Raw genomic sequence first — 57,671 nt, 5'->3', positions numbered from 1 at the left:
GGCCCCCGCTCCGGCCCCCGCTCCGGTGCCGGCTCCGGAGACCGCGGATCTCGCGGCGGCCATCCGCGCCGACGTGGAGCGGGCGGCACGGCAACTCGATACCGTTCCCGAAGCGGCCCCGGCGCCGTCCCCGCCGTCCCCCTCCGCTCCGCCTCCCGCTCCCCCTCCCGCCGCCGTGGCTCCGCCCGCCGACCCGCCCATCGGCCCGATGGACCTGGCGGCGTGGGCGGGGGAGGACTTCGCGGCCACCCGCGCCACCCTTCAGGCGGCGATGGCCGACGCCACCGGGCGGGCGCGGGCCGACGCGTTCATCGCCATGGCGCGCTTCGCGCTGGCCCGCGCGCTGGCGGAGGAGGGACGGGCGACCCTGGAGGCGGCGGCGGCCCTGGACCCGGCACCCGACCAGCGCTACGCGCTGCGCGTGCTGGATGACGCCTTCCGTGCCCTCGGACGGACCGCCGATCCGGAGGCCAGCCTGTTCGTCCGCATCGCCCCCGGCACCGCCCCCGACCATCAGGTGTGGCGCAGCGCCACCCTGGCCCCCACCCGCTGGGCGGCGGCGCGCGAGGGTCTGCCGATCGCCCTGAAGCGTCTGCTCGACTACCCGCCCGACCTGCGCAGCCGCTTGCTGACGCTGCTGGCGGAGGCGGCCGACGGCGCGCGCGACAGCGATTCGCTGAACCTGATCGTGCTGGGCATGATCACGGTGGACGGGCCGGGCGCGGCGGACGGTCATCTCGATTATTTCCGCGGCCGGCTGGCGGAACTGCGGGACACGCCGGCGGCGGCCATCGACCATTACGCGCGCGCCGCCGCCGGGCGCGACGGACCCTACGCGCGCCGCGCCGAGGTGCGGGCGGTGGACCTCCGGCGGCGCACCGGCGCGCTGGACGACGACGGGACCATCGCGGAGCTGGAGGCCCTGCGCTTCGGCTGGCGCGGCGACGCGGTGGAGATCGACGCTCTGGCGGCGCTGGGCAGCGCCTACGCCCGCAGCGGCCGCACCGATTCGGCCCTCGACACCTTCGGCCTGCTGGGGCGGCGCTTCGGCTCCACCGCCGCCGGGCGCGACGCGCTGGCCGCCGGCCGCGACCTGCTGTCCGTCGTGCTCGACCGGTTGGAGCGGGAGGAGCCCGGCGGTCTCCACGCCCTGGCGCTTCAGGCCCGCCACGGCCGCCTGGTGGCCATGGCCGACGACGGCGACGCCACCCTGCGCCGGCGTCTGGCGGACGCGCTGGCCCGCGACGGCTTCACCCTGGAAGCGTCGCGCATCCTGCGGGCGCTGACCGAGGAGGCGGAGGGTCCCCGGCGCTCCGCCCTGGGGGCGGCGCTGGCCCGCACGCTGATCGACACCGGCCATGGTGCCGAGGCGCTGGAGGCGCTGCACCGCACCGGGACGACCGACCTGGACGCCGACCTGGCGGTGCGGCGCACCTTGCTGCGGGCCGAGGCGCTGATCGACCTGGGGGAGACGGTGCGCGCGCTTGACGCCCTGAACGGGGTGCCGGGGCCCGAGGCGGCGCGCCTGCGCGCCCGCAGCCTGTTCGACACCGGCGAATGGGCGGCGGCCCGCGCCGCCTACGCCGCGCTGGTGGGGGAGGGCGGCACCCCCGCGGCGGCGGACGTGGCGCTGCTGGGACTCAGCGCCCACCTCGCCGGCGATGACGCCGCCGTGCGCGACCTCGCCGCCCGCCACGGCGCCCGCCTGGAGGGCACGCGGTGGAGCGGCCTGCTCGACGCCCTGGCGCCGCCGGCCGCGCCGACCGGCCGCCCGATCGGGGCGGAGGAGGTGGCCCGCCAGCTTGCCGCCGCCGCGGCACTCGACCGGCTGGCCGGCCGCTGGCGGCTCACCGCCGAACCGTAAAGCCCCTTTAAACGCCGACGGCTAGCGTGCGCCATGGCGCTGCGTGCGAGCGGCCGCCGGCGAAGCCGTCCCGGAGGATGAAGCATGCGTCTAATGTTCGGTCTGATTGCGGTGTTCGCCAGCGTGCTCGGCGGCTTCTGGGCGATGGGAGGGCGGATGGGCGTGCTGTGGCAGCCCGTCGAGATCCTGATCATCATCGGGGCCGGCTGCGGCGGCTACATCATCGCCAACACCCCGACCGTGCTGCGCGAAACCGGGCGCACGGTCGGCGCCATCGCCCGGGGGCGGCGGACAACGAAGAACGACTATCTCGACGTCATCGCCCTGGTCTACGGCCTGCTGCGCGTCGCCAAGTCCAAGGGCATGTCGCAGATCGAGGCGGACATCGACCGGCCGCAGGACAGCCCCCTGTTCACCCAGTATCCCAACGTGCTGCGCCACGAGCGCTGCATCACCTTCCTGTGCGACTACCTGCGCCTGGTGGCTTTGGGGCAGGACAACCCGCACGACATGGAATCCCTGATGAACGAGGAGCTGGACACCCTGGGGCGGGAACTGAACCAGGTGCCCAAGGCGTTGCAGAATCTGGCCGACGCCCTGCCGGCCCTGGGCATCGTGGCGGCCGTGCTCGGCGTCATCAACGCCATGGGCTCCATCAGCGAGTCGCCGGAGGTGTTGGGCCACATGATCGGCGGCGCGCTGACCGGAACCTTCCTCGGCGTCCTGCTGTCCTACGGCGCCGTCGGCCCCATCGCCTCGGCCGCCCGCCAGCGCCGGGAGTCCGAGCTGAACCTCTACATCTGCATCAAGGCCGCGCTCTGCGCCCATCTGCGGGGCTGCCCGCCGCAGGTGTGCGCCGAGTTCGCGCGCAAGGTGCTCTACACCGACATTCAGCCCAGCCTCGCCGAAGTCGAGGTCGCCACCACCCTGTCCTCGCAGGCCAAGGGCCGCGAGGCGCGCCAGGCGGCGTGACCGGCCATGGCCCGCAAGTCCGCCGCCGTCCCGATCATCGTCCGGCGCCACATCCTCGCCCATGACGAGGAGGAGCACAACGGGACCTGGAAGCTGGCCTACGCCGACTTCGTCACGGCGATGATGGCCTTCTTCCTGGTGATGTGGCTGCTGAACATCACCACCGTCGAACAGCGCAAGGGGATCGCCGACTACTTCAACCCGGTGGCGGTGTCGCAGAGCAACTCCGGCGCCGACGGCATGCTCGCCGGACGCTCCGTCGACAGCCGGGGGTCGCTGACGACGCCCAACGCGGACGGCAACGAGGCCAGCCCCGTGGCGTCGCCGCCGGTCGTCGCCTCGGTGGGCGACAGCGACCGTGCCCCGGCCGGTCGCAAGGACCCGATGCCCCATCCCGAGGGCGCCCGCACGCCCCCGCGTGAGCCGGGATCCGCCGTCGACCTGCTGGGTGCGGCGGGCGCGGCGGCCGCGCCGGCTCCCGCGGCCGCGGCCGGGGGGCAGCCCGCGGCGGTCGTGACGCGGGCCGAGCTGGAGGCGCTGCTGGACCACCGCTCCGCCGCCATCCACGAACAGGCGGCCCTCGACCGGCTGGAGCGCGAACTGCGCGAGCGGGTCGCCGCCTCGCCCGACCTCAGCGCGCTGGCCGGCGGCGTCCTCGTCCAGCAGGTGCCGGAGGGGTTGCGGGTGCAGCTCACCGACCAGACGCGCGCCTCCCTGTTCCAGGTCGGCTCGGCCCGGATGAACGAGGCCGGGCAGCGGCTGATGGGGCTCATCGCCTCGGCCCTGGCCGGCGTCGCGAATCCGGTGACCATCACCGGGCACACCGACGGGCTGGCCTACGCCGACGCGTCGCGGTACGGCAACTGGGAACTGTCCAGCGACCGCGCCAACGCGGCGCGGCGGGCGCTGATCGCCGGCGGCATTCCCGGCAACCGCATCGTGCGGGTGGAAGGCCGCGCCGACCTGGACCACCTGGTGCCCGACTCCCCCCTCGATCCCGGCAACCGGCGCATCAGCATCACCTTGCTGCGCCGCCCGCCGGATTGACGGCGGCGCACAATTGCCAAAGGAATTCGGCCGGTTTTTTAGGTAAACCGGCCGTTTTTCTTTTAATGCGCCTTTAAAAGCACTCCCCTACCGTCGGCCTCGACAGTCGTTCGTGGAGAAGCCCGGCACGGCTCGCCGCCTTTCCGTTTGCAGGATGACCAGAGGATTCCACGATGAGCCTGTACAGCGCCATGCGGTCGGGGGTGAGCGGGATGTCCGCGCAAAGCTCGCGGCTGGCCGCCATCTCGGACAACATCAGCAACTCCGCGACCGTCGGGTACAAGCGCACGACGGTGGATTTCTCGACCATGGTGACGTCGCCCGGCAGCACCGGCACCTATTCCGCCGGCGGCGTGCGCTCCAGCGTGCGCTACCAGATGCTGGAAGACGGGGTGATCCAGTCCTCCACCTCCGCCACCGACCTGGCCCTGGACGGCCGCGGCTTCTTCGTCGTGGCGGGCGGCACGGGGGCGGGGACCCAGTACGGACTGACGCGGGCGGGCAGCTTCTCCACCGACGACGCCGGCTTTCTGCGCAACGCCGCCGGCCAGTATCTCCAGGCGTGGAAGCTGAACCCCGACGGCACCCTGCCGGCGGTCAACGCTTCCGCCTTCGGCGACCTGGTGCCGGTGAACGTCGGCAACCTGGTCTACGGCGGCAGCGCCACCACGGAGATGGTCTTCTCCGGCAACCTGCCGGCGCAGGCCACCGCCGGGACCACGTTCACCACGTCGCCGACCTTCTACGACGGCCTCGGCAACCCGCTGGCCGTCGAGATGACGTGGACGATGGACGTGAAGCCGGACTCGACGGTTCCGACCAACGGCGTCTGGACGGTGGCGGTCACCGCACCTCCCAACTACACCGTCACGCCGGCGAACGCGACCCTGACGTTTGCCTCGACCGGGCCCTACGCCGGTCTGCCCATCGACGGGGCCGGCCTGCCGCTCAACCCGATGCCCTCCTTCACGGTGTCCTCGGGCGGGGCGACGCCGACCTCCTTCACCGTCGGCATGGACAACGTCACCCAGCTCAACGGGGACTATGTGCCCAAGGTGATCGGCGACGGGGCGCCGGTCGGGCGCGTCACCACGGTCGACATCGACTCCTCCGGCGTGCTGTGGGCGCTCTACAACAACGGCGCCCGGCAGGCGCTGTACCAGATCCCCGTCGCCGACGTGATGAACCCGTCGGGGCTGGTGGCGCAGGACGGCAACACTTTCACGCTGGGGCCGTCGTCGGGCCAGCTCACCCTGTCGCGGGGCGGCACCGGTGCGGTGGGATCGGTGGTCGGCTGGGCGCTGGAACAGTCCAACGTCGACATCGCCAACGAACTGGTGTCGCTGATCGAAACCCAGCGTGCCTACTCGTCGAGCGCCACCATCGTGCGCACCGCCGACGAGATGGTCGACGAAACCAACCGCCTGAAGCGCTGAGCCCGGACGCGAGGAGAGCCCGACCATGAGCGTCCAACTGGCCTTGTCCTCCGCCGCCTCCGGCCTGCGCAGCGCGCAGCAGCAGGCCGCGGTCGCCTCGCACAACATCGCCAACGCCACCACCCCCGGCTACGTCGGCCGCTCCGCCGAGCTGACGTCGGCGGCGCTGGCCGGCCGCGGCGCCGGCGTGCGGGTCAGCGCCATCACCCGCGGCGTCGACGAACTGCTGATCCGCGATGCCCGCCACGCGCAGAGCCTCTACGCCGCGCAGGAGGCCCGCGCCTCGGCCCTGGCCGACTACGCCCTGGTGCTGGGCCAGCCGCAGGACGAGCGGTCGGTGTCGACCCGGCTGTCGCAGCTCCGGCAGGCGTTCGACCGGCTCTACGACATGCCCAACGACGCCGCCGCGCAGAACGCCGTGGTGGCCGGCGCCTCGGCGCTGGTGGGAAGCCTGCACGCCGCCGCCGACACGGCGCGCGCGGTGCAGACCGACGCCCGCGACCGTCTGGCCGACGCGATCGGCGTGGTCAACGCAGCGCTCCACCGGGTGAGCGAACTCAACGGCGCCATCGCCTCGCTGGACGCCAGGGGCGGCGACACCGGCGATCTGCGCGACGAGCGCGACCGCCTGATCGACCGCATCTCCGACGAGATCGGCATCCGCACCTACAGCCGCGACGACGGCCAGGTGGTGGTGATGACCCGCAACGGCCAGACCCTGCTGGACCGGCCGCTGACGCCGGGTGAGACGCCGCTGACGCTGGTCGGCACGACGCTCGCTGTGAACGGGACCGCCATCGCCGGGGGCGTGCCCCCCGCCGATCACGCCACCGAGATCCAGAGCGGGCGGATCATGGGCTACGTCCAGACCGCCTATCAGGACATGCCGCGGGCGCTGGCGCAGCTCGACGAACTCGCCGGCGGCATCGCCGGCCTGTTCCAGGCGGCGGAATCCGGACCGGGGACCGGGCTCTTCGGCTACACCGGCACGCCCGATCCGGCGACGCCGGGCGACCGGGTGTCGCGCCTGCAGGTCAACGACATCGTGCTGACCGAGCCGTGGCGCGTCCAGAGCGGCGTCACCGCGGCGGCTCCGCTGGAACCCGGCGACCGGACGCAGATCGCCGCCTACGTCAACGTCTTCAGGACGTCCATCGCGTACACCGCCCCGGACCTGCCGTCGTCGGCCACCATCGGTGATTTCGCCACGGCGCTGGTGTCGGTCCAGCACGGCTACCGCACCACGGCGGAGGCGGAGATGAGCAGCCGCCGCATCGGCGCCGACGCCCTGCAGAACGCCCGCATCAACCGCGACGGCGTGAACCTGGACGACGAGATGCAGAAGCTGCTGCTGATCGAGCAGAGCTACGGCGCCAGCGCCCAGGTGATCCAGGTGGCGGCGCGCATGCTCGACATCCTGCTCCAGATCAAGGCCTGAGCCCATGCTGTACAACGCCATCTCCACCCTCGGCATGAGCCGGCGTCTGCAGAGCACGATGACGGATCTGCAGATCGGCCTGACCCGGGCCAACGAAGAACTGGCCACCCTGGTGCACGCCGACGTGGCCGCCACCATCGGTGCGCGCACCGGCCGCGCCGTCAACCTGCGCAACCTCTTCGACCGGACCGAGGAGTTCCACCGTACGACGACCCTGCTCGAAGGGCGCATGGCCGCCATGGACAGCGCCCTGTCGAGCATCCACGACGTGGTCACCCAGCTGATGGCCGGGGCGTCCACCGGTCTCGGCCAGCCGTCGCCCACCGGCTCCTCCCTGCAGATCCAGGCGCGCGGGGTGCTCGACCAGGTGGTGGCGCTGCTCAACGCCTCATCGGGAGACAGTTTCCTGTTCGCCGGCACGGCGCTGGACAAGCCGCCGATGCGCGCCTCCGACGCCGACGACCCGCCGTTGCGCTCGCCGCTGCGGATCGTGCGCGACGCCATGGATGCGGTGACCGGTGGCGGGATGCCGAAGACCGCCGCGGAGACCGCGGCCGTCGTTGCGGTGCTGGATGACCTCTTCGCCGTGCGGGATCCGGCGACCCCGGCGCCGGCCCCGTTGACCGACACCTTCGAGGGCGGGTTCTACACGGGCACGACGACCTATGCCCCCGGCGGTGCCGCCAACCCCCGGGTGTCGGGGCGGCCGGCCGACGACGCCACCGTCGCCTACGGCATCCAGGCCAACGACCCCATGCTGCGCACCATCCTGGAAGGCATCAGCATGCTGGCGGCGGTGGACACCTCGAACATGGAGCCGGCGGCCTATCGGGACTACATGGAGGCGGCGGTGAGCAAGCTGTCGTCCGGGGCCGGGGACCTGCGCGACTCCATCGCCCTGCTGGGCATCCAGCGGGCGCAGGTCGCCACCCTGGCGGGCCAGCATCAGAAGCAGATCGCCATCCTGAACACCCAGATCCAGAACCTCGAAGGCGTCGATCCCTATCAGGCGAGCGTGCGCATCAGCCAGCTCGAGACGCAGATCGACGCCACCGCCGCCGCCTCCGCGCGCATCGCCAAGCTGCGCCTCACCAACTACTTCTAGGCCGCCGTCATGCCCGCTTCCGCCCGCTGGTCCGCCGTCGCCGCCGTGCTGGCGGCCGTCGTCCTGCTCGCCCTGTCGGCCGGCGGCGCGCCGGCGGCGGCGCAGACGCGGATCAAGGACCTCGTCACCTTCGACGGGGTCCGGCGCAACCAGCTCGTCGGCTACGGGTTGGTGGTCGGCCTGAACGGCACCGGCGACCGGCTGATCAACACCCCCTTCACCGAACAAAGCCTGAAGGGCATGCTGGAACGGCTGGGGATCAACACCCGCGGCGAGACGCTGCGCACCCGCAACATCGCGGCTGTGATGGTCACCGCCACCCTGGCGCCGTTCCCGCGCCAGGGCACCACGGTGGACGTCACCGTGTCGGCGCTGGGCGACGCCACCAGCCTGCTGGGCGGCACGCTGGTGGTGACGCCGCTGCTGGGCGCCGACGGCGAAGCCTACGCGGTGGCCCAGGGTCCGCTGTCGGTCGGGGGATTCTCGGCGGGCGGGGCCGCGGCGACGGTGACCAAGGGGGTCCCCACCACCGCCCGCATCGCCAACGGCGCTACCGTGGAGCGGGAGCTGAAGTTCGCCCTGGACGACATCGGTGGCGTGCGGATGGTGCTGCGCAACCCCGACTTCACCACCGCCAACCGCATCGCCGACGCCGTCAACCGCACGCTGGGCGCCGGCTCCGCCCGGGTGACCGACCTGTCCACCGTGGACGTGCGGGTGACCGGCGCCTACACCGGGCAGGTGTCGCGCCTGATCGCCGCCATCGAACAGCTTCCCGTGCGGCCCGACAGCATCGCCCGCGTGGTGGTGGACGAACGCACGGGCACCATCGTCATCGGCGACGACGTGCGGGTCAGCCGCGTCGCCATCACCCAGGGCAATCTGACGGTGCGCGTCGTCGAGACGCCGCAGGTGTCGCAGCCCGAACCCTTCGGGCGCGGCAACACCGTGATCGTCCCGCGCACCGACGTGCAGGTGCAGGAGGGCAACGGGCGGCAGTTCGTCACGGTGGGCGGCAACGTCAGCCTGCAACAGCTCGTCAACGGCCTGAACGCATTGGGCGTGGGACCGCGCGACATGGTGGCGATCCTGCAGGCGATCAAGGCCGCCGGCGCGCTGCACGCGGACCTGGAAATCATCTGATCAGCAACGCACGCGAGGACCCGCCCATGGACGTCAGCCCGCTGCGCGGACACACCCCCGTCCCCGTCACGTCTCCCGGTTCCGCCGCGGCCCCGCCGGATGCCGCCGACCGCGTCGCGAAGGAGTTCGAGGCGATGGTGGTCGGCCAGTTCATGGAGGCCATGTTCGCCGGGCTCGACGCGGGATCGACCTTCGGCGGCGGTGCCGCGGAGAAGCCCTGGCGCAGCTTCATGCTCCAGGAATACGGCAAGGCCATCGCCGAGGCGGGAACGCTCGGCATCGCCGATCTGGTGCGCGAGGAAGTGGCGCGCCTCTACGCGGCGCAACGGGAGGACACGCCATGAGCCTGACCCTGAAGGACCTGATCCACGAATTCGCCCCGGACGCGGTTCCCGAGGCCCCGGCGGTGGCCGAGGCGCCGGCGGCACCGGACCTCTGCGACGGGCCCACCGCCCTGGCGGTGAGCGAGTTCCTCGACGCCGTCGACGCCCTGGCCGCGGCCCTGGAGGAGGAGACGGCGTGCATCGACGCGGGCATGCTCGACCGGCTGGAGGTGTTCGCCCACCGCAAGACGGCCATGGCGGAGCGGCTGGAAACCGTCGCGGAACGCGCCCGCGCCGAGGGCATCCGTCTGCCCGAAGACCTGCGGGCGATGACGCTGGAGCGCATCGAGCGCCTGGACCGCGCCATCCGTGCCAACACCACCGGTCTGGTGGCCCTGCGCAAGGCGGTGCTGACCATCAGCCGCAACCTGCTGACTGCGCTGGAGAAGGCCAACAGCGACGGGCTCTACGCCCGCAGCGGCCACGCCGTCCGCCCGGTGGAACTCTCGGCGTCCGGGCTGAACACGACCCTTTAGGGGGCGTCCCGCCGGTCGGTCACGGGGTGCGGGGGCGGGCGCTCGCCAGGGCGCCGGACTGTTCCAGCCTGACGATGCAGGCGACCAGCGCGCGCTGGAAGCCGCGGGCGTCGGCGGGCAGGCTCACCCCCTGGCCGGTGGGCCAGAACTCGACGAAGGCCAGGGGCGTGTCCGGATGGCCGTCCGGCCACTCGATGGCCACACCCAGCCCGATCTCGGCGGTGGTGCGGCGGTGATCGGTCACCAGGATCTTCGCTTCCCAGTGCATGCCGCCGGACCCGCGATCGGCGCGCTGCTGGCTCCATTGCCGCAGGTACTCGCGGAAACTCTCGGACGAACGGTCGATCTGCACGTAGGTGCTGCGGTCCACCACCGGGGCCGCCAGGCGCGTGGTGGTGCGCACCTGCGCCAGCGCCCGGGTGACGTCGGCGCACAGGCCGTCGATGGTCTGGAAGGTGCGCCGCACTCCGTCGCCGAGCGCCGCCGCCAGCGCCGCCCCCTTGAGAGCGGGCCGGCTGCCGCCGTCGTTGCGGTACAGATCGAACAGATCGTCGGAATCGCCCATGGGTCCCCTGGTCTCCTCGGCCGGCCGTCCGCCCGTCCGCTCCCGCCGGCGCCGATTCCAACGAAAACCTATTAATACCCCGTGAAGAGGCCATTGCCGGTTTTTTCCGGCCGCCCTTGCGGGAGCCCGCGGGCCGCGTTAAGTAATACCCATCATTCATTGGGTATTACCAAGACGGCCATGGCCACGACGCTCACGACAAAGGGTCAGGTCACCATTCCGAAGCGGATCCGTGACCGGCTGGGCCTTAGCCCGGGCAGCGCCGTAGAGTTCGAGATGGCGCCGGACGGACGCGTGATCCTGAGGAAGGCGGATGGAACGGCACCGGTGCCGAGCCGGTTCGAGCGCCTGCGCGGGCGTGCCACCGCCGGCCTCAGCACCGATCAGATCATGGCGCTGACGCGCGGCGAGGATTGATAGCCGGTGACCCTGGTCGACACCAACGTGCTTCTTGATCTCGCCACGAACGACGCGGTGTGGGCGGACTGGTCTATTCGGCAACTGGACAGTGCCGCCGGGAGGGGGCCGCTGTTCATCAACGATGTCGTCTATGCGGAACTGTCGGTGGGTTTCGAGCGGATCTAGGAGCTTGACGGCCTGCTCGGGGACGCAGGGATCTCATTGGAGCCAATTCCGCGCGATGCGCTCTTCCTTGCGGGAAAGGCGTTCCGCCGCTACCGGGCTGCGGGTGGTGCGCGGTCAGGGGTTCTCCCCGACTTCTTCATAGGCGCCCATGCCGCTGTCATCGGCCTGCCGTTGCTGACCCGCGATGCCGGACGGTACCGTACCTACTTCCCTTCCGTCGTCCTGCTCACGCCCGGGGCGCAGCGATGACGGACCGTCCCCCCTGCCGTGGCCGATCTGCCGGAGCGGTTCCTCAGCCTCTGCGCCGGCCCGTTCCATGGCGGAATTCCGGAACCGGACCGGATGTCCGTGCAATCCTCCGGTCACATCACGCGCCGGCGACGGCAGTGCAAAAGGGGCTTGCACCGGCGGTGATATACTAGTATTGTCATCTTGTCACGTGCGGCGCCGGTCGTCCCATTATCGTGCGGCGCTGCATCGGGCGTTTCCTCCCAAACACTCGGGCCACGGGGTGCATGCGCATCGCGTGGCCTTTTTTCTGCCCGCAATCGAATGGCGGGAGTGGCTTGCCGCAGAATTGATATACTAGTATGCTTCAGGAGACCCCCGGTTCGTACGAGGACTCCCATGCCATCGACCGCCCCCACCGTCGCCGCTCTCGGCGAATGCATGATCGAACTGATCCGCCGCGGTGACGGCGCGCTCGACCTCGCCTTCGGCGGTGACACGCTGAACACGGCCGTCTATCTGGCACGCCTCGGTGTGGCGGTCGATTACGTCACCGCGCTGGGGGATGACCGCATCAGCGACGACATGGTTGCCGCCTGGACGGCGGAGGGGGTGGGGACCGGCCGGGTGCTGCGGGTCCCCGGCCGGACTCCGGGGCTCTACCTGATCGAAACCGACGACCACGGTGAGCGGCGTTTCCTCTATTGGCGCGACAGCGCGCCGGCCCGCGACCTGTTCGTCCTGCCCGGCTCGCCGGCGCTGGTGGAGGCGCTGGAGACCTACGACGTCCTCTATCTCTCCGGGATCAGCCTGGCGATCTGGGGCGAGGCCGGGCGTGCGGTGCTGTTTCCCCTGCTGGACCGGCTGCGCCGGCGCGGCGGGCGCGTGGTGTTCGACACGAATTGGCGTCCCCGCCTGTGGCCCGACCGGGAGACGGCCCGGCAGGCGTACGACCTTATGTTCCGCTGCACCGACCTTGCCCTGCCCGGTGTTGCCGACATGCAGGACCTCTACGGCGACACGGCGGTGGAGACCATGGTGGACCGCGTCCGCTCCGCCGGGGTGGGCGAGGCCGTGGTCAAGCTGGCCGTGCCCGGGTGCCGGATCATCGCCGACGGAACGGACCTGCTGGTGCCCGCCGTGCCGGTCGCCCGGGTGGTGGACACCACCGCCGCGGGGGACAGCTTCAGCGCCGGCTATCTCGCCGCGCGGCTGGGCGGTGCCGGTCCGGAGGCGGCGGCCCGTGCCGGGCACCGGCTTGCGGCGCTGGTCATCCAGCACCGCGGCGCCATCATTCCTCGCGAGGCCATGGCCGGAGTCGTGGCCTGATCGCCGTCACGAACGACACACATCGATTGCAAGGAGCCGCCCCATGACCGCCGTCCCGTCCCTGCCGCGCCTCGAACCGGTTCTGTCCGGGCCGCCGGTCATTCCGGTGCTCGTCCTCGACGATCCGGCCGAGGCCGTGCCGCTCGCCCGCGCCCTGGTGGCCGGTGGGCTGCGGATGCTGGAGGTGACGCTGCGCACGCCGCGCGCCCTGGCGTGTGCCGAGGCCATTGCCGCCGCCGTGCCGGAGGCGGTGGTGGGATTGGGCACGCTCACCCGGCCGGAGCACTTCGCCGCCGCCAGGGACGCCGGCGCCCGCTTCCTGGTCAGCCCCGGCCTTACCGGCGCCCTGGCCGAGGCGGCGCACGCCACCGGGCTTCCCTACCTGCCCGGCATCGCCACCGTCACCGAATCGCTGATCGCCCGTGAGCACGGCTTTTTCGAGCAGAAGTTCTTCCCGGCCGGAATCGCCGGCGGCGCGCCGGCGCTGGCGGGGTTCGCCCCGCTGCTGCCCGATGTGCGCTTCTGCCCCACCGGCGGCATCCGCATAGACCACGTCGGCACCTTCCTGGCGCTGCCCAACGTCTTCGCCCTGGGCGGCACCTGGCTGACGCCGCCGGCCCTGGTGAAGGAGCGGGCCTGGGCGGAGATCGAGGCGCTGGCCCGGACGGCCACCGCCGCAGCCGCCGCGGCCGTTCAATCGACGTAGAATTCCGGATTGTCCCGTCGGGCGTCGTCGATGCGCAGCCGCAGCCCGTCCAGGTGGTCGACCAGCGCCCGGACGGCGCCGTCGGGGTCACGTCCGGCGATGGCCGCGACGATGGCTTCGTGCTCGGCGATGACCTGTCCGACCCGTCCGCTGACGGGCAGCGTCAGCTTGCGGTACCGGTCGACGTGCATCTTGACCTGTTGCGTCACGGTCCAGAATCCCGGATAGCCTGACGCCTCCGCCAGCAGGGCGTGGAACGCCTCGTCGGCGTCGTGGAAGCCCTCCAGGTCGCCGGCGGCCTCCATCTCGCGCTGCAGTTCCAGGTTGGCCCGCAGGGCTGCCACCCGGCTGCGCGTCGCCCGCTCCGCCGCGAAGCGCACCGTCGCCTCCTCCAGCACGCGGCGGATGATGATCGCCTCCGGCAGGCCGGCCAGTGGGATGCGCGCGACAAAGGTGCCCGACTGGGGAAAGATCTCCACCAGCCCCTCGTCGGCCAACTTCAGCACCGCCTCGCGCACCGGCGTGCGGCTCACCCCGTAGGCTTCGGCGATCTGCTTCTCGATGATCGGTTCACCCGGTTTGCGCCGCACCCCGACGATGGCATCCCGCAGATCCCGGTAGATCGTCGCGGCGGCCGAGGTGCCGCGCCGCCCCGTCCCGGCCGTCGTCCGTGACGGTCCCCGCCGCTTCACCGCGGCGGCGCCCCCGGCGCCCCGTTCCACATTCGAATCCATCGCCGTGCGCATCCCGTGGGGAGAGTCATAAAAACGATTCTAATATATTACTCCCGGCGCGGGCCGGAGGGAACGGGATTGTCGGTCGCCGCGGGAGCCCGGCTGCGTCATGTCATGTCGGTGCCCCCTGCCGTGGCATAGGCAGGGCGTTCCTTCCGGTGACAAGGAGCCCCATGCCCGCCGTCGCCCGCCCCGCCCCGTCCCGCGGCGCTTCGGTCGGTATTCGACCGGTACCAAAGAGCGTGAGTGGGTCAGTTTTCAGCCGGCGGCGACACCGTGTGGGCGTGGACCGGAGAACCGGCGGCCGGGATGTCAGCCGTTCGACAGGCCCTGTGTCTCGGGGCCTGCGGCTTCCAGGTCGGCAACAGGGTGCGGTTCCCGTCGGTACCGGCGACCGGGCAGCCGGAGTCCTCCATGACCTCGGCGATGTCGGCGTTGCGCAACGGTCCGAAGCCGGCGCTCCGGAGCAGGCCTTTCAGCCGAGACGGATCCCCGTAAGCGATGTCCGCGCCGCTCTCTCCTTCCATTTCGTGGAGCGTCACGGCGATGCCGGACAGCCCGATCATCCGGTTGACGATGTCGCGCATCAGATAGGGACGACCGCCGCACACGTTGACAAGCTGTCCATAGGCCGCCGGCAGGCGGATCAGATCGGCCAACACCTCGGCCACGACCGTGACCGGCAGGAAATCACGAACGGCGGACAGTGGCCCTGTCCGCAGGACCGCTTCCGTGCGCCCCGCGGCAATGTCGCGGAGCTGCCCGGCAAAACTCGGCAGGCTGAGATAGGAAGGCATTCCCCGCCCGAGAACATTAAAGACCCGTGCGGCGACGACGGGCTGGCCGCGTTGCGCCGCAGCCAGCCCGAGTTGGGTCTGCGCCAGCTTGGTTTGTCCATAGTGACTGCGAGGATGAGCCGGGCTCTGTTCCGTCAGCGGTGCCGGAGACGAAACGTGGCCATACTCGGCGGCGCTCCCGATGAGCAGGATCGGCACACGATCCAGCCGCCCCAGCACCAGCGCTTCCATCAGGCTCGCGGCGAAGCAGGTGTTCAGCTCCGACATCAGGGTGGAGGAAACTTCGCTTCTCGTTCCGGCCAGATGCAGAACGCCGTCGGGCCTCCGGTCGGCCAGCCAGGCGGCCATCGCTTCCACCTCATAAACATTGTCTATGCGGCCGTCATACCGTGGACCTCCGGGCTGGCCCCCCAGCCCTAATGTCAAAACCTCGTCATGGCGGCGCAGCAGTGCGCTTCTCACGGCGGTTCCGATGAAGCCATGTGCCCCTGTCACGACAATACGCACATCTACCCGCCCGTGTTCTGCTGACTCTGAACTCGCAGTAGGAGTGTATAGTTCGTACCACAATCCTGCCTGGCCGTGCCAGCGCGTTGCAATGCGGGGAGCGAGACAATGGAACGTCCCCGTCCCGCCGATGATCATGCGACGTGCACGGAAATCGGGCGTCCGAGGTCGAGCATGCAATCGGGTACGGTGACGCCGATGGCGACCTCGGTGGCCTGCCGAGTCACAGTGGAAGCGCCGCCGCGCCGGGTCCAGGGAGTGCCGGAGCGGTCACGCCACGCTTAGTGCGACCATCGCCGACGGCAGGCCGGAAAGGTCGCCGGCTTTCAGCGGCACGAACCGTCCGTCCCCGCGGTCTGCGTCGTCACGCGGGGTGCATGCGAACACCCACTGCAGGGTGGCGGCCTCCGGCAGATAGCGTTCGGCGTAATCGTAGGCGGCACGAGCCTGCGCCACCGGGAGTTCGTGCAGGGGGCGATCATCCGCAGCGATTGCGTCAGGGACACTCGTGCGGGCGGCACAGATGCCGCAGCCGGCCCATCGGGGCGGAGCGGCCGGCTGCCCAGGGTCACCGATCCGCGGTCGGCGGCGAAGGAGACGTCCCGGAGGCAACGGCGCCGCCGCAGCGTTTGACCACGTCGGGGAGGGCCGGGAACGCGGGATCGCTCGCCATGGTGGTCTCCACCGGTCCGGTGGGCCGTCGGTGGACGCGCTTCTACCCGACGAGGCAAGGGCGGCGCCGACCTCCGAACGGCTGTCTCACCGATGTCCGCCGGAGCCGCCAAGGGATGCGGGACACCCGATCGTCTGCGCAACGACGCTCAGCCCAGCGCGGCAACCGCCGCGGCATGGCAGGCCAGCGGGTGCCGGGCGATGCCGCGGCCGACCAGGCCGGCTTCGCCGGCGGCGTCCAGGGCGCCCAGGCACACGGGCGGCGGCAGACCGCTGCGCACCACGGCCGCCGCGTCGAGCCCGACCCGGCGGCCGAGCGCGGGGTGCATGACAAGCAGCAGGCGGTCCTGCATCGCCGCGACGCCAAGGTCCTCCGCGCCGAGGTCGCGGCGCAGATCGGGCGCGGCGTCGAAGGCGAGGGCGCCGAAGCCGGCGGCGTCGATGACGGCGCTGTCGCCGATGGCCGGCAGGCGCGGGCGCGGCGGACCGATGTCCGGGCCGCCCCGGGGCGCCTCCGCCGGGGCCGTGAACCAGCGGCCGGCCGGGGTGCCGGACAGGCGGATGCCCATGTCGATGCCGTTGCCGCCGGCCGCCGTCACCAGCGCCGCGCCGGGCACCCCGTCGGCGGCCAGCATCATGCGCTTGCACGCCGCCATCCAGAGGTTGAGGAAGAACTGGTCGGCCGTTCGCAGGAAGTCCGCCGCCGCTCCCGGAAGGCGGGGCGCCAGGTCGGCGGTGAGCCGCGCCGTGGCGGCGTGCGGGCGGCCGTGCAGATCGTCGCCGTGCGCCAGTCCGTGGCGGGCGAACGGCAGCAGGTCGACGGGATCCGTGAGCGCCGCCGCCAGCGCCGGTCCCACCGTGTCGCGCAGCAGGCGCAGCCGCTCCACCACGGCGGGTCCGGCGAGGCCGAAGCGCAGCGCCGGACCTCCCCCCTCGTTGAGCGGCGCGAAGGCGAGGGGGCCGTCACCGGCCGCGTCCTCCACCACCTGCAACCAGGTGGAGCGCGACACCACGGAGGCCAGCGGCGTCACCACGCCGGCGTCCTGCGCCGGGCGCAGTTCCACCGCGCCGTCGTGCACCAGCGCCAGCGCCGTATCGAAATCCCCGGCCTCCCCCTCGAACACCAGGGCGGCCGCGGCGGCGTTGAGGATGGGCGGGCAGGCCGCCGCCGGGCCGGCGAACGAAGGGCCGGCGTGCAACAACACCCGGCGTCCAAGGCCCAGCGCCTCGCCGGCCGGCACCACCGCGGTCCAGCGGGGCATCACCGCGGCCAGGCGGTGCGCTGCGGTCATCGTCGGGTCGTTCATCGGACGCTCCTTCCGTTCAGGGCAGCACCAGGGGCGCCCGCCCGTAGCTGTTGTTGGCATCCACCAGATGGGCAAGGCAGCGCATGAAGACGGCGCGGTCCTCCTTGGGCAGGGCCGCGATGGTCCGGTCGTGCGCGAGCTGGGCCTTCTTGTCCATGCGCCGCAACAGCTTGCGCCCGTCGGCGGTGATGCCGGCCAGACGCATGCGCCGGTCGGTGGGGCTGGCGCGGCGGCTGACCAGGCCGCGTTCGGCCAGACGCGCCAGCACCCCGGTGGCGGTGGTCCGGTCGATGCCCACCTGCGCCCCCAGGGTCGCCTGGTCGAGGTCGCCCTGCGCGGCGAGCACGCTGAGCACGCTGTACTGCACGGGCGTGATGTTGAACTCCGCGCATTCCTCGATGAACAGCGCGATGTGGATCTGGTGCAGGCGGCGGATGAGGAAGCCGGGACGCCGGGCGAGCAGGCGGTCGACACCGTCGGTCGGGGCGGTTTCGGGGGGGTGTACCGTCATGGGGCGCGCGTCGCCTCAATCCATCAGGGACACGTGGGCGGCGACGATGCGCCAGCCCTCGGGCATGCGCACCCAGGTGTGGCTCTGCCGCCCCGTGCGCGCGCTGCCGGCCCGCACGAACTCGGTGTTGGCGGTGGCGGTGTCGCGGCCGTAGGTGGTGATCACCGTGTTGCGCAGCGTGCGGTCCAGGCCGGCGGCGGGCCTGTCCCTGCGGAAGGCGGCGATGGCCCCGTAGCCCAGCAGGTTCTCGCCGACGCCGTAGCGCAGGGTGTGCGGGCTGTTCCAGAACAGGTCGTCCAGCACCGCCACGTCGTTGGAGACGAGGGCACGCTCGTACCGCGCGAAGGCGGCGGTGACCTCCTCCAGGACGTCGGGAAGGTTGATGGCCGGCGGGGGCGTGGGCTGCATCATCAGGCGCTGTCTCCGAGCTGTGCGGCGAGGTCGAGCAGGGCGGCATCGGCGCCGCGGGAGGCCATCAGGGACAGGCCCAGCGGGCAGCCGTCCGCGGTGGCGGCGGGTATCGAAACCTGGGGCAGGCCGGCCAGCCCCGCCGGGCAGAGCAGGGCCAGCGAACGGTTGCGGTTGGCTTCGACCTCCGGGCCCGAGGCACCGCGGCGTGGCGCGATGCCCGGTGCGGTCGGCAGCACCACCACGGCGTCACCGCCCAGCAGGTCGTCGAGACGGGCGCGCACCGCTGCCCGCTGCCGCGCCGCCGCGTCCGCCGCCGCCGGGTCGATGGTGGCGGCTCCCGCAAAGCGCTCCGCCACGCCGGGGCCGAAGGACGGGCGGGTGGCGGTGATCCAGGCGCCGTGAACCGCCCACGCCTCGGCCGCCTGCAGGGTGCGGAAGATGGAGACCAGGGCGTCCGGTCCCTCCGGGGCCAGGGTCACCGGTTCGGCCGAACCGAACAGCGCCGCCACCCGGGCCACCGCGTCGGCGAGCGCCGCGGTGACCGCCTCCCCGGCGATCGCGAAGGCGTCGGCGGCGATCAGCAGGCGCGCGGGGCGCGGCGCGGGCGGGCCGGGCAGCAGCACCGTGCCGACGCGGCGCAGCGTGGCCGCGTCGCGGGCGAACCAGCCGACCGTGTCGAAGCTCGGCGCCAGGGGCACCACGCCGTCGACGGGGATGCGCCCGTGCCCGGGGCGCAGGCCGTAGACGCCGCAATAGCTGGCGGGCAGCCGCACCGAGCCGCCGGTGTCGGTGCCCGGGGCGAACGCCACCGCACCGCCGGCCACGGCGGCGGCGGAGCCGCTGGACGAGCCGCCGGGGATGCGGCCGGGGGCGGCGGGGTTGACCGGGGTGCCGTAATGGGCGTTTTCCCCGGCCAGGCTCCAGGCGAGTTCGTCGGTGTGCGTCTTGCCCGTCAGCCGCGCCCCGGCGTCGAGCAGCGCCTGCACCGCCGGGGCGGTGCGCGCCGGCACCGGATGGGTGCGCAGCCAGTCGGGGTTGCCGGCCCCCGTCGGCACGCCGGCGACGTCGAACAGGTCCTTGACCGCGAAGGTCAGCCCGGCCAGCGGCCCGTCCGGCGCGCCGTCCACCGTGATCCGGCCGTGCGCGCAGAACGCACCCGGGTCGTCCCGATCCATCATGGGTGTGCTCCGGTCAGCATTGCTACTGGCTACGCCGCCGCAGCCCCGACGGCAAGCCTTTGATCCAGTCGCGGATGATCGCCAGCAGCAGGGCCGCGGCGTTCAGCTCCCGCGCGGCGGGGGGTGCGGGAGGGGCGAGGGGGGCTTCGGCCGCCAGGCGGGCCTCCAGGTTGCGGGCGAACTCCCCGGCCAGGCGGCGGGCGATCTCGTTGACGATGCCGGCGCGGCCGAACTGGGCCAGCGTCCCGGTCAGCGTGAAATCGACGCTCAGGTCGACGCGCGTCTCGGCCCCGCCGGCGTCCTCGGCCACCGTGAAGGTCACGGCACCCCTGGCGCGGGAGTTGTTCCGGGCATCGGTTCCCTGGCCGCTGATGGTGCCGCTGTGGGTGGCCGGGTCCAGCGCCAGTTCGCCCTCTCCGGCGAAGTCGGCGGCGATGGGGCCCAGCTTGACGCGCATGCGTCCGGCGATGCGGCCGTCCTGCACCGGCCCGTCGAGGGCCGCGCCGGGCATGCAGTCGACGACCTGCCCGGCGTCGGCCAGAAGCGGCCAGACGCGGTCGCGCGGGAAGGCGACGGTGAAGCTCTGGGTGATCCGGGGCATGGTCCTATTCCGGTCGGGGCTTGCGGGCGTCAAGGACGCGGCGGATGGCGTTGACGATGCCGACGTAGCCGGTGCAGCGGCACAGGTTGCCGCTCATGGCCACCCGGACCGCGGCGTCGTCGGCGTCGGGAAGGCGCTGCACCACGTCGCGCGCCGCCACCAGCATGCCGGGCGTGCAGAAGCCGCATTGCAGCCCGTGCTCGGCCGAGAAGGCGTCGCGCAGCTCGGCCGCCAGGGGATCCGCGTCCAGCCCTTCCACGGTGGTGACCGAACGGCCGTCGCAGGCCACGGCGTAGGTGATGCAGGAGCGCGCCGGCTCCCCGTCGATCAGGATGGTGCAGGCGCCGCACACGCCGTGCTCGCACCCGAGATGGGTGCCGGTGAGCAGCCGCTGTTCGCGCAGGAAATCGGCCAGATGGGTGCGCGGCGCGACGGCCGCGGTCACCGCATGGCCGTTGACGGTGAGGGAAATGGTTCGGGCATGCTGGTTCATGGCGTGACCTGCGCGACGGCGCGCCGCAGCGCGACGAGATGGGGGCGGATGGCGGCGGGATCGCCGCCGAGGCGGGCGGCGACGGCGGCGTCGCGCGCGGCGGCATCGGCCAGCAGACGGGGATCGTCCAGCACGACCGGCCTGCCCGACGCCGCGGCGACGACGCAGCGGGCGACGCCGCGCCCCGGGTCGGCCAGCACCGCGCCGGTGGCGTGCGAGAACTCCCCGGTCTTGCGGCAGACCTTGACGTAGCCCCAGCGCGCCCGCTCCGACAGGGCGGGGATGCGGACGGCGGCGATGATCTCGCCCGGTCGCAGATCGGTTTCGAAGGCGCCGACGATGAAGTCCGCCATGGCCACGCTGCGCCGCCCGTGCGGACCGGCGACGATCACGTCGGCGCCGAGCGCCGTCAGCGCCGCCACCCAGTCGGCGGCGGGGTCGGCGTGGGCCAGGCTGCCGCCGATGGTGCCGCGGTTGCGCACGGCGCGGTAGGCGATCCCCGCCGCCACCCGCGCCGGCACGCCGCCGGTGGGGTCGGGGTAGCCGCCGTCCTCCAGGCGGGCGTGGGTGACGCAGGCGCCGACCACCAGCGCGTCGCCGTCGACGGCGATGTCCCGCAGCTCGGGGATGCGGGTGATGTCCACCAGCAGGCCGGGTTGGGCCAGGCGCAGGTTCAGCATCGGCCCCAGCGATTGCGAGCCGGCGACCGGCCGCGCCGCGCCGTCGTCGCGGGCCAGCAGCGCCAGCGCGTCGTCCAGCGTCCGCGGCGCGGCGTAGTCGAAATCGGCCGCCTTCATGCCGGGCCTCCGGCGCGCCTCAGCGCCTCCAGGATGACCTCCGGCGTCATGGGCGCGTCGGTGACGGTGGCGCCGCGCGGCGCCAGCGCGTCGTTGATGGCGTTGCAGAGGGCGGCCGGCGGGGCGATGGCTCCGCCCTCACCGATGCCCTTGACCCCGAACTCGGTGTAGGGGGACGGCGTGTGCATGTGCAGGATCCTCACGTGCGGAACCTCGGTGAAGCCGGGGATGAGATAGTCCATGAAGGTGGAGGCCAGGGGCTGGCCCTCGGCGTCGTAGGGCATGCGCTCGTACAGCGCGGTGCCGATGCCCTGGGCGACGCCGCCGTAGATCTGGCCGTCGACCACCATGGGGTTGACCATGGTGCCGGCATCCTCGACGACGACGTAGTCGAGAATCTCCACCGACCCCAGCTCGGGATCGACCGCCACCACGGCGGCGTGGGTGGCGTAGGAGAAGGTACCGTGGTCGCTGCCGGGCTTGTAGCCGGCGGTGACCTCCAGCCCGCCGGGATCCACGTCGGCCGGCAGGCGCTGCGGCGCCCGGTACCAGGTGTGCGCCACCTCCCGGACGGTGACGGAAGCCGCCCCGGCGCGCACGCAGCCGTCGGCCAGCGTCGTGTCGCCGGCGGGCACCTGCAGGAGATGGCCGCCGATGCGGCGCACCCGCTCCGCCAACCGGCGGCAGGCGGTGGCGACGGCGCCGCCGGCCATCACCATGCTGCGCGATCCCCAGGTGCCGGTGGAGTACGGCGTCAGCGCCGTGTCGCCGTGCACCAGCTTGATCCGGTCGACGGGGATGCCCAGCACCTCGTGCGCCACCTGCGCGAAGGTGGTCTCCATGCTCTGGCCGTGCGACTGGACGCCGACGCGCAGCTCCAGCCCCCCGTCCGGGGTGATGCGGGCGTGCGCCTGCTCGTGCCCCGGCACCATGGGAATGCCCCAGCCGTGATAGACCGCGGTGCCGTGAGCCGCCTGCTCGCAATAGGTGGCGAAGCCGACGCCGACGAGGCGGCCGTCCGGCTCGCCCCGCGCCCGGCGCTCCCGCACCCCCTCCACCCCGATGGCCGCCGCCGCCCGGCGGACCGATTCCGGATAGTCGCCGCTGTCGAAATGCTTGCCGGTGACGTTGTCGAAGGGCATCTGCTCCGGCCGCACCAGGTTCTCCAGCCGCACCTCCAGGGCTTCGCGGCCGACGGCGGCGGCGACGGCGTCGATCATCTGTTCCATGGCGAAGCAGACGCCGGTGCGGGCGACGCCGCGGAAGGGGACCAGCGGCGGCTTGTTGGTGGCGACCGAGACGGTGCGGCAGCGGTAATGGGGAAAGTCGTAGGGACCGGGCAGGATGCTGCCGATCTGCGCCGCCTCCAGGCAGGCCGTGAAGGGGTAGACGGAATAGGCGCCGGCGTCGACCAGGGCGTCGGCCTCGATGCCCAGCAGCCGGCCGCGCGCGTCGGCGTAGGCGGTGATCTCGTAATGGTGCTCCCGCGCGTTGGCGGCGGCCACCAGATGCTCGCGCCGGTCCTCCGTCCAGCGCACGGGTGTGTCGAGCCGCAGGGCCAGCCAGGCGGCGACCACCTCCTCGGGCTGCAGCAGGCCCTTCCAGCCGAAGCCGCCGCCGATGTCCGGCGGCACGATGCGGATCGCCCCCTGGTCGAGCCCCAGGCACTCCGCCAGGCCGGCCCGCACGATGTGGGGAATCTGCGTCGACGTGGTGAGGACGAGCTGCTCGGCCTGGCGGTCCCGGTGGGCGACGACGCCCTTGCCCTCCAGCGGCACCATGCACTGGCGCGCCGTGCGGATGGTGCGGGACACCCGGACGGCGGCCGTCGCCGCCACGGCGGACAGGTCGCCGCCCGTGCGGGTTTCCAGGATGACGTTGTCGGGCCAGTGCTCGTGCACCCGCGGCGCCCCGGGCTTCACCGCCTCCAGCATGTCGACGTTCACCGGCAGCTCGTCGTAGTCGACGAAGACCGCGGCCGCGATGTCCTCCGCCTCGGCGCGGGTGTCGGCGACGCAGACGGCGACGGGCTCGCCGACGAAGCGCACCTTGTCGATGGCCAGGGCCGGCTGTTCCGACACCTTGAAGCCCGGCAGGCCCGAGGCGGCGCGGATCGCCCGCACACCGTCGCCCGCCAGGTCGGCCCCGGTGAAGACGGCGCCCGCGTGGTCCGGCGGCACTTCGATCGCGCGGATGCGGGCGTGGGCGACGGGGCTGCGGACGAACGCCAGCTCCCGCATGCCCGGCAGGGCCACGTCGCCGACGAACCGGCCGCGGCCGCGCAGCAGGCGGTCGTCCTCCTTGCGGCGGATCGGGGCGCCGACCCCTGTGGTGGTTGACATGGTCGCGATCTCCGTTCAGCCGCCCAGATAGGCTCTCTGGATGTGGTCGTTGGCCAGCATGGCCCGGCCGGTGCCGTGCTCCATGACCGCGCCGCCCTCCAGCAGGTAGGCGCGGTCGCACATCTCCAGCGCGGCGTAGGCGTTCTGCTCCACCATCAGCACGGTGGTGCCCTCCCGGCGGATGTCGGACACGATGGCGAAGGTCTGCTCCACCAGGTTGGGGGCGAGGCCGAGGGACGGTTCGTCGAACAGCACCAGCCGCGGCCGCGACATCAGCGCCCGGGCGATGGCCAGCATCTGCTGCTCGCCCCCCGAAAGGGTGCCGGCCGCCTGTCCGAGGCGTTCCAGCAGGCGCGGGAAGCGCTGGAACATCCGCTCCATGTCCGCCGCGACGCCGGCCCGGTCGCGGCGCCGGTAGGCGCCCATCTCCAGGTTCTCGCGGACGCTGAGCTGCGGGAAGACGCGGCGCCCCTCCGGACAATGGGCGATGCCGAGATCGAGGATGGTGCGCGGCGGTGCGTTGGCGATGGACCGGCCATCGAAGGTGATGGAGCCCTCCGCCAGCGGCAGCAGGCCGCTGATCGCCCGGAGGGTGGTGGTCTTGCCCGCCCCGTTGGCGCCGATGAGGGTGACCAGTTCCCCCTCGCCGACCTCCAGGGACACGCGGCGCAGGGCGGGGATGCGGCCGTAGCGCACGGAGATGCCGTCAACCCTGAGCATGGCGCACCCCCTGGCCGAGATAGGCGCGGATGACCTCGGGGTCGGACTGCACCGCCTCCGGCCGGCCCTCGGCGATGATGCGGCCGTGGTTCAGCACGACCACGCGGTCGGAGATGGTCATCACCATGCGCATGTCGTGCTCCACCAGCAGGACGGTGACGCCGCGGTCGCGGATGCCGCGGACGACGCCCATGAACGCCTCGGTCTCCGACGGGTTGAGGCCGGCGGCGGGCTCGTCCAGCAGCAGCAGCCGGGGGTCGGCGGCCAGGGCGATGGCGATGCCGAGCAGCCGCTGCTCCCCGTAGGAGAGGTTGGCCGCCAACTCGCCGTCGCGGTGGGCCAGGCCGACGAAGGCCAGGATCTCCGCCGCGGTGGCGCGCAGGCGCTGGGTCTCGGCGCGGACGCCGGGCAGGCGCAGCAGGGCCGCCAGCGTTTCCGTACGGCCGCGGCGGTGCAGGCCGGTCAGCACGTTCTCCAGCACGGTGCAGCCGGCGAAGATGCTGGTGCGCTGGAAGGTCCGCACGACGCCGAGCGCGGCGATCCGTTCCGGGGTCAGCCGGGTCAGGTCGCTGCCGCCGCACAGGACGGTTCCGCGGGTCGGCTTCAGGAAGCCGGTGATGACGTTGAAGGCGGTCGTCTTGCCGGCGCCGTTGGGGCCGATCAGGCTGACGATCTCCCCTTCGGGCACCCGGAAGCTCATGCTGGCGATGGCGACCAGGCCGCTGAAATGCACGGCGACCTCCCGCACGTCCAGGGCCACGGGCGCGGGCGCGGAGGCGGGTGCAGACACGGGGACAGGGGCGGGGGCGGCGCTCATGCCGAGGTCTCCTTGCCCGCGCGCAGCGCCGTCCCGCCGGGGGCCGGGCGCCGGGGGCGCAGGCGCTCCCACAGCCGGCCTGCCGCCGGGACGATGCCCTGCGGCAGGAAGAAGACGATGACGATCATGGCAATGCCGTAGACGATCCACTGCACCTCGGGCCGCGCCACCTCGCGCAGCACCTCGGGCAGGGCGCCGAACAGGAGGCCGCCGACGATGGGGCCGGCCAGCGTCCCCTTGCCGCCGGTGATCACCATGATGACCATGGTCACCGTGTAGATGAACAGGAAGACGTCGGGGTCGACGATGCGGACGTAATGGGCGTAGAGGCCGCCCGCCGCGCCGGCCATGCCGGCGGCGATCACCGTGGCGATCACCAGATAGCGGGTGACGTCGATGCCGACGGAGCGGGCCAGCGGCTCGTTCTCGCGCAGCGCCACCATGGCGCGGCCGACCCGGGAGTCGACGAGGTGCCGGATGACCACGTAGCAGACGACGGCCACGCCCAGCACGAGGAGGTAGTTGGACAGCTTGTCGTAGAGCCCGATCACGCCCTCGCCCGGCAGCCACACCGACAGGGGCGGAATGCCGGTCAGGGCCATCGGGCCTTCGGTCAGGTCGACCCAGTTCAGCGCCACCATGCGCATGACCTGCGCGAAGCTGATGGTGACGATGACGAAGTAGGCGCCGCGCACGCGGAACGCCAGCTTGCCGATGAGGCCGCCGAAGGCCGCAGCCATCAGCACGCCGCCGGTGAACGCGATCCAGACCGGCTGCGGCCCGACGACGAACGGCTCCGCCCCGCCGAGGTCCAGGTCGAACCCGAGCGACAGCAGCGCGCTGGTGTAGGCGCCGATGCCGAAGAAGGCGATGTGGCCGAGGCTGAGCTGGCCCGTGTAGCCCAGCAGCAGGTTCAGGCTCATGGCCCCGATGATGAAGATGCCGGTGGAGACCAGCACATGCAGGACGTAGAGGTCGGTCATCCACAGCGGCAGGGTCGCCATGAATGCCAGGAACAGCCAGGGGAGGAGTTGCTGCGTCATCCGATCCGCTCCTTCGCGGCGAAGAGTCCCCGGGGCCGCACGATCAGCACGGCGATGATGAGAAGGAAGCCCATGGCGTCGCGGTAGCCCGACGACACGTAGCCGGCGCCGAACTCCTCGACGAAGGCGAGCACGAAGCCGCCGATGACGGCGCCGGGGATGTTGCCGAGGCCGCCCAGGATGACGATGGCGAACGCCTTCAGGGCCACGAGGTCGCCCATGGTCGGGTAGACGATGAAGATCGGCCCCAGCAGGGCGCCGGCGATGGCCGCCAGTCCGGACCCGAGGGCGAAGGTCATGGTGTACATCACGCGGATGTTGACCCCCATCAGGGCGGCCGTGTCGGGATCCTGGAAGGTGGCGCGCATCGCCATGCCCAGGCGCGTGCGGTTGATCAGCCCGTAGAAGGCGATGAGCAGCAGCACCGCGACGCCCAGCACGAACAGCCGGATCGGGCCGATGGACACCGGGCCGATGGTCAGCGGTGCGGTCGGGAACGGGTTGGGTACGCTCTTGGCGACGCCGCCCCAGACGAGCTGTTCGCTGGCCTGCAGGGCGATGCCGGCGCCGATCATCACCAGCATCGTGGTGTCGATGTCGGCTCCCCGGAGCGGGCGCAGGAGCACCCGCTCGATCAGGGCGCCCAGAGCCACCCCCAGCAGCGCGGCCAGCACCAGAGAAACGAAGAAATTGAACGCGAACAGCCCCGCCAGCATGAACGCCATGTAGGCGCCGAAGGTGTACAGCTCGCCATGGGTGAAGTTGACCACGCGCATGATGCCGAATATCAGCGTCAAACCGATGCCCAGCAGCGCGTAGGTGCCGCCCAGTATCATTGCATTGGCGCAATGCTGGAGGAATTCCGCCATCCGACGCGTCTCCTTCCTGAGTAAAGCGTCCTTTGGGCCGGCCGCTTCGCAATGGCCGTGCCAGAACGTGGCGGGCGCGGATTTCCTGGACTCCGCCGCCGGCACCCCTCCCGGAAACTCTTCAGCATGCTGAGGAAAAAGGCAGGGGAATCGCGGTCAAGCCCCGATCCGAAGAAAGGTTATTGCGTCAATGTCATTGATCTGGATCAATTCTGCGCCCGTATTTTGCCTCCAAAAGGCCGATGAACGGTGAAGCAGGGGCTGCACACCCGGTGGGCATACGTCAGTATGCTGATGAACGACGGTGGCGCTTCTGCCGTGAAAAACGGATGTCGCGGCCATACACCGACGGTGCGGTCCATCCGGAGTCAAAAGGTAACCAATTGATATAATGTAATGATCATGCCGAAGCGGACATCGCTGGACCCATCGTCAGCAGGCTGACGGAAAATCCGACGTGGCATGGCGCTTGCTGGGACGGGGCGGACCAACTCCACACCGCTCAGCAAGGGGACCGCATGTCCGCCCAGCACTCCTTCGACCTCGTTCTTCGCGGCGGGCGGATCATCGATCCGGCCAACGGCGTCGATGCGGTCGGTGATCTCGCCATCGCCGACGGCCGCATCGCCGCCCTGGCGCCGCGCGTTCCGGACGGTGCCGCCGACCGCATCATCGACGTGTCCGGCAAGCTCGTCGTCCCCGGCCTGATCGACACCCACGCCCATGTGTTCGAGCACGTCACGGGCCGCTTCGGGCTCAACCCCGACATGGTCGGCGTGCGGTCGGGCGTCAGCACGCTGGTGGACCAGGGCGGGCCCAGCCTGATGACGCTGCCGGCGTTCCGCCGGTTCATCGCCGAGCCGGCGCGGTCGCGCACCCTCTGCTTCCTCTCCGCCTATCTCGTCGGCGGGCTGGAAGGGCATTACTACCCGCAGCTCTACCGGCCGGACTGCGTCGACGTGGACGCGACGATCCGGGCGGGGCTGGCCAACCGCGACCTCGTCCGCGGCATCAAGGCCCATTGCGAGATGGGCGGGGCCTCGCGCTGGGGGCTGGAGGTGATGAAGCTGGCCAAGCGGATCGCCGCCGGCATCGGCGTCCCGCTGTACGTCCACCTCGGCCGCCTGTGGCCGGACGCCGAGGGCGGCCGGGCCGTCGACCCTGATCTGCTGGTGGAGGAACTCATCCCCATCCTGGAGCCCGGCGACATCCTGGCCCATCCCTTCACGCGCCACCCCGGCGGCTTCATCTCCACCCGCACGGGCGAGGTGCATCCGGTCATCCACCGGGCGCTGGAGCGCGGCCTGACCGTGGACGTGGGCCACGGCTCCCACTTCAGCTTCGAGATGGCGCGGCGCACCCTGGCCGCCGGCATCCGGCCCCACACGCTGGGGGCCGACCTGCACGGCTACAACGTGAAGGCGCCCGGCGGCGATGCCGACCCGGACCGGGCCGGCAATCCCTTCTTCGGTGTCGCCCCCTTCAGCCTGACCCACGCGATGACCGAACTGCTGGCGCTGGGCGTGCCGCTGGCCGAGGTGCTGGCGACGGTCACCGCCAACCCCGCGCGCATGCTGGGCATGGCCGGCGAGATCGGGGCGCTGGCGCCGGGCATGGTGGCCGACGTCGCGGTTCTCGACCTCCGGCCCGGCGCCTGGCGGCTCAGCGACAACAGCGGCGAAACGGTGGAGGCGGCGCACATGGTGGTGCCGGAGTTCTCGCTGCGCGCGGGCGTGCCGGTGGCGGTGGACAGCCCGCTGCTGCCCGCCCCCGTGCCGGCCGCGGCCTGATCGGGGAGGAACGGACCATGGAACGCACACTGGACGGCGCGGTCGCGGTGGTCACCGGCGGCGCCCGGGGAATCGGCTTCGCCCTGGCGCTCGGGCTGGCGGCGCGCGGGGCGCGGGTGGTCATCGCCGACCTCGCGGGGGCCGCGGCGGCGGCGGCGCGCCTGCACGAGACGGGGGCCGCGGCGGTGGGCATCGACGTCGACGTGACGTCGCCGGACGACACCGCCGCCATGGCCGCCGCCGCGGAATCCGCGTTCGGCGGGCTGGACATCCTGGTCAACAACGCCGGCATCTACTCCACCCTGACGCCCCGGCCCTTCGAGGCGATCGACCCCGCGGAATGGCGGCGTGTGATGGAGGTCAACACGCTGGGCCCCTTCCTGTGCTGCCGCGCGGCGCTCGACCCCATGCGGCGGCGCGGCGGCGGGCGGATCGTCAACATCTCCTCCGGTGTCGCCTTCAAGGGCAATCCCTTCATGGCGCACTACGTGGCCAGCAAGGGGGCGGTCGTCTCGCTGACGCGGGCGCTGGCCACCGAACTCGGCCGCTTCGGCATCCTGGTCAACAGCGTGGCGCCGGGCTTCACCCTGAGCGACGGCGTCCTGGACAACCCGGTCCTGGTGGAGGGCGTGAAGGACGCATCCCTGCGCACCCGCGTGCTGCCCCGCGACATGCACCCCGCCGACCTGGTGGGGGCCGTCTGCTTCTTCGCCGGCCCCGACGCCGCCTTCATCACCGGCCAGACGCTGGTGGTCGACGGCGGCGCCTATTTCCACTGATCCCGCGCGACCCCGGCGCATTCATGGAGGTGACATGACACCCGGCATTCCCGTCATCGACATCGCCCCGGCGCTGTCGGGCACGTTGCAGGACCGGCAGCGCGTCGCCCGCGCCATCGACCGGACCTGCACCGACATCGGCTTCTTCACCATCACCGGCCACGGGGTGCCCGTGGCCGTCATGGACGACCTGCGCGCCGCCGCCTACGCCTTCTTCAGCCGGCCGGCGGAGGAGAAGCTGCGCGCCGTCCACCCCGCGGCGGGAACGCCGCGCGGCTACCGCGGTCCGGGGATCGAGGCGCTGGCGGCGGGCAACGGCGCCGACACGCCGCCCGACCTGAAGGAATACTATCACTTCGGCCGCGAGCGCTGGCCCGACGAGCCCTATTACACCTCGGACGAGGGGCGGCGGTACTTCATCCCCAATCTCTGGCCGGAGCACCCGCCCGGCTTCGCGCGGGCGGCGGAGCGGTACTATGCCGAGATGGAGCGCCTGACCGGCGCGCTCATGCGCCTGACGGCGCTGGCGCTGGGAGTCGGGGAAACCTTCTTCGACGACAAGATCGACCGCCACATCACGGCGATGCGCATCAACCACTACCCGGAGCAGACGACGCCGCCGGCCCCGGGGCAACTGCGGGCGGGCGCCCACACCGACTACGGCCTGCTCACCATCCTCAACGGCGAGAACACGCCGGGCGGCTTGCAGGTGCTGACGCGCGGCGGCGACTGGATCGACGTGGAGACCGATCCGGGCACCTTCGTCATCAACATCGGCGATCTGCTGATGCGCTGGACCAACGACCGCTGGGTCTCCAACACCCACCGCGTCGTCAACCCGCCCGCCGCCGACGCGGCGACGGCGCGGCGGCTGTCCATCGCGTTCTTCCACCACCCCAACTACGACGCGGTGGTCGACTGCATCGCAGCACCCGGCGAAGCCCGGTACCCGCCGGTGCGTTCGGGCGACTACCGCGACCTCAAGTACCGGCAGACGCGCGTCGCGGCGGCGTGATGGCGCCGGCTCCTTCCGGGGAGCCGGCCCGGAGGCCGATCATGCGACCCGCGAACCGCGGGACAGCGTGCAACAGGGAGCAACAGGAGACAAACGGATGAAGACGACGTTCGCAGCGACGGCGGCGGTGATCGCCCTGCTTCAGGCGGGGGCGGCGCAGGCGCAGGACACGATCCGGATCGGCGTCACCCAGCCCCTTACGGGCGCGGTGGCGGCATCGGGCACCTACATCACCAACGGCGCGCGCATCGCCGAAGCCATGATCAACGAGCGGGGCGGCGTGCTCGGCAAGTCGATCGAGCTGGTGATCGAGGACAACAAGAGCAACCCCAAGGAAGCCGTCACCACCGCCGAGAAGCTGATCCTGCGCGACAAGGTGCCGGTGCTGATCGGCGCCTGGAGTTCCACCTTCACCCTGGCCATCATGCCCAAGCTGATGGAGTATAAGGTGCCCATGGTGGTGGAGACCTCGTCGTCGGGCAAGATCACGACGGCGGGCAACCCCTGGGTCTTCCGCATCGCGCCCACCTCGGCCATGGAGGCGAAGGCGTTCGCGGACAAGCTCGACCGCTTCGACCCGCCCATCACCAAGGTGGACTTCCTGTCGGTCAACAACGATTTCGGCCTCGGGGCGACGCAGGCCTTCCGCAAGGAGCTGGAGGCACGGGGCATCAAGGCGGGCGTGGTGGAGACGATGACGCCCGAGGCCACCGACCTGTCGGCCCAGCTCACCCGCATCCGGCAGTCGGGGGGCGATACGGTGATCGTGACGTCGGGGGTGGAGCAGATCACGCTTGCCGTGAAGCAGGCGGCCGAGCAGGGGCTGAAGGCACGCCTTCTGTCCACCGGCGGCTCCTTCCCCGGCGAGCTGATGCAGCCCAACGCGCCGGGGAACGGCAGCTATCACCTGCTGTTCTTCCCCCCCTGGTTCCCGGAGAACGCCACCCATCCCGATGTGGCGGAAGCCTTCGTGAACGCGTGGAAGGCGCGGGGGTACGAGTTCGCCGGCCTGACCGAGGGGTTCCGCGGCTATGACGCCGTCCTGACCGTGGCCGATGCGATCACCCGGGCCGGCAAGGCGGAACCCGAAGCCATCCGCGCCGCCCTGTGGGAGACCGGCGTCAAGGGTGTCAACGGCGACATCGCCTTCGTCAAGGAAGGGCCGGAAGGGCAGGAGAGCGGCCAGAACATCCCGAACGTCTACGTGGTGCACCTGAAGGACGGACAGGTGTCCATGCCCTGAGGCGGCGGGCCGGGGCGGCCCTTGCGCCGCCCCGATGCCCCGGGGTCTATGCCGGCTCCAGCGGCGGTTCGACGGATCGGGTGGAGTCGAGGTAGGTGGCGCTGGCGACGCCGACCGTGAGCACATGGGCCCGCGCCGCCGCCGCCGCCCCCTCGCCGTCGCCGCGCAGGATGGCCGCGACGATGGCGTCGTGTTCCGCCAGGGATCGCGCCAGGCGGCCCGGCACCTTGAACTGGGCGCGGCGGAACGGCGCCAGACGGGCGCGGATGGCCATCACCAGATCCCTGAGGTAGCCGCTGTGGCTGCCCTCGTACAGCAGCGTGTGGAAGCGGACGTTGGCCTCCTCGTAGGCCTCGCGGGCGCCGCTGCGCACCGGATCGGCGGAGCGCCGGTGCAGGTCCTCCAGCGCCCGGCGCTCGGCGGCGGTCATGCGCAGCGCCGACAGGCGGGCACACGCCGCCTCCAGCTCTCCCATGGCGTCGAACATCTCGGCCAGCCGCTCGCCGGTGATGGCCCGCACCACGGCGCGGCGGTTGGGCTGCCGCTCCGCCAGGTCCATGGTCGAAAGCTGGCGCAGCGCCTCCCGCACCGGCGTGCGCGACACCCCGAACCGTTCCGCCAGGCCGCCCTCGTCCAGCTTCTCGCCGGGCGCCAGCAGGCCGCGGACGATCTCATCGGCCAGCACCCGCACCATCTGGTCCACCGTGGTGCCGGCGCGCAGCAGGGGGCGCCGGCGGGCGCCGGCCGGCTCCTCCGTCATAACGCGCCGGCCGGCGCGGCCGCGGCGGGAAGGTGCGGGATGGCGTCGAGCAGTGCGCGGGTGTAGGGGTCGGACGGCGCGTGCAGGATGCGCCCGGTGTCGCCCTCCTCGATGATCCGGCCGCCGCGCATGACCATCACCCGGTCGCAGACCAGGCGCACGACGTTGAGGTCGTGGCTGACGAACAGATAGCTCATGCCCAGCTCCGCCTTCAGGTCGGCCAGCAGATTGAGTACCACCGCCTGCACCGAGACGTCGAGGGCGGCCGTCGGCTCGTCGAGGATCACCAGGTCGGGGTCCAGAGCGATGGCGCGCGCGATGCCGACGCGCGCCTTCTGCCCGCCCGAGAGCTGGTGGGGAAAACGGTCCAGCAGGTCCGTCGGCAGGCCGACCCGGCGCGCCAGCTCCTCCGCCTTCGCGCGGAGCGCGCCGCGTCCCGCCCCCCGCTCCGGGCCGCCCAGGCGCAGCAGCGGGTCGGCGATCGACCGGAACGCGGTCCAGCGCGGGTTGAGGCTGTCGGTGGGGTCCTGGAACACCATCTGCAACTTGCCGCGCAGGGGATGGCGGGCGAACCGCGACGCCGGGACCGTCCCCACCTCCTGCCCGGCGAAGCGGATGCTGCCCGAGGTGGGGTCGAGCAGGCGCATGATCATGGCGGAGGTGGTGGACTTGCCGCACCCGCTCTCGCCCACCAGACCCAGGCTTTCCCCCTCGTGCACGGTGAAGGATATGGCATCGACGGCGCGGAACGGTGCTGCGCCGTTGCGCCCGCGGAACTCCTTGACGAGGTCGCGCACCTCCAGCAGCGGTGCCCCCGGCGCCTGCGGGCGGGGCGGCGGGACCGGGTGCGGCAGCAGGTCGCGCAGTCCCGCCTCCGGACGCGGGGTGGCTTGCAGCAGGCGCCGGGTGTAGGGGTGCCGGGGGGCGGCGAACACCTCGGCCGCCGGAGCGTTCTCCACCACCGCGCCCTTTTCCATGACGACGATGCGGTCGCAATAGGCCGCCGCCAGGCCCAGGTCGTGGGTGATCAGCACCACGGACATGCCGCGCTCGCGCGACAGCTCCACCATCAGGTCCATGACCGCCTTCTGGGTGGTGACGTCGAGGCCGGTGGTCGGTTCGTCGGCGATCAGCAACTGCGGCCGGCAGGCCAGGGCGATGGCGATGACGACGCGCTGGCACATGCCGCCCGACAGTTCGAAGGGATAGGCGTGATAGCGCTCCTCCGGCCGGGCGATGCGGACGGCGCGCAGCGCCTCCACCGCCATGGCCCGTGCGGTGGCCGGCACCGCCAGCGCGTGCTCGATCAGCACGTCCTCGATCTGGCGCCCGATGGGGCGGATGGGGTTCAGGGCGGCGCGCGGGTTCTGGAACACCATGGAGATTTCGCGCCCGCGCATCTCTGCCATCGTGCGCTCCGGCACCCGGTCGAGGGCGACGCCGCCGAAGGTGATCGAGCCTTCGGCGATGCGCCCGGCGCGGTCGAGGATGCGCAGCACCGCATAGGACGACACCGACTTGCCGGAGCCGGATTCGCCGACGATGCCGACGGTTTCCCCCCTGGCGACGGAAAAGGACACCCGTTCCACGGCACGCACGGTGCCGCGGCGGGTGGCGAACTCCACGGTGAGGTCGCGGACGTCGAGCAGCGGAACGGAGGCCATCGGATCTGTGCTCCTCAGGTGCGGCGCTGCGGGTCGACCAGGTCGCGCAGCCCGTCGCCCAGCAGGTTGAAGGTGAAGACCGCCAGCATCAGCGCCGCGCCCGGGAACAGGGCCAGCCACCACTCCCCCGACACGATGAAGTTGGCGCCCTCGGCGACCATGATGCCCCATTCCGGCGTCGGCGGCCGGACGCCCAGCCCGATGAAGGACAGGCCGGCGGCGTTCAGGATCGCCCAGCCCATGTTCAGCGACACCTGGATCATCAGCGGGGGCAGGGCATTGGGAAAGAGATGGAAGGCGAGGATGCGCAGGCCGCCGTTGCCCGACAGGCGGGCCGCCTGCACGAACCCCGCCTCGCGGCGGACGTTCACTTCGGCGCGGACCATGCGGGCGTAGAAGGGCAGGTTGATCAGGGCGGTGGCGTAGACGATGTTCTCCACCGTGTTGCCCGCTGCGGCGACGATGCCCATGGCCAGCACGAACAGGGGAAAGGCCATGATGGTGTCCAGGCAGCGGCCGGCCACCCGGTCGATCCAGCCGCCGTAGAATCCGGCCAGGCCGCCGATCACCGACCCCGCGACGAACGCCAGGGCCACCGCGGCGACGGAAATGGCCAGGTCGAGGCGCGTCGCCACCACCACGCGCGACAGCACGTCGCGGCCGAGTTGGTCGGTGCCGAACCAGTGGGCCGCCGACGGCGGTTGCAGGGCCGCCGCCGCGTTGGTGGCCAGGGGGTCGTAGGGCACCAGCCACGGCCCGAACAGGGCCGCGATCACCAGCAGCAGGAACAGCGCGAAAGCGACGCCGGTGACGGGGTTGCCGGTCACCACATGGCGCAGGTGGCGCAGCCAGCCGTAGCGCGGCGCCGGGCCGGCGGCGGCGATGGAGGCGGGGACGGGGGCGTGCATGGTCTCACTCCTCCAGGCCGAGGCGCGGATCGATCAGCGTGTAGGTGAGATCGATCACCAGGTTCAGCAGGACGAACAGCAGCGCCATGGTGAGCACGAACCCCTGCACCGCGGCGTAGTCCGACACGACCAGCGCCTCGACGGCGTAGGAGCCGATGCCCGGCCAGGCGAACACCTTCTCCACCAGCACGTTGGCCCCCAGCGCGAAGGAGAAGACCATGCCCAGCGTGGTGACCACCGGCAGCAGCGCGTTGCGCAGCGCGTAGACGATCAGGATGCGGCGGCGCGACAGGCCGGCCGCCCGGGCGGTGCGGATGAACTCGCTGCCCAGGGCCTGCAGCATGGCGGCGCGGGTCATGCGGGCGATGGGGGCCAGCGTGAACAGGGCCAGCGTCAGGGCGGGCAGGGCCAGGTGCGCCAGCACGCTGCGCGCCACCGCCACGTCGCCGGCCAGCAGCGCGTCGATCAGGTAGAAGCCGGTGACGTGCTCCGGCGGCAGCGAGATGATGTCGAGCCGGCCCATGGGCGCCGGCGCCCAGCCCGCCAGGTAGTAGAACACGTACACCAGCGCCAGCCCGGTGAAGAAGGTGGGCAGGGACACGCCGGCGGTGACCACGAAGCGGCAGGCGTGGTCGACCCAGCCGTCGGGACGGGTGGCGGCGAGCACGCCCAGGGGCACCGCCACGCCGACCGCGATCAGCAGTGCCGCCAGCGTCAGCTCCAGGGAGGCCGGCAGGCGGGTGATGATCTCCTGCAACACCGGCTGGCCGGTGGAGATGGACGTGCCGAGATTGCCCGTTGCCAGATCGCCCACATAGGTGAGGAACTGCTCCGGCAGGCTGCGGTCGAGGCCGAGGCGGTGGCGGATCTCGGCGATCGACGCCGCGTCGGCCGCCGGGCCGGCGAAATAGACCGCGGGATCGCCCGGCAGGGCGCGGGTCAGCAGGAAGGTGATGATGATGATGCCCAGAAGGGCGGGCACCGCCTGGAGAAGGCGGCGCCCGGCCAGCCGGACCTTGGGGGGAACGGTCACGGCCCGGCGCTCCTTCAGGCTTGGCGGAATCCGAGCGTGCGGACGTCGGGCACCCGGTGGAACCAGAACTGGTACCCCGCCACGTCCGGCCGCATCGCCACCTCGAAGCTCGGCTGCCACAGCGGGATGCGCGGCACGTCGTCGAACGCCTTGGTGATCATGCGCCGGATCTTCGGCGCATAGGCGGGATCGTCCATCCGCATGTGCAGCGTCTCGTCGACGAGTTTCATCATCTCGTCATCGTCGTAGTTGGACGAGTTGAACAGGTTGCCCTTCACGTACGCCCAATAGAAGTAATAGTCCGGGGTGTTGAGCCAGCCGCCGAAGTTCTCCAGGTGCAGGGGCAGCTTCTTCTCCACCAGGGCGACGGTGCGCCAGTTGGCGCCGGGGATCTTGTCGATCGTGGTCCGGATGCCGATTTTGGCGAGCCCCTCCTGGATCAGCAGCGCCGTCGGCTCGCCCCATTCGGCGGTGCCGAGATCGAAGGACAGCGGCACCTCGAAGCCGCCGGCGAAGGCGGTCTCGGACAGCAGGGCCTTCGCCTTGTCGTAGTCGGTCGTGTAGGGGGAGGGCTGCGGCCAGGCGATGGAGTCGGAGGACGCCGCCCCGCCCCACATGGGCGCACCGCGGCCGTAGCCGGCGTTGCGGAAGATGTCCTCGTACGGGATGGCCCACGCGATGGCCTGGCGCACCCGCTTGTCCCGGAAGGGTTCGAAGGACAGGTTCGGGCACAGCACGTTCAGGCAATTCTCCACCGGCGTTCCGACCACCGGCACCTTGCCGCCGGCGGCCAGTTCGCGGGCGTCCTTGGCGGGGATGTCGTAGGACAGGTGGATGTCGCCGCGCTCCACCAGCGCGCGGCGCGTCGCCTGCGACGGGATCTCGCGGATGATCACCCGCTTCACGCCGGGAAGCGGCCCGCCGGTCCAGCCGTCGTTGCGGACGTAGACGAGCTGCTGGCCGGGGTCCCAGCGCTCCACCCGGAAGGCGCCGGAGCCGGCGGGGTTGCGGTGCAGGTACTCCATGGCCCAGGGGTCGTCCGCGGTGGCGTTGGCCCGGGCGACCTTGCTGTTGATGATGAAGGGCACGGGCACGGCGAGGTCGGGCAGGGTCAGCTTGGACGGCCGGTGGAACCGGATGCGGACGGTTTTGTCGTCGACCGCCTCGAACTGTCCCGGTTCGGTCAGGCCGCCGGCCTGCATCTGCGTGGTCGGGAAGCCGCCGACGGTGACCGCCCGGTCCAGCGACCACTTCACGTCCTCCGCGGTGACCGGGGTGCCGTCCCAGAAGGTGGCGTTGGCGCGCAGGTGGAAGACCACGGACATGCCGTCGGGCGCCACCTCCCAGCTCTCCGCCAGTTCCGGCTTCAGGGTGTCGTAATCGTAGGCGAGCGTGCCGTCGGGCATGGTCTTCGTGCCGAAGGTCAGCAGCCGGTCGTAGCAGTTGACCGCGACCTGATAGCTCGGCCGGTTCGTGCCGGTCCGGTGCAGGTCCAGGCTGTTGATGGTCGTCCCGGTGACCACCACGAGCGTGTCGCCCGCCGCGGCGGCGGCCGGCAGCGCCTTCAGAAAGGGCAGCACACCCGCGCCCAGGGTTGCCGCGGATACGCCTCGGAGTACATCGCGCCGGTTCATCATCGCGGGACAGTCCTTTCATGGGGATCGCATTGCAGAAAGTGCATGCAGTTTGCGGGCCATGCCGGACCGTTTAAGGAAAATCCTTTACGATCAGTGTCTTATGGAGACGGTTGAGGATGCCGGAAAGCTCTTCAAGCTCTCTCGCCGCACAGATAATGCTCAATCTGTCATCAAATGGAACAAGTGATGAAATAATAGGCGATAACTGCGGACGGCCGCCCTGTGATGGACGGCGGGTTCGAGGCGGGTGAGGATACGATGCTGCTGCACCCATCCGGCGCGATCGGCAGGGCCGGCAGCCGCGGCACACTCCGGCGTCACCCGCCCCGGCTTCGGCTTGGTGGGGAGGACGATGGTGTCAGGGGCGCGGACCGCCCCCCGGCCATTGTATCGGAAGATCGCCGTTGCATCCGCGCCTTTGCGAACCGGATGTGCCGCGCGATGGCTGCCATGAATCGGCCGGCTCCGGTCCAAACGGGCGGCGATCCTATTGGCCTTCGTCAACCTCGGCCACATTCCTGATGAGGCGATCGATCAGCGACAAATGGCGAGGCAACGTTACTGTTTTCACGTCAAGTTCACGAACTACCATGTCGCGCGCCCGTCTGCGCATCGCGAGCATGCGGTCGTGATGGTCGAGAACGTCACAGACGCGCTGGCAAACCGCATGCGGATCGAAGAAATCGACCAGCAGCCCGTTCTCCCCGTCCCGCAGGTATTCCTGCACCGGCGGCGTTGCCGCCCCGACCACCGCACAACCCGCCGCCAAAGCCTCAAGGAAGGACCAGGACAGGACGAACGGATAGGTCAGATAGACGTGTACGGCTGAAACCTGCAAGATGTTCAGGTAGAGCGTGTAGTTCAGATGACCGAGAAAATGCACGCGCGACAGATCGATGCCGGCCACTTCGCGCAGCATGATGTCGCGGAAGCAGCCCGAGGGCGGCCGCGGGCCATAGCTGACCCCGTCACCGCCGACGATCAGCACATGGGCATCGGGACGGCGGCGCAGCAGTTCGGGAAGGGACCGCATGAAGATGTGGAAGCCCCGGTACGGCTCAAGATTGCGGGCCACGTAGGTCACGACCTCGTCGCGCCGCGTAATCCGCTGGCCCGGCGACACCTGAAGCCAGGCGTCCGGATTCGGCTGAACGAACTCGGTGTCGACACCTTCATGGATTACGCTGATGCGCCGTCGCATCCGCTCGGGATAAAGTGACCATTGCCATTGCGTCGGGGTGAGCCCCCAATCGGCACCGTCGAAGCTCAGGTGACCGATCGCGTTTTTCGTCCGGATGCGCGGCGCATCGTCCAGCGTGATCGGCTCAGCCGGGTCGAAACCGACGTCGGCCCCCTGCATTCGATAGTAAAACTCGAAATAGCCCAGCAGAGGCACATCGGACCAGACGTCCTTGACGTAAAGGGTCTCACCCCAACCCGTGTGGCCAATGATGATGTCGGGTCGGAAGCCGCGACGTTTCAAACCCAGGCAGATCTCGTAAACGCACTGTCCCGCTACGATCCCTTTCTCAAGGTCCGCAATATAGTGGTGCGTTCCCGGATTTGCCTCCCGGAAAGGAGTGTATCCGATCAATTCGACGTTATCGAGGCGGTTCGTCTGATGCTGGGTGATGAAGACAACCTGATGGTCTTCTTTGCTGGCGAGATGCCGGACGATGTGGAGAAACTGTCCGGGAAAATTCTGATGGATGAACAGGAACTTCATTTCTGGACGAAAGCCGGATAGGGGGAGTCCTCGATGGGGCGGCCATCGGGAAGCGGGCGGTGAGCGATCGCCTCCAGTTCCAGCATCTCGCGGCGGCGGAGCAGGATCGGATCGAATCCCGCGGCCTGGAGATCGCGCAGCAGAACGGATGGGGTGAACCCCGTACGGTGGGCCATGAACTCGTTTCCCGCGGCAATGGCCGCGCCGAACCCGAAAATGATATCGCAGACCGTGACGTCGCCGGCCGGGGCGGTGTACAGCACCTCGTCCAGCCGGTCTTCCACGACGAAGCGGCTGACCCGCTGCAGGTCGGGAACGATGATCACCGCCGCGCCGCCGGGCACCAGAACCCTTCGGACCTCGCGCAGTGCCCGCAGCACCTCGTGACGTGACACGTGCTCAAGCACATGGGACGACCAGACGGCGTCCACGGATTCATCGGGGAGCGGCGACAGGTCGGTGATCGAGCCGACGATATCGGGCGCAACTCCGCGGTCGAGATCGACGCGGATCTCCCGCCAGACGGGCGGCGGGAACAATGAGTGGATGCGTCCCGCTCCGTGCGGGCCGCATCCGATGTTCAGCACCGTTCGATGCCGGCTTCCGGGCAACGAGCCCCCGTTCATCGCGGCAACCGGCAGCCGGGAACCATGTCCATCACGGCCGGACCTGTGCGATGGCCGTGCCCCGCGGCACGATGCGCACCGTGAACGCCTGTATGGGATCGCCGATCGCGTCGGAGCGGTACGGCCGTCCGTTGGCCAGGACCGGGCTGCGGGCACCGCTCAGGCAGGCCACCTCGTAAAGGCAGTCAAACCGATCGGCAAGGGGGCCGCGCAGACGGACAGCGAGACCGATCAAGGGGGTCCCTTCGCCGCGCGATCCGCAGAAGCTGCCGCCGGTCATCCAAAGGGTCTCGACCCCCTTGGCGTTCAGTCCCTTGTACTCGACCGAGTCCGCGGGCACGTTGTCCAGCGGCGTGATGGACAACCCCTCGATCCACAACTTGCGGTCGGTCGAGCCGACCCATTCGCCGCCGTGCGCCGTGACATCGCCGCAGTTCTGGACATGCGCGACCAACCGCAGCCGGATTTCCGGCGCCGCCGCTCCGACGGGCAGTATCTGGCCGGGTGTGCCGTCCAGCCGCGTCATCTGAATGCTCAGCGCCTGCCCCTGATAGCCCTGCGGCTGAAAGGACGTCAGGACCATGTCGGCCGGCGAGCCGGATACCTTGACGATCAGCGTGTCGCCCTGGCTGGACAGCCAGCCGCATGCGCCGACGCCCATCATCTCGACGTTTGCAGCGCAGGCGGGTGCCGGTGCGAGCGCGATGCTCGGCAGAGGAAGGGTGGATTCCCTGTGCGCGCGTGCATCGCCGCCGCGCACGACGGAGAACGAATAGAGTCCGGGCTGAAGCGACAGGACCCGGGCGACCGCGCCCAGCGGCCGCTCCGGCGTGGTTTGGTTCATGACGGAGGGAAACATGCTGGTGGAACCTCTGCTGCTACGAGGGGCGGCGCTCCGCCCGGCCGACGATGGGGTCGCGCCGACGATGGGCGCCGAGAGGATGGCAAGCAAGCGATCATTGATGGCTCGGGCCGGCATGTCCGGTGGCAGCAGCCGACCGCCTCCGTGGGTGCGGATTCGCTCCGCAATCGCTCCCAAGTCAAATGCGACGGCCTCCAGGCCGGCTCGCCACGCGGTCGACAGCGCGTAACTCCACGTCTCCGGACAGGCGGACGGGAGGAAAGCGAGATGGGCTGCCTGTCTGCGCACCAGGTCGACGGCCTCGTCCTCGACGTACTTGCCGGAGACAAAGACACGGCCCGTGGCGAACAGCGCGGCATCGTCCCGGCTGTACCCGACCACGACAAATTCCAGGGGAAGGTCGCGCCGCATCGCGTCATAGGCGCACTCCAGCAGCACCGAATAGCCTTTGTGGTGACCGATGGCGCCGATCACGCAGACCCGCCACCGTCCGGCGGCAGGCCGATGCGGCGGCAGTGCCCGCGGTCGAACATCGTCCCAGGGCACCACGTCAATCGGCAGGTCGCCGAGATGACGGGTCAGGCGGTCCGCCACGTCATGGACGGGAACCACCACCCGACGGGCTGCGCGGAGCAGGTCACGGGACCGCGCGCGCAGATCGCTGACCGGGAGCGTCTCCCCCGAGGCGGGCGGCGAGCCCTGCACGCAACGCTCGCAGGCGGACAGGTCCGGCTCGCCGCAATAGCGGTTTGTCGCATCGATCAGGCAGACCTGCGGACAGATCCAAATGTAATCATGGATGAACACCTCATAGGGCACGCCCAATCGCGCCGGCAGCGTCAATACGACCGGATCATGATCAAGGCAGTGCTGGATCTCGATCTCAGTGATCGGGACCGTCCCGAGGAAATCCACAAGCAGATCGAACTCTTCCGCCGTCCGGAACAGGAGGTCGTTGATCCGCGGCTGCTGCGGATCGCTCACGCGGCAGTGTCGGACGGCGCGATTTATTCCGGGCTCGGGGGTCAGCAGCAGGACCCGTCGTCCCGCGTCGGACAGCGTCCTGACCCGTTCCTCGACGTGCCTCGCCACCCCTCCGACGCGGCCGAACGCTACCAACAGGACCGCCGGGCGTGGATCGGCCACCGCACGCCAGCGGGCCAGATCCATCCGGCGCCGGACCGCCGCCAGGGGATCCTGCGTCCGGAACCGTCGGATCAGGTCTTCGTAGCCGGGATGCAGGCGATTGACGGTACGGAGGTTGTGCCGCGTCAGCACGGCCTTGCGCCGCCCGAACGACCGCCCGCCGACATGGCCGACGAAGACGTCGGCCGCCGCGACGTGCCGCCATCCCATTCGGCGCGCCCGCATGGAAAAGTCGTTCTCCTCGCCATAGCCCCGGCCGAACAGCGATGTGTCCAGCAGGCCCGTTTCCGCCAGGCAGTCGTGACGGATGTAGGTGCAGAAGCCGACCGCCGTCGGAATCTCGATCCGGACCGATCCGTTGCATTGGCGTGCCAAGGCGTCGAAGGCAGCGACATCCGTGGCGGTGAGGGCCGACCGACCGGCCGGCCCGCTCGGGTAACTCAGGATCTCGGCGTCATTGGAAAGGGGAGTCGCGGTTCCGATGTCGGCGGCCGAGTAGGCGGCCTCCTGCAATCGTGCGAGCCAGTCGCCATGGACCAGCGCATCGCTGTTCAGCAGCACGACGTCACGACCGGGGTGGAGTGCCAGTCCCCGGTTGGCGGATCCGGGAAAGCCGAGGTTGTGGCGGTTGACCAGCAGTTCGATGAGTCCGCGCTCCGCCAGGGCGGCGAGCGCCCCGGACAGTTCGTCATCGGGGCTTGCGTCGTCAATCACGACGACGTGCGCTTGCGTGCCCACGGTTTCGAGAACCGCGCGGATGCATGCCATTGTCTCGATCAGGCCGCGGTACACCGGAATGACGATGTCGATTGCCCGGGCGCGTCGTCCCGCGGGGTCGGCACGCCGTGCCGCTTCCGGTGCCACAGGGGCGGGAATGCGGCGCAGCAGGCCGGCAACGCACTGCCGACTCGCTTCCGCGATGAGGCCCGACGGGTTGCCGCCGTTCGCAAGGGCATCGGCCATGCGCACGATCTGCTTGAACCCGTCGGCGCGGTCGATCCATAGGATCGAGCCGCCGGTGAGGTCCCCCGTTTTCAGGGGCAACGCCGCCGCTTCAGCCGTCACCTCCAACCGGCCCGGCCGCAACTCCGTCCGTCCGAGATCCACGGAGAACCGGTACCGCCCGTTGCCCGCGCCGGCACGGTGCAGCACCTCGTCATAGCGGTCGGCGGTGACGGTCAGGCTGCTGCCGTGCTGGTCCCGGACACGAATCGTAAGGTGGACCTGCGGTAACGCCGGAAGCCACGCCCACCCCTCGAGCGTATCATCGACAAGTGTCGCGTCTCCCTCAACCTCGAACCGGTGCGGCCGGACCCGTCCGGAGCCGACAAGGGGGATGCCATCGCGCGCAACAAGCAGCGGCCCTTCGGCGGACCGGGTCAGTGCCACCGCAATGGGGATCAGCCCGTCATCCGCCGGTCCGCGGGCAAATCGTTCAATGGCTTCCGCAACCGGAAGGTCCAGAATTGGCTGCCCCCCTGCATCCACCCGGACGCGAAGTCGCGCAGACGGCTCATCGGGACCGGGGGGACGCACCGCCCCGACCAACCGCCCTTCGAGGTCCACCGCAGCCCAGCCCGGCGCCTTTGAAAGGGTCACCACCCGGTTCAGCAGCGCGGCCAGATTCGGCGTCCGACACACCGGGAAGCGCGCCAGCGCCCGCTCGCATCCGCCGCGGGCGTCGTCCACCCGGCCGGCCGAGGCGAGGGCGTGGCAAAGCGTAATCGCCGCCTCCGGCGACAGGTCCGCCTCTTCGAAGGCGGACAGAACGGAGATTGCCCGGGTGGTGTCCCCCGCCGCCAAATGGAGAGCGGCAAGAAGGCAGGCGATCGACTGCGTGTCAGGGGACAGACGATGGGCCCGATCAGCCCAGCGCACCGCCGATTCACGGTCACCGGTGCCGACGGCGCACTGTGCCAGGATCACCAGCGCGGAAGCGTGTGCATCCTCATTGCCCAATTGAGACAGGGCCAGGGCTTCTGCCCTGGCCCGATCCCCCTCGTCGAAAACCCGCTCAAACTCGAGCACTTTCGTCCTCAACCAAAATGCCGTCGAGCGGTCGAATCGCGCGGGAAGGGATGACCGACCGGACGACCGCCTTACTGGACGATGATCGAGTTTGTCGAGAGATTCGTGATGCCGCTCAGCAGGATGGTGGTGTTGTCGGGCAACGTGATCACGGTGTTGCCACCGGACACCACCGCGTTCTGGACGAGCGACTCGGCCGTCACGCCGGAGTACCCCTGGACCAGTATCCGGTTGTTGCTGCCGGCCGCATTGAAGTCACCGATGGTCGTCGAACCGCCGCCGAACACCGTGCTGAACACGAAGAGATTGTCGCCTTCGCCGCCGAGCATTCCCGTCGCCCCACGACCACCGAACAGCGTATCCGCGCCGCCGGCGCCGACGAGATTGGTCCGGCCATTCGATTCGGTCGCGCCCACCGCATACAGCGAGCCCTGCTCGACCGCGAAGATGTTGTTGGAACCAGAACCGCCGAACACCGTCGACTGACCGCCGGAGACAAAGATATTGCTGTTTCCCGAACCACCGATGATCGTGTTGCTGCCCGACGATGAAACGACCGTGGACGTACCCGTCCCGATGCCGATCATATTGCTCCCGCCGGAGGCGAAAACCGTATCGTCGCCCGCCGAATACACGGCGTTGCTGCCCCCCTGCAGGCCGATCAGGTTTGCACCGGCCCCGCCGGTGATGGTGTTGCTGCCGGATGCCGCCACAATCGTATCAGCCTGCGGTCCGCCGAGCACCGTGTAGCTGCCGCCCACACCCTGCTCGCCGAGCAGGCCGATTACCGTGCCGGCGTTGCCCGCGACGACCGTGCCCGTGCCGATCGTGGTGTTGATGGTCGTTCCGGATACGTCGTTGCCGGCGATCAACTGATTCTGGGCGCTCCCGCCAACGACGGTGACCGCGAGTTGCGGGTCGACCACGATGAACGCCGAATTGTCGACCGCGGAGGCCACCACGCTTCCCTGCCCAACGGCAGTAAAAACGTTACTAATGCTGCCCGGATTCACCAGATTCGGGTCCGAAAGCACTGAGCCGATGACAGTCGAAGACACACCGATGGTCGAAGGATTGGAGACCGTGCCTCCCGAGAGCGTAACGTCGACTGCCATATCGCCATTCTTCCGTTAAGCAGCGTCATCTGAGGACGCAGGTAATCTGCGTGCCCACCAACTATATTGCCTTTTGCACCAGAATCCAGCGGGAAATTTGAGGTTGCAGCAGATTCCGGGCTGTCCATCCGTACGACAGCCGTACGTCGGAAAACGGCTTCACGGGGATGGGGTGGACGCGCCCGCTTCTGGTCCGCCGGAGTAAAGCGTATGCTTGCCGCCCGCCGCACTGAGCAGAACATCCGGTGTGGCAGAATAGCGACAGGATTGCTTCGTGACGCCGCGAGTCGCTCCTGTCGGATCCGGATTGCTACGAGTGGAGACGGGTGGTGCGACGTCGCAAGGTTCTGATCTGCGATTATGATTTCCATACGACGCTCGGAGGTGGACAGGTCCTGTACCGGCGCATCGTCGAGCGAAATCCCGAAATCGACTTTTTCTACCCGTCCAACGGCGGCGACCTGAAACCGGAGGTGCGCCGGCTGCTGCCCGCCAACGCACACCCGTATGCGCATGACCGGACGATGGACGTGTCCTTCCTGTCAGCGGCCGATCCGGGCATGGACTGGGTGGCGGACGCGCACCTCGGTGACGTGGCGCGCATGCTGGCGCCATTGCAGGGCATGGTGTTCGAGGCTGCGGACGTCCCGTCGTTCCGCCCGGTCGCCCATCTGCTGCGCCCGGTGGCGGCGGCGTTCGGTGTCGTCATCGACCGGGTTGTCCTGGGTATGGTGGGTTGGGCCAGCAATTCCATGCGTACGGCGTACAGGAGCACGCCGCAGGAATGGGCGAGCATCGAACATACGATACCGCTGGTTTCGGCCCTTGAATCGCGCAGCATCGCTGCCGCCGACCAACGCTACACCATCTCCGGCACCGAACGGGCCGATGCATTCGGATCGGACCTGCCGATCGCCCTGCTCGACATGCACGATACCATCGAGTCGTTCCCTCCTGTCGACGCCCGGCCGCCCGGCGAGGGGCCGCCCGACCTCTGGTACGTTGGGCGCCTGGACGGGGCCAAGGGCCCGGATCTGTTCCTGGAACTCGCCGCGCGGCTGCCGAGGCACCTGTTCGGCGGCTGTTTCTACGCCGGTCCGGACAACGACTGGTCGCCGACCGCCCGATGGTCGGACCATTTGGCGGATTTGGCGGCGGCACGCGGCCTGGACGCCGTTTATGCCGGGACGCCGTCGGACGAGGAGATCCGCCGGCGCGTCTACGCCGGGCGGGTTGTTCTCGTCGTTCCGTCCCGCACGGACGCTTTCAACTACGTGGCGCTGGAAGCGGTGATGAACGGTTGTCCGCTTCTGCTGTCCTCCCGGACGGGGGCGAGCGAATTCCTCCGCCTCCACCACCCCCACCTGCAGCCGCCGCTGATGGATCCCGACGATCCGGACGACGCGGTCGTGAAGCTGCGCACGCTGCTGGAAACCTATCCGGCACCCGCGGTGTCGCTGCGACGCGCTCTGCGCGAGCGACCGCTGCCGAAGCCCCGGTCGATGTTCATGGATCCCATCTACACCTCTGAACCCGCGTCGTCGACCGATGGGCGGGACGCGGACGTCGCGTTGGCGCTCGCGCTGGGCCGGGAGGCATCGCTGCGCAATCCCGGTTTGTCCGCATTCCATTCCTCAGGACCGCGCACCCGGCCGGCGCGCGTGTCGTTGATCGTGCGTGCGCCCGCCGACCCGAATCGTCTGGCGCCTCTGCTTGCCAATCTTGCCCGGCAGACGCTTCCGGCTGTCGAGGTGCTGGTGGTCGATGCCGGGACGGAGCGGTATCGCCTGCTCCGGGACATCACCGGCAGTCTGTTCCCCGGGGCCAGGATCCTGTGCGCACCCGATGCGGGCGGGTGCATCAATCATGCACTTGGGCTGGCCGGGGGTGAGTGCGTCGGTGTCGTCGCCGCCGGCGACCGGCTTGCCGCAGACTGGCTCGCCGCTGCCGTCGCTGCGCTGGAGGCCGCGCCCGACGCGGTGGGTGTCTACCCCGACTGGGCGTTGATCGACGAGGTGGGCGCACCGGTCGGCCGCTCCCCGGATGAAGCGTTCTGTCGTGCACGAATGCTGACGGAACACCGGTGTCTGCCCGGGCCGGGAGCCATCGCGCGCGGCAGTGCAATGACGCTGGTCGGAGGCCATGATCCCGCATTCCGCTTCCTTGCCGATTTCGACCTGTGGCTGCGCATCAGTGGCGAAGGCACCGTGATCCGGGTGCCATGGATCGCTGCCCGGCGGCATTCGGAGGATCACGGGCCCGCGTCGCCGGATGTCCTCGGCGTGCTGGCGGCAGAGCACGTGGACCTGGTGGAACGATTTGCGCAGGATCCGCGCGAGGCCGGACGCTGCCGGAATCTTCTGCCGGCGGCCCGTGCCGCGGCCGGCACGGCGGCCGCGCGGACGCGCACGGAATGGGCGTCGGTGCCGCTGTCGTTGCTGGGCGGCTCCTTCGGCTGGGCGGAACGGGCCTGGATCGCCCGGGCAATGACAACAGCGCCGACTTAGGCTATCGGTTCGCTCCACACGAACAGAGCGGGATTGATCCGACGTGAGCGATCCGGGCAGCCGCCCCATTGTTGCCTTCGACGGCACCGAATCAGTCACCGGACGGGCGATGCTCACCGTTTCGGCACTCCACCGGTGTACGGACTGGCTTCCCCTGGTGCGGCCCCGCTTCATCGACGTGACGGACGAGAACGTCGTGCTCGCCTGTCAGGCGCTGCGTTGGGAGCTGGGGGTGGAGATCGAGGTGCTGCCACCGTCCGGGATGCGGGCGCACCCGCCGCTCCGGGGGGCGCACCTGTATGCCGGCATCGCCTTCCGCTCGGCCGGCCACATGCGGCTCGTCGAGGCAGCCGCCCTGTCGGTCCCGGTCATCCTCGCCATCCAGTTCCCGGAAGAAGCCTGGTGTTCGCGCTCGGTCATCCTGCATGAAGACGCCGCCTTCGATCCCGGCATCTTTGCCACCCATCTTCACGATGCGCTTCGCCAATGGCTATAGAATCGCCCGAGGGAACCGTCCCTTCGCTGCGCGGCACCCCGGTGCGCGGTCCGCTGATCCTGGTGGTCGCGATCGGCGGCAGCATTCACACGTCGCGCTGGCTGAACATGATGCGCGGCCAGGGCTTCCGGTTCGTGCTGGTTCCGATCTACCGGGAGACGCTGGTCGAAGGACTCGAGGGGCCGCTCATCCGCGATGCCGCCGACCTGGACAAAGTAACCGATCGGACCTTCGGCGTGTTCGACCTCCAGTCCGTCGACGCGGACGAGGTGGAGCGGACGGACCGCGCATCGGGCTATGTGCCCTGGTCCTCGTCCCAGATCCCGGCGGGAAACCTCATCCGGCCGGCCCATCTCGCCGCGGCGATCAACCGCCTGACACCGGCCATGGTCCATTCCATGGAAGTGCAGTACGCCGGCTATCTTTGCGCGGCCACCAAGCGGTGGATGCAGGGCGCGTTTCCTCTGTGGCTCCTGTCGAACTGGGGCAGCGATATCTATCTCTACCGAAAGATTCCCGAACATCAGCCCCGGCTTGCCGAAATCGCCGGCCTGATCGATGCATACATCGCGGAGTGCCGGCGCGACATCGGCATCATCCGCAGCCTGGGCTATCGTGGCCATGTTCTCCCGGTCGTACCGGCCTCCGGTGGCATGGACTTCGACGGCCTCCCGCGGCTGGAGGACCTGCCGCCCCCGTCGCAGCGGCGTGAGATCCTCATCAAAGGTTATCACGGCTGGGCCGGCCGATCGCTGCACGTCCTGAGCGCCTTGCATCTGGCCGCACCGGCGCTGAAGGACTACCGCGTGCGGATCATGCTGGCGGGCCCGTCGGTCAGGGCCATGGCGGAACGATTGGCGGAGTGGGACGGGCTGGACATTGCCTGCGATCCCTATCTGTCCGACCACAGGAAGGCGATGATGCGCCTTGGCCGGGCCCGCGCGGTGATCGGCCTCAGCATTTCCGACGGCATCTCCACCACGCTGCTCGAGGCCATGTGCATGGGGACGCTTCCGATCCAGAGCGACACGTCGTGCGGTTGCGAATGGGTGGTGCCGGGGCGGACCGGGCTGCTCGTTTCGCCCCATGACGTTGCCGGCCTGGCGAACGCCATCATCCGCGCCGTGACCAGCGACGAACTGGTGGACGCCGCCGCGACGGCCAATCGGCGCACCGTCGAGGCGCGGTGGAACGCCGCGATCAATGCCGGCGTCATTGCCGACGCCTACCGTGCCCTGCTCCGACCGATAGCCGGCGGCCTTCCTCCCTGCTGATCCCCCGCATTGCCCGTCCTTCGGCCGGCCCGGCATTCCGCCACTGTGCTCCGCTCCGTCCCTTTCCTCCCGAGTGTACCGATGTCCGAAATCCTGGTCTCCGTGGTGATTCCCGTCCTGGACGAAGCGACCCGGCTATCGAGAGCGTTCGACAGCCTTCTCATCCAGACCTGCGGCCCGCTTGAGGTGGTCGTCGTCGCGACGGAGGCGTACGCACCGAGTGTGGGCGAGCGGTTGAGCGTTCACCGGCACCGCTTCCGCCTGGTCACGGTTGCCGACAGTGCGGATCGCGCGTTGGCACTGGCGCGAGGCTTCGCGGAGTGCCGCGGCACCTGTGTGAGTTGGCTCTCACCCGACGATATCTGCGACCCGCGCCGATACGAGGAGCAGATCGCGGTGCTGCGGCAGGATGGGTGGGCGGCAGTCGCCTGTTGCAGCACCCATCGGATGAACCGCGAGGGGCGCATCAGCGGCATCAACCCGATCGGGGAGGTTGGCGGCTCGGCCCTGTGGAGCGTGCTGGCCGGCACGATCGATCCGACGACGCTGCTGGTGCCGCGCACCCTGCTGGAGGAGGTTGGCGGCATCGACACCCGCTTTCCGCTACTCCATGAACTGGATCTGGCGGTGCGCCTCGCCGGGCGCCATCCCTTCAAGGCCGTCCGCGCCGCGCTTCTGCGCCGCGCCGAGACTGCCGCTGCGGTATCCGGCGAGGTGCTGCCCGAACTCGAGCGCATCTGGGACCGTCTTCTGGACCGGTCCGGCCCGGAAGCGATCGGCGCCCAGGCGTCGTTCGCGCTCACCGCATTCGGCCGGGCCTGGCGGTGCTTGCTCGACCGCCCGGTGCCGGGCGCCCGCAGGCGGCTGGTGGCGCTTTCCGGCGAGCGGTTCGATGCGGGGGACCTGGCTGTCGGTGTGTTGACGGACAGCCGCCGCGGCGCGGGTGACGGGACGGCGCCGGCCGTACGCCTCGGCGTGCCCCACGCCACCGTGGTTCCCATCGACTCCCCGCCGCGCAGCATCGCGGCAGCGGCCGCCGACCTGCTGACGCAAACCCGGGCCTCACGGCTGACGCTCGTTGACGGATCGGCGCTGCCGGCGCCCGGCATCCTCGCGGAACAGATGCTGCATGCCGAAGCCTTCAATCTCGACGCCTGCCTCCCGGACGCGGAAGACGATCCGTTCTCCGTCGCGAACAGGCGGTCAACCGTGGTCGGTACCGTCTTTCGCCGGTCTGTTCTGGAGGTCGTCGTGGCCGAGCTTGCCAACGGGGAGGCACGGTTCTGGACGGCGTTCCGTCGGTTGGGGCGGGTGGGCGCGCTGCCGCGCGACCCTGGCCGTCCCGGAGCCGTCACAGAGAATCCGGCCGCTTTCGCGCCGTCCGCGACCGTCGTCCACCTGGTCGATCACGATTGGTACCGTGAGGAATACCCGGACGTCGCGTCGGCAGGTGTCAATCCGACCGAACATTATTGGACGTTCGGCTGGCGGGAGTCCCGGGATCCGAATGCCTGGTTCTCGACGAGCTACTATGTGCGTGAGAACCCGGACTGCGCGGATGCGGGACGCTGCCCCCTCGATCATTTCATCCTCGTAGGCGCGGCCCTGGGACGGCGCCCGTCGCCGCACTTCGACATCGCCTGGTACTCGCGCCGCTATCTCGGGTCGGACATCCCCACCGCCCGCGCTCTTCATCACTTCCTGACCGAGGGGATCGGGAAGGGGTGCGTGCCGGACCCCGTTCTCGACACCGCTGCGGTCGCGCAGGAACTGGCGGCGGCGCCGGCCCGGAACCGTCACCGGCACACGCTGTCCATGATCGCACGGGCCCGCATCTGGGAAGTGCAACTCGCCGAACTCGTCGATTCGGATTGGTACCGCTCCGTCCATCCGGACGTTGCGGCAGCGAACGTCGACCCGGTGTCCCATTACCTGACCTACGGCTGGCGTGAGGGACGGGATCCGAACCCGTGGTTTTCGACACGCTATTATTTGTCGTCCAACCCCGACCTTGCGTGGCGCAACGTGTGTCCACTTCTGCACTTCCTGCGCCGGGGCGCCAGCGAAGGCCGCCGCCCGCACCCGGAGTTCGACATCGGTTGGTACAGCAACCGCTATCTTGCCGGCGCGCCGCCGAGCGCCGAAGCCCTGGTGCATTTCGTAACGATCGGGCTCGCGGCCGGAGCCGTCCCGTCCCCCTTCCTCGATCACGTCTCGGTGCGCCGGGCGGTCCTGGCCACCCCGCCGGGGGAACGGTCCGCCTGCCTGGTCCGGATGCTGGCCTTCGACGCAGACACCCGCCATGGACCTTTGGAATGGCGGGAGGCGGACGCGGACCTGTGGCCCGTGTGGCTCCGGCGCGGCCAGCCGGACGGGGTGACTCCGGTCATCATTCACTTCGACGGCCGGTCGGAAACGTCATGGCATACGGCGCAGGCGGCATCCCGCGTCCTGCCCATGGAGGAGGCCGCAATCTACCTTGCCGACCATGGTGACGGCGACGCCCTTCTCGGGAGCTTCCATCCCGGCGCGCCGTCCGTCCTGCGCCTGCGCCTTCCCGACCAGACCGCCGTTCTGAAGCGGTTGTTCCCGGCCCTGCGGTGCCGGCGCGCTGCCTCCGTCGAAAGCACCGGCGCCGACGGGATCGTCCGGCGCGCCATCCTGGCGGCAAAGCTGCCATTGTACCTCAACGGAGCCGACCGGCCGCCGGCGGTGTGAACCCGGCCGCCGCGCGAACCCGGTCGGGTTCAGAATGCATCGTCCCGGCCGCCGCGATCCGGTGCACCGGCGAACCGCTCGAGCAGTTCGCGCGCCCGTTCGTCGCCCCGTTCGGCAGCGATTGCAAACAGCCGGCGTGCTTGCACGGGATCCCGGTTCGTCCCGTAGATGCCGTAGAGCTCGCCGAGCGCCGTCGCCGCCCGGACCTCTCCGGCCTCCAGCGCCGCCGTGAACCACCGCTCGGCCCGGGTGTCGTCGCGCTCCACGCCCAACCCCTGCATGTAGAACCGGCCGAGGTTGACCCGGGCCCCGACAACGCCCTGCTCGGCCGCCGGAATCGCCCAGCGGACGGCCTCGCGGTAATCCGGTGTGCCCGTCGCCTCACCGCTGGCGTAGAGCGCACTCAGCCGGAACTGGGCGGTGGCGTTTCCGGCTTCGGCCGCCATCCGGAAGCAAGTCAGTGCGGTCTCCCGATCCGGCACCCCGTCGAGGCCGACGAGGTGCAACTCGCCCATGTTGTGCAGGGCATCGGTGCTCCCCTGGTCCGCCGCCGCGCGGAACCAGCCCACGGCATGCTCGGCCGAGCGCTCGACCCCGTGGCCGGTTGTGTAATGGGTGCCGACCGCGAGCTGCGCTTCGAGGTCCCCCTGCGCGGCCGCCCGAAGGCTCCACCGGAAGGCTTCGACGGCGTCGACCGGCACGCCGCGTCCCGTAAGGTGGAGCTGGCCGAGGATGCGCTGGGCGATGGCGACTCCCGCCTCGGCAGCCTTGCGGTACCAGTGGGCGGCTTCCATCAGATTGGGCAAATCGGCCTGCACGCCGCGTTCGTGGAGGGCGGCAAGGTCCATCATGGCCTCGACGTCTCCCTGGTGCGCGGCTTTGCGCAGCCAGCTCTCCCCCTGGACGAGGTTCGGCTGCACGCCGATTCCCGCGATCAGGCAGCGGCCGAGGTGGCGCTGCCCGGCGACGCTGCCGAGAACGGCAGCCTTGGCAAAGCAGATTGCGGCCTGTTCACTGGATTGTGGCCGTCCGAGCCCATGCGCCCAGATCCGGCCGAGATAGAACCAGGCCGTCGCGTTTCCCTGCGTAGCAGCCTTCTCGAACCAGACGAACGCCTCGTCGTAGTCCGCCTCACCCAGATAGCTGCCGGCGAGCAGCGTGCCCAACCCGAGTTGGCCCTGGGGATTTCCGGCTTCGGCGGCCAGGCGGTACCAGCGCTCGGCCGCTTCGTAATCGGGGTCCGCCGCACCGAAGGCGAAATGATTGCCGACGAGCGCCCGGGCCATGGGACGCCCCTGCTCCGCCGCGGCGAACGACCAGCGCAGGAACTCCTGCGGATTGGGGTCGATCCGCAAGCCCTCGGGGAACAGCGAGCGCAGGGCCGGATCCTGCTCGCGCAGCCCCGGCGGCTGGGAGCGCCCTTCCGCGTGCAGGATGGCCAGCCGCTCCTGGGCGACGGCATGCCCTTGCTCTGCGGCGCGACGGTACCAGACCAGGGCGTCGATAGCGCTCGCGATCGCCCCTTGCCCGGTCTCGTAGAGCAGGCCGAGACGGTACTGGGACTCGGCATGGCCGGCGGCGGCGGCGGCTTGCCAATGCCGGAACGCGGCCTTGTGGTTGCCCTTCGCGTGCTGGCGGAGCCCCCGGGCGAAGCGGCGGGCGGGGCGGGACGGGTGCAAGCGGTCGGCGAGGGCGCGGAGCAGGTCGCCGATCCGCCGGGAGGCATCCCGTTTTCTCGAGTCACGGTTCACGCAAGCCTTCCTGCACGCTGACCATCGCCTTCTCCACAAGATAGGAAATGATCGTCCGCGTGCCGACGACGATATCGGCGGTCACCGGCATGCCGGGCACCAGCCGGAAGTCGTCGGGGACGTTGCGCAGGCTCACCTCCCGGAGATCGACCCGGGCGCGATAGAACGGCTCGGAGGATCGGACGCCGTCCTTCTGTGTGAAGGAGTCCTCGCTGATCGTGCTGACGACGCCCCGCCCCATGCCGTGCTCGACATAGCGGTAGGCGTCGAACTTCAACTGCACGACGTCGCCCGGTTTGACGAAGCCCTGGTCACGGGCGTCGATGTTCGCTTCGATCTGCAGGGCTGTGTTCATAGGAACAAGCGTCATGATCTTGTCTGCCGTCTGAACGATCGAACCGACGGAGAGCGGCGCCACGTCCAGAACGACGGCGTCCTCCGCCGCGCGCATTTCCACCAGGTCGTGCCGTCTGGTCGCTTTGGTCAGTTCCTCGTTGATCCGGTCGAACTCGACCTGCTTGTCGGCCAGTTCCTTGATGATCTGCGACTGGCGCTGCTGGATGTAGACGTCCTCCTCAGCCTTCAGCGCCTCAAGGTCGTGGGTGGCGGTCAGGACGCTGGATTCCGCGGCTGCCAGATTGCGTGAAGCCTCGACCCGTGCGTCGCTCGCCAGAAGCGAATTGAGGCGGCTGCCGACCTTGTTCTGCTCGAGTTCCTGCCGCATATCCGCAACCGCGCTCAGGAGCTGGAGCCGCCGTTTGTAGTGCACGACATCATCACGGCTTTGCTGCAGACTGGCACGCGCCACATCCTGCTTCTGGCGCAGGCTCATCATCCGGGAATGGAACTCCGACTGCCGGGCCTGCCAGATGGCCGCCTGCAGCCGGGTATCCGGGTTCCCCTCGACCATCCGGTAGGGCTTGTCCTGAAGCTCCATCTGCAACCGGTCGATCTCGGCGGCCAGACTGCGGCGCTTGCGTTCGAACTGGGCCATGTCGGCGGCCGAAAAGGTCGGATCGAGGGATGCGAGAAGCTCGCCCTTGCGGACGACCTGACCTTCCTTCACGCGTATGTCGCGGACGATGGAGGTTTCCAGCGGCTGCAGGCTGAGGGCGGCGCTCTGCGACACAACCTGGCCACGGGCAACCACCACGCGCTCCAGCTTTGCGATGCTGGCCAGGGAGAGCAGGCCTATCAGCAGGCACGCCAGCAACCACACCGTCAGCCGGGCCGCCAGCGGGTCGGACCCTCCGATGATCTCGGACGTCTCCGACTGGAAATCGATGATCGTCTGCTCAGAATGCTGCTTAGCCATGCGAGACCCCAACCGAATTGGTGGCGAGGAGGGTCGTTTCCGAAGAGAGATGGCGATTCTGCTGAAACCAGAGGTGACGGTAGATGTCGCAGGTCCGCAACAGGCTGTCATGGCGACCGGTAGCGTAGACCTTGCCTTGCTCCAGAACGATGATCTGGTCGCAATCGAGCAGCGATGCGAGCCGGTGCGAAATGACGATGACGGTGCGGCCGCGGGCGATGCGCTTCAGATTGTTGTTGATGATCGCCTCGCTGTCCGGATCCAGGGCACTGGTCGCCTCGTCGAAGATCAGCAGCGCCGGGTTGCCGATCAGTGCGCGGGCGATCGCCAGTCGCTGGCGCTGACCACCGGACAGGTTCGCCCCCCCTTCCTCGATCGGCGTGTCGTAGCCGCGCGGCAGGCGGTCGATGAATTCCTCAGCGCCGCTCAGCCGTGCTGCCTCGATGACCTCGTCGAAGGTGGCGCTGGGTCGTGTAATCTTGATGTTGTCGCGGATGGTGCCCCGGAACAGGAAATTGTCCTGCAGAACCACACCCAGGTTCGAGCGCAGGTGGTTCAGGTCGAACTGCCGCAGGTCGATGCCGTTGAGCTTGATGAGCCCGTCGTATGACTGGTGAAGTCCCTGCAGCAAACGGGTGATGGTGGTCTTCCCGGAGCCGCTGCGTCCCATGATCCCGACGATGCTGCCGGGCTCGATGGACAGCGAGACACCGTCGAGCGCGAAGGGAACGGCACCCGGGTAGCGGAAGCGGACGTCCGTCAGCGTGATCGCGCCGGCGATGGCGGGGCGGACACCGGCGCCCGCCTCCTGTTCAGGCCGCTGGTTGACCACGGAGCCGACCTGGGCCATGGCGCCCCTCACCTCCTCGATCTGCTGCAACAGGGCGACGATCTGCATCAGCGGTGCCGTCGCCCGCGACGCCAGCATCGAAAACGCAACGAGCGTGCCGGCCAGGATCGTCGACTGCTCGGTGATGGCCAGGTAGGCCCCGAGCATCAGGACGCCGGTGTAGATCAGCTTCTCCAGCGGCTGCAGGATGGTCTGGGGTTGATTGCCGAGTTGCATGAAGGCGGTCTTCGCGCGGACGGCCTCGGCGACGCGGACGTCCCACCCGAGCTGCTTGCGGCCCTCCAGTGCCAGCGACTTCACGGTCCGCATCCCGTGGAGCACCTCTATGAGAAAGCTGCCCTTCTCGACCTCGGCCGCGATCACCCGCTGCTGGGCAGCCCCGAGGGGCCGGAAGTAGAGGACGACCACCAGGCACATGAGCGCACCGATCCCGAGCACGACGAACGTCAGACCCGGGCTCAGCACGAACATTGCGGGAATGATCACCAGCAGAGTCATCAGGTCGAGCATAACGCCGAAGACCTGTTCGGTGATGAAGGAGCGGACGCGCCAGATCTCGTTGATCTTGTAGCTGACCGTGCCGGTTGGCGTCTGTTCGAAGAAGTCCATCGGCAGGCGCACCAATCGGTTGAAGACCGCGGTGTTGATCCGCGCGTCGACCCGCGCCGTGCCGATCGACAGCAGGTGACGGCGCAGAAAGCCGAAAAGTGTGTCGAACAGGATCAGGAACAGGATGCCGCCAATCAACACCTCCAGGGTCGATACCCGCTGATACACCAGTACCCGATCGACAACCACCAAGTAGAGGAACGGCGGGACAATGGCAAAGATGCTCATCATCATTCCAGCGATCAGAACCGATCGGAAAATCTTGCGGTCCCGATAAATCTGTTGGAATAGCCACGGAAAGCCGAATGGACGGTCGTCGATGTCTTGCTTGTGGCGGCGCTTCACGAAGATCGCCTCGCCGTCCCAGGCTGCGGCCAGACGCACCTCGTCCACGGCGATGCAGGTGTCGTCGGGCTGATGGGGACTGCGCAGCAGGACGGTGTCACCGCGCCCGGCGTTGCCGGGCTCATACTTCACCAGCACCATGGCGCTGCCGTTGCGCATCCGCAGGACGACGGGTAGCGCCTGCCCGAGCCGGGCGAGCTGCCGCCACGTCAGACGGGTGGTCCGGGCGACCAGCCCGTTTTCGTTGGCGATCCGGACCACCTTGCCGGAGGTCAGATCACCGGAGTCAAGAGCATAGTCTCTATCGATCTGCTGGGGTGAAAGATCAATCCCATGCTCCCGCGCGACCATTTGCAGCGCAATCAGCACGGAGTACTTTATGTCCTCGTCATTCTCCG

49 protein-coding genes (1 of these 49 cut by a window edge) are annotated in these 57,671 nt (G+C 70.0%); 21 read left to right on the top strand and 28 right to left on the bottom strand.

The genetic code is table 11. The features are described 5' to 3' along the window. The 9 genes from G472_RS40575 to G472_RS0113375 all read left to right on the top strand — a co-directional run. A protein-coding gene (locus G472_RS40575) for a hypothetical protein (protein WP_281173336.1) crosses the window boundary here: on the top strand, nt 1-1,864 show its 3' portion. It extends 461 nt beyond the left edge of the window; 1,864 of the gene's 2,325 nt are visible here — the last part of the coding sequence; its start codon lies beyond the left edge, outside the window; its stop codon occupies nt 1,862-1,864. Nucleotides 1,865-1,948: 84 nt separating this feature from the next. After that, nucleotides 1,949-2,836: a flagellar motor stator protein MotA gene (gene motA, locus G472_RS0113410; RefSeq protein WP_029008817.1), complete on the top strand. Its 888-nt coding sequence runs from the start codon at nt 1,949-1,951 to the stop codon at nt 2,834-2,836. Between the two features lie 6 nt (nt 2,837-2,842). Further along, the gene (locus tag G472_RS0113405) at nt 2,843-3,883 is read left to right on the top strand and encodes a flagellar motor protein MotB (RefSeq protein WP_029008816.1); all 1,041 of its coding nucleotides are present in this window, start codon (nt 2,843-2,845) and stop codon (nt 3,881-3,883) included. Nucleotides 3,884-4,056: 173 nt separating this feature from the next. Next, nucleotides 4,057-5,319 (top strand): flagellar hook protein FlgE, encoded by a 1,263-nt coding sequence (locus G472_RS0113400; RefSeq protein ID WP_029008815.1) that lies wholly within the window; start codon nt 4,057-4,059, stop codon nt 5,317-5,319. Between the two features lie 25 nt (nt 5,320-5,344). Then, entirely contained in the window at nt 5,345-6,757 is a 1,413-nt protein-coding gene (gene flgK / locus G472_RS0113395; protein ID WP_029008814.1) for a flagellar hook-associated protein FlgK, read from the top strand. Nucleotides 6,758-6,761: 4 nt separating this feature from the next. Beyond that, nucleotides 6,762-7,862 carry a flagellin N-terminal helical domain-containing protein gene (locus tag G472_RS0113390; protein ID WP_029008813.1) on the top strand — a complete coding sequence of 367 codons (1,101 nt, stop codon included), beginning with the start codon at nt 6,762-6,764 and terminating at the stop codon, nt 7,860-7,862. A 9-nt stretch (nt 7,863-7,871) separates the two neighbouring features. Next, the gene (locus G472_RS0113385) at nt 7,872-9,005 is read left to right on the top strand and encodes a flagellar basal body P-ring protein FlgI (protein ID WP_029008812.1); all 1,134 of its coding nucleotides are present in this window, start codon (nt 7,872-7,874) and stop codon (nt 9,003-9,005) included. A 26-nt stretch (nt 9,006-9,031) separates the two neighbouring features. Next, nucleotides 9,032-9,349, top strand: a complete 318-nt coding sequence (locus G472_RS33010) for a rod-binding protein (RefSeq protein WP_035692299.1) — start codon at nt 9,032-9,034, stop codon at nt 9,347-9,349. Continuing rightward, on the top strand, nt 9,346-9,864 hold the full coding sequence (locus tag G472_RS0113375) for a hypothetical protein (RefSeq protein ID WP_029008811.1): 519 nt from the start codon (nt 9,346-9,348) through the stop codon (nt 9,862-9,864). Before G472_RS33010 ends, G472_RS0113375 begins: the two co-directional genes overlap by 4 nt. Before the next feature lie 19 nt (nt 9,865-9,883). On the opposite strand, the gene G472_RS0113370 is transcribed toward G472_RS0113375, so the two are convergent. After that, nucleotides 9,884-10,429 carry a hypothetical protein gene (locus G472_RS0113370; RefSeq protein ID WP_029008810.1) on the bottom strand — a complete coding sequence of 182 codons (546 nt, stop codon included), beginning with the start codon at nt 10,427-10,429 and terminating at the stop codon, nt 9,884-9,886. A gap of 180 nt (nt 10,430-10,609) precedes the next feature. Here G472_RS0113370 and G472_RS0113365 point away from each other — a divergent pair, with 180 nt between their 5' ends. The 4 genes from G472_RS0113365 to eda all read left to right on the top strand — a co-directional run bounded on the left by G472_RS0113365 (nt 10,610) and on the right by eda (nt 13,277). Further along, entirely contained in the window at nt 10,610-10,846 is a 237-nt protein-coding gene (locus G472_RS0113365) for an AbrB/MazE/SpoVT family DNA-binding domain-containing protein (RefSeq protein ID WP_029008809.1), read from the top strand. A 6-nt stretch (nt 10,847-10,852) separates the two neighbouring features. Then, nucleotides 10,853-11,014, top strand: a complete 162-nt coding sequence (locus G472_RS39780; protein WP_211100188.1) for a type II toxin-antitoxin system VapC family toxin — start codon at nt 10,853-10,855, stop codon at nt 11,012-11,014. A 627-nt stretch (nt 11,015-11,641) separates the two neighbouring features. Further along, complete coding sequence (locus tag G472_RS0113355; protein ID WP_029008808.1) at nt 11,642-12,571, top strand: sugar kinase; 930 nt, start codon at nt 11,642-11,644, stop codon at nt 12,569-12,571. Nucleotides 12,572-12,614: 43 nt separating this feature from the next. Continuing rightward, on the top strand, nt 12,615-13,277 hold the full coding sequence (gene eda, locus G472_RS0113350; RefSeq protein ID WP_035692298.1) for a bifunctional 4-hydroxy-2-oxoglutarate aldolase/2-dehydro-3-deoxy-phosphogluconate aldolase: 663 nt from the start codon (nt 12,615-12,617) through the stop codon (nt 13,275-13,277). Here the strand turns inward: eda and G472_RS0113345 are convergent. The 15 genes from G472_RS0113345 to G472_RS0113275 form a co-directional block, all read right to left on the bottom strand. Then, nucleotides 13,265-14,011, bottom strand: a complete 747-nt coding sequence (locus G472_RS0113345) for a GntR family transcriptional regulator (RefSeq protein ID WP_029008806.1) — start codon at nt 14,009-14,011, stop codon at nt 13,265-13,267. The genes eda and G472_RS0113345 overlap by 13 nt on opposite strands. Before the next feature lie 251 nt (nt 14,012-14,262). Next, a complete protein-coding gene (locus G472_RS37140) occupies nt 14,263-15,453 on the bottom strand; it encodes an NAD-dependent epimerase/dehydratase family protein (protein WP_084536626.1) in 1,191 nt (396 codons plus the stop codon). Between the two features lie 132 nt (nt 15,454-15,585). Beyond that, the gene (locus tag G472_RS0113335; protein WP_029008805.1) at nt 15,586-15,771 is read right to left on the bottom strand and encodes an alpha/beta hydrolase family protein; all 186 of its coding nucleotides are present in this window, start codon (nt 15,769-15,771) and stop codon (nt 15,586-15,588) included. Between the two features lie 365 nt (nt 15,772-16,136). Further along, nucleotides 16,137-17,294 carry a YlbE family protein gene (locus G472_RS32995; RefSeq protein ID WP_035692292.1) on the bottom strand — a complete coding sequence of 386 codons (1,158 nt, stop codon included), beginning with the start codon at nt 17,292-17,294 and terminating at the stop codon, nt 16,137-16,139. Nucleotides 17,295-17,310: 16 nt separating this feature from the next. Next, nucleotides 17,311-17,805 carry a MarR family winged helix-turn-helix transcriptional regulator gene (locus tag G472_RS0113325; protein WP_029008804.1) on the bottom strand — a complete coding sequence of 165 codons (495 nt, stop codon included), beginning with the start codon at nt 17,803-17,805 and terminating at the stop codon, nt 17,311-17,313. Nucleotides 17,806-17,820: 15 nt separating this feature from the next. After that, complete coding sequence (gene hpxZ, locus G472_RS0113320) at nt 17,821-18,216, bottom strand: oxalurate catabolism protein HpxZ (RefSeq protein WP_245593481.1); 396 nt, start codon at nt 18,214-18,216, stop codon at nt 17,821-17,823. Further along, nucleotides 18,216-19,394 (bottom strand): amidase, encoded by a 1,179-nt coding sequence (locus tag G472_RS0113315; RefSeq protein ID WP_029008802.1) that lies wholly within the window; start codon nt 19,392-19,394, stop codon nt 18,216-18,218. The genes hpxZ and G472_RS0113315 overlap by 1 nt, the downstream gene beginning before the upstream one ends. Nucleotides 19,395-19,416: 22 nt before the next feature. Continuing rightward, nucleotides 19,417-19,995, bottom strand: a complete 579-nt coding sequence (locus tag G472_RS39775; protein WP_051340775.1) for an SRPBCC family protein — start codon at nt 19,993-19,995, stop codon at nt 19,417-19,419. Nucleotides 19,996-19,999: 4 nt separating this feature from the next. Next, nucleotides 20,000-20,488, bottom strand: a complete 489-nt coding sequence (locus G472_RS39770) for a (2Fe-2S)-binding protein (RefSeq protein ID WP_029008801.1) — start codon at nt 20,486-20,488, stop codon at nt 20,000-20,002. Continuing rightward, nucleotides 20,485-21,285: an FAD binding domain-containing protein gene (locus G472_RS0113300; RefSeq protein WP_029008800.1), complete on the bottom strand. Its 801-nt coding sequence runs from the start codon at nt 21,283-21,285 to the stop codon at nt 20,485-20,487. Before G472_RS0113300 ends, G472_RS39770 begins: the two co-directional genes overlap by 4 nt. Next, on the bottom strand, nt 21,282-23,627 hold the full coding sequence (locus tag G472_RS0113295) for a xanthine dehydrogenase family protein molybdopterin-binding subunit (protein ID WP_029008799.1): 2,346 nt from the start codon (nt 23,625-23,627) through the stop codon (nt 21,282-21,284). Before G472_RS0113295 ends, G472_RS0113300 begins: the two co-directional genes overlap by 4 nt. A gap of 15 nt (nt 23,628-23,642) precedes the next feature. Then, complete coding sequence (locus G472_RS0113290) at nt 23,643-24,347, bottom strand: ABC transporter ATP-binding protein (protein WP_029008798.1); 705 nt, start codon at nt 24,345-24,347, stop codon at nt 23,643-23,645. Continuing rightward, nucleotides 24,334-25,164 carry an ABC transporter ATP-binding protein gene (locus G472_RS0113285; protein ID WP_051340774.1) on the bottom strand — a complete coding sequence of 277 codons (831 nt, stop codon included), beginning with the start codon at nt 25,162-25,164 and terminating at the stop codon, nt 24,334-24,336. The genes G472_RS0113290 and G472_RS0113285 overlap by 14 nt, the downstream gene beginning before the upstream one ends. Next, a complete protein-coding gene (locus G472_RS0113280; protein WP_029008796.1) occupies nt 25,161-26,207 on the bottom strand; it encodes a branched-chain amino acid ABC transporter permease in 1,047 nt (348 codons plus the stop codon). The genes G472_RS0113285 and G472_RS0113280 overlap by 4 nt, the downstream gene beginning before the upstream one ends. Beyond that, on the bottom strand, nt 26,204-27,076 hold the full coding sequence (locus G472_RS0113275; protein ID WP_029008795.1) for a branched-chain amino acid ABC transporter permease: 873 nt from the start codon (nt 27,074-27,076) through the stop codon (nt 26,204-26,206). Before G472_RS0113275 ends, G472_RS0113280 begins: the two co-directional genes overlap by 4 nt. Before the next feature lie 518 nt (nt 27,077-27,594). Here G472_RS0113275 and G472_RS0113270 point away from each other — a divergent pair. The 4 genes from G472_RS0113270 to G472_RS0113255 all read left to right on the top strand — a co-directional run bounded on the left by G472_RS0113270 (nt 27,595) and on the right by G472_RS0113255 (nt 31,903). Then, entirely contained in the window at nt 27,595-28,866 is a 1,272-nt protein-coding gene (locus G472_RS0113270) for an amidohydrolase/deacetylase family metallohydrolase (RefSeq protein WP_029008794.1), read from the top strand. A 17-nt stretch (nt 28,867-28,883) separates the two neighbouring features. Next, entirely contained in the window at nt 28,884-29,645 is a 762-nt protein-coding gene (locus G472_RS0113265; RefSeq protein WP_029008793.1) for an SDR family NAD(P)-dependent oxidoreductase, read from the top strand. 34 nt (nt 29,646-29,679) lie between these two features. After that, complete coding sequence (locus tag G472_RS0113260; RefSeq protein ID WP_029008792.1) at nt 29,680-30,660, top strand: isopenicillin N synthase family dioxygenase; 981 nt, start codon at nt 29,680-29,682, stop codon at nt 30,658-30,660. A gap of 97 nt (nt 30,661-30,757) precedes the next feature. Then, complete coding sequence (locus tag G472_RS0113255; protein WP_029008791.1) at nt 30,758-31,903, top strand: ABC transporter substrate-binding protein; 1,146 nt, start codon at nt 30,758-30,760, stop codon at nt 31,901-31,903. 46 nt (nt 31,904-31,949) lie between these two features. On the opposite strand, the gene G472_RS32985 is transcribed toward G472_RS0113255, so the two are convergent. The 9 genes from G472_RS32985 to G472_RS0113210 all read right to left on the bottom strand — a co-directional run bounded on the left by G472_RS32985 (nt 31,950) and on the right by G472_RS0113210 (nt 45,408). Beyond that, nucleotides 31,950-32,663: a GntR family transcriptional regulator gene (locus G472_RS32985; protein ID WP_035692291.1), complete on the bottom strand. Its 714-nt coding sequence runs from the start codon at nt 32,661-32,663 to the stop codon at nt 31,950-31,952. Continuing rightward, nucleotides 32,660-34,327, bottom strand: coding sequence for a dipeptide ABC transporter ATP-binding protein (locus G472_RS0113245; RefSeq protein ID WP_029008790.1), 1,668 nt, complete (start codon nt 34,325-34,327; stop codon nt 32,660-32,662). The genes G472_RS32985 and G472_RS0113245 overlap by 4 nt, the downstream gene beginning before the upstream one ends. Nucleotides 34,328-34,341: 14 nt before the next feature. Next, nucleotides 34,342-35,235 carry an ABC transporter permease gene (locus tag G472_RS0113240; RefSeq protein ID WP_051340773.1) on the bottom strand — a complete coding sequence of 298 codons (894 nt, stop codon included), beginning with the start codon at nt 35,233-35,235 and terminating at the stop codon, nt 34,342-34,344. 4 nt (nt 35,236-35,239) lie between these two features. Then, a complete protein-coding gene (locus tag G472_RS0113235; protein WP_029008788.1) occupies nt 35,240-36,268 on the bottom strand; it encodes an ABC transporter permease in 1,029 nt (342 codons plus the stop codon). Between the two features lie 14 nt (nt 36,269-36,282). Next, nucleotides 36,283-37,848: an ABC transporter substrate-binding protein gene (locus G472_RS0113230; protein WP_245593480.1), complete on the bottom strand. Its 1,566-nt coding sequence runs from the start codon at nt 37,846-37,848 to the stop codon at nt 36,283-36,285. Nucleotides 37,849-38,392: 544 nt separating this feature from the next. Further along, nucleotides 38,393-39,631, bottom strand: coding sequence for a glycosyltransferase family 4 protein (locus tag G472_RS0113225; RefSeq protein ID WP_029008786.1), 1,239 nt, complete (start codon nt 39,629-39,631; stop codon nt 38,393-38,395). Beyond that, nucleotides 39,628-40,257 (bottom strand): methyltransferase domain-containing protein, encoded by a 630-nt coding sequence (locus G472_RS32980; protein WP_035692288.1) that lies wholly within the window; start codon nt 40,255-40,257, stop codon nt 39,628-39,630. The genes G472_RS0113225 and G472_RS32980 overlap by 4 nt, the downstream gene beginning before the upstream one ends. 31 nt (nt 40,258-40,288) lie before the next feature. Then, a complete protein-coding gene (locus G472_RS37135) occupies nt 40,289-44,293 on the bottom strand; it encodes a glycosyltransferase (RefSeq protein WP_156927112.1) in 4,005 nt (1,334 codons plus the stop codon). A gap of 71 nt (nt 44,294-44,364) precedes the next feature. Next, nucleotides 44,365-45,408, bottom strand: a complete 1,044-nt coding sequence (locus G472_RS0113210; RefSeq protein WP_156927111.1) for a calcium-binding protein — start codon at nt 45,406-45,408, stop codon at nt 44,365-44,367. Nucleotides 45,409-45,737: 329 nt separating this feature from the next. On the opposite strand from G472_RS0113210, the gene G472_RS0113205 reads away from it, so the two are divergent. From G472_RS0113205 to G472_RS0113190, 4 genes are all read left to right on the top strand, one after another. After that, entirely contained in the window at nt 45,738-47,915 is a 2,178-nt protein-coding gene (locus tag G472_RS0113205; RefSeq protein ID WP_156927110.1) for a glycosyltransferase, read from the top strand. 43 nt (nt 47,916-47,958) lie between these two features. Then, nucleotides 47,959-48,411: a hypothetical protein gene (locus G472_RS0113200; protein WP_029008783.1), complete on the top strand. Its 453-nt coding sequence runs from the start codon at nt 47,959-47,961 to the stop codon at nt 48,409-48,411. Then, nucleotides 48,402-49,685: a glycosyltransferase gene (locus G472_RS0113195; RefSeq protein ID WP_084536625.1), complete on the top strand. Its 1,284-nt coding sequence runs from the start codon at nt 48,402-48,404 to the stop codon at nt 49,683-49,685. Before G472_RS0113200 ends, G472_RS0113195 begins: the two co-directional genes overlap by 10 nt. A gap of 81 nt (nt 49,686-49,766) precedes the next feature. Beyond that, complete coding sequence (locus G472_RS0113190; protein WP_029008781.1) at nt 49,767-52,403, top strand: glycosyltransferase; 2,637 nt, start codon at nt 49,767-49,769, stop codon at nt 52,401-52,403. Between the two features lie 29 nt (nt 52,404-52,432). Here G472_RS0113190 and G472_RS0113185 read toward each other — a convergent pair whose 3' ends face one another. From G472_RS0113185 to G472_RS32970, 3 genes are read right to left on the bottom strand one after another with little or no spacing between them, the layout of a single operon-like run. Next, on the bottom strand, nt 52,433-54,154 hold the full coding sequence (locus G472_RS0113185; protein ID WP_029008780.1) for an SEL1-like repeat protein: 1,722 nt from the start codon (nt 54,152-54,154) through the stop codon (nt 52,433-52,435). Continuing rightward, nucleotides 54,144-55,469 carry an HlyD family type I secretion periplasmic adaptor subunit gene (locus G472_RS0113180; protein WP_035692286.1) on the bottom strand — a complete coding sequence of 442 codons (1,326 nt, stop codon included), beginning with the start codon at nt 55,467-55,469 and terminating at the stop codon, nt 54,144-54,146. The genes G472_RS0113185 and G472_RS0113180 overlap by 11 nt, the downstream gene beginning before the upstream one ends. Continuing rightward, complete coding sequence (locus tag G472_RS32970) at nt 55,462-57,642, bottom strand: peptidase domain-containing ABC transporter (protein ID WP_245593479.1); 2,181 nt, start codon at nt 57,640-57,642, stop codon at nt 55,462-55,464. The genes G472_RS0113180 and G472_RS32970 overlap by 8 nt, the downstream gene beginning before the upstream one ends. Nucleotides 57,643-57,671: the final 29 nt, after the last annotated feature.

It is taken from the genome of Azospirillum halopraeferens DSM 3675, from assembly GCF_000429625.1.
Taxonomy (GTDB): Bacteria; Pseudomonadota; Alphaproteobacteria; order Azospirillales; family Azospirillaceae; genus Azospirillum; species Azospirillum halopraeferens.
Note: the sequence above shows the minus strand (reverse complement) of the source record. Positions and strands in the feature narration are given on the sequence as shown.

Coding starts and splice junctions, on each gene's coding strand:
- motA (WP_029008817.1), top strand. CDS start 1,949: ATGCGTCTAATGTTCGGTCTGATTGCGGTGTTCGCCAGCGTGCTCGGC.
- G472_RS0113405 (WP_029008816.1), top strand. CDS start 2,843: ATGGCCCGCAAGTCCGCCGCCGTCCCGATCATCGTCCGGCGCCACATC.
- G472_RS0113400 (WP_029008815.1), top strand. CDS start 4,057: ATGAGCCTGTACAGCGCCATGCGGTCGGGGGTGAGCGGGATGTCCGCG.
- flgK (WP_029008814.1), top strand. CDS start 5,345: ATGAGCGTCCAACTGGCCTTGTCCTCCGCCGCCTCCGGCCTGCGCAGC.
- G472_RS0113390 (WP_029008813.1), top strand. CDS start 6,762: ATGCTGTACAACGCCATCTCCACCCTCGGCATGAGCCGGCGTCTGCAG.
- G472_RS0113385 (WP_029008812.1), top strand. CDS start 7,872: ATGCCCGCTTCCGCCCGCTGGTCCGCCGTCGCCGCCGTGCTGGCGGCC.
- G472_RS33010 (WP_035692299.1), top strand. CDS start 9,032: ATGGACGTCAGCCCGCTGCGCGGACACACCCCCGTCCCCGTCACGTCT.
- G472_RS0113375 (WP_029008811.1), top strand. CDS start 9,346: ATGAGCCTGACCCTGAAGGACCTGATCCACGAATTCGCCCCGGACGCG.
- G472_RS0113370 (WP_029008810.1), bottom strand. CDS start 10,429: ATGGGCGATTCCGACGATCTGTTCGATCTGTACCGCAACGACGGCGGC.
- G472_RS0113365 (WP_029008809.1), top strand. CDS start 10,610: ATGGCCACGACGCTCACGACAAAGGGTCAGGTCACCATTCCGAAGCGG.
- G472_RS0113355 (WP_029008808.1), top strand. CDS start 11,642: ATGCCATCGACCGCCCCCACCGTCGCCGCTCTCGGCGAATGCATGATC.
- eda (WP_035692298.1), top strand. CDS start 12,615: ATGACCGCCGTCCCGTCCCTGCCGCGCCTCGAACCGGTTCTGTCCGGG.
- G472_RS0113345 (WP_029008806.1), bottom strand. CDS start 14,011: ATGGATTCGAATGTGGAACGGGGCGCCGGGGGCGCCGCCGCGGTGAAG.
- G472_RS37140 (WP_084536626.1), bottom strand. CDS start 15,453: ATGATCATCGGCGGGACGGGGACGTTCCATTGTCTCGCTCCCCGCATT.
- G472_RS32995 (WP_035692292.1), bottom strand. CDS start 17,294: ATGAACGACCCGACGATGACCGCAGCGCACCGCCTGGCCGCGGTGATG.
- G472_RS0113325 (WP_029008804.1), bottom strand. CDS start 17,805: ATGACGGTACACCCCCCCGAAACCGCCCCGACCGACGGTGTCGACCGC.
- hpxZ (WP_245593481.1), bottom strand. CDS start 18,216: ATGATGCAGCCCACGCCCCCGCCGGCCATCAACCTTCCCGACGTCCTG.
- G472_RS0113315 (WP_029008802.1), bottom strand. CDS start 19,394: ATGATGGATCGGGACGACCCGGGTGCGTTCTGCGCGCACGGCCGGATC.
- G472_RS39775 (WP_051340775.1), bottom strand. CDS start 19,995: ATGCCCCGGATCACCCAGAGCTTCACCGTCGCCTTCCCGCGCGACCGC.
- G472_RS39770 (WP_029008801.1), bottom strand. CDS start 20,488: ATGAACCAGCATGCCCGAACCATTTCCCTCACCGTCAACGGCCATGCG.
- G472_RS0113300 (WP_029008800.1), bottom strand. CDS start 21,285: ATGAAGGCGGCCGATTTCGACTACGCCGCGCCGCGGACGCTGGACGAC.
- G472_RS0113295 (WP_029008799.1), bottom strand. CDS start 23,627: ATGTCAACCACCACAGGGGTCGGCGCCCCGATCCGCCGCAAGGAGGAC.
- G472_RS0113290 (WP_029008798.1), bottom strand. CDS start 24,347: ATGCTCAGGGTTGACGGCATCTCCGTGCGCTACGGCCGCATCCCCGCC.
- G472_RS0113285 (WP_051340774.1), bottom strand. CDS start 25,164: ATGAGCGCCGCCCCCGCCCCTGTCCCCGTGTCTGCACCCGCCTCCGCG.
- G472_RS0113280 (WP_029008796.1), bottom strand. CDS start 26,207: ATGACGCAGCAACTCCTCCCCTGGCTGTTCCTGGCATTCATGGCGACC.
- G472_RS0113275 (WP_029008795.1), bottom strand. CDS start 27,076: ATGGCGGAATTCCTCCAGCATTGCGCCAATGCAATGATACTGGGCGGC.
- G472_RS0113270 (WP_029008794.1), top strand. CDS start 27,595: ATGTCCGCCCAGCACTCCTTCGACCTCGTTCTTCGCGGCGGGCGGATC.
- G472_RS0113265 (WP_029008793.1), top strand. CDS start 28,884: ATGGAACGCACACTGGACGGCGCGGTCGCGGTGGTCACCGGCGGCGCC.
- G472_RS0113260 (WP_029008792.1), top strand. CDS start 29,680: ATGACACCCGGCATTCCCGTCATCGACATCGCCCCGGCGCTGTCGGGC.
- G472_RS0113255 (WP_029008791.1), top strand. CDS start 30,758: ATGAAGACGACGTTCGCAGCGACGGCGGCGGTGATCGCCCTGCTTCAG.
- G472_RS32985 (WP_035692291.1), bottom strand. CDS start 32,663: ATGACGGAGGAGCCGGCCGGCGCCCGCCGGCGCCCCCTGCTGCGCGCC.
- G472_RS0113245 (WP_029008790.1), bottom strand. CDS start 34,327: ATGGCCTCCGTTCCGCTGCTCGACGTCCGCGACCTCACCGTGGAGTTC.
- G472_RS0113240 (WP_051340773.1), bottom strand. CDS start 35,235: ATGCACGCCCCCGTCCCCGCCTCCATCGCCGCCGCCGGCCCGGCGCCG.
- G472_RS0113225 (WP_029008786.1), bottom strand. CDS start 39,631: ATGAAGTTCCTGTTCATCCATCAGAATTTTCCCGGACAGTTTCTCCAC.
- G472_RS32980 (WP_035692288.1), bottom strand. CDS start 40,257: ATGAACGGGGGCTCGTTGCCCGGAAGCCGGCATCGAACGGTGCTGAAC.
- G472_RS0113210 (WP_156927111.1), bottom strand. CDS start 45,408: ATGGCAGTCGACGTTACGCTCTCGGGAGGCACGGTCTCCAATCCTTCG.
- G472_RS0113195 (WP_084536625.1), top strand. CDS start 48,402: ATGGCTATAGAATCGCCCGAGGGAACCGTCCCTTCGCTGCGCGGCACC.
- G472_RS0113190 (WP_029008781.1), top strand. CDS start 49,767: ATGTCCGAAATCCTGGTCTCCGTGGTGATTCCCGTCCTGGACGAAGCG.
- G472_RS0113180 (WP_035692286.1), bottom strand. CDS start 55,469: ATGGCTAAGCAGCATTCTGAGCAGACGATCATCGATTTCCAGTCGGAG.